At 72.7% G+C, this 40,451-nt stretch carries 36 protein-coding genes; 23 read left to right on the forward strand and 13 right to left on the reverse strand.

Annotation, left to right across the window (positions count from 1 at the left end):
- Window positions 1–49 precede the first annotated feature (49 nt).
- Complete coding sequence (locus tag ACWCSD_RS11290; RefSeq protein ID WP_449914155.1) at window positions 50–853, reverse strand: glutamate ABC transporter substrate-binding protein; 804 nt, start codon at window positions 851–853, stop codon at window positions 50–52.
- A 61-nt stretch (window positions 854–914) separates the two neighbouring features.
- Window positions 915–1,670: an amino acid ABC transporter ATP-binding protein gene (locus ACWCSD_RS11295; RefSeq protein ID WP_358291921.1), complete on the reverse strand. Its 756-nt coding sequence runs from the start codon at window positions 1,668–1,670 to the stop codon at window positions 915–917.
- Window positions 1,671–1,807: 137 nt separating this feature from the next.
- Between ACWCSD_RS11295 and miaB the strand changes: the two genes are divergently transcribed.
- Entirely contained in the window at window positions 1,808–3,301 is a 1,494-nt protein-coding gene (gene miaB, locus ACWCSD_RS11300; RefSeq protein WP_358291923.1) for a tRNA (N6-isopentenyl adenosine(37)-C2)-methylthiotransferase MiaB, read from the forward strand.
- Window positions 3,302–3,358: 57 nt separating this feature from the next.
- On the opposite strand, the gene ACWCSD_RS11305 is transcribed toward miaB, so the two are convergent.
- A complete protein-coding gene (locus ACWCSD_RS11305) occupies window positions 3,359–3,805 on the reverse strand; it encodes a hypothetical protein (RefSeq protein WP_449914158.1) in 447 nt (148 codons plus the stop codon).
- A gap of 325 nt (window positions 3,806–4,130) precedes the next feature.
- Between ACWCSD_RS11305 and ACWCSD_RS11310 the strand changes: the two genes are divergently transcribed.
- The 3 genes from ACWCSD_RS11310 to ACWCSD_RS11320 all read left to right on the forward strand — a co-directional run bounded on the left by ACWCSD_RS11310 (window position 4,131) and on the right by ACWCSD_RS11320 (window position 6,199).
- On the forward strand, window positions 4,131–4,661 hold the full coding sequence (locus tag ACWCSD_RS11310; RefSeq protein WP_397160744.1) for a hypothetical protein: 531 nt from the start codon (window positions 4,131–4,133) through the stop codon (window positions 4,659–4,661).
- Window positions 4,662–4,742: 81 nt separating this feature from the next.
- On the forward strand, window positions 4,743–5,489 hold the full coding sequence (locus ACWCSD_RS11315; RefSeq protein WP_449914159.1) for an isocitrate lyase/PEP mutase family protein: 747 nt from the start codon (window positions 4,743–4,745) through the stop codon (window positions 5,487–5,489).
- 38 nt (window positions 5,490–5,527) lie between these two features.
- Entirely contained in the window at window positions 5,528–6,199 is a 672-nt protein-coding gene (locus tag ACWCSD_RS11320) for a hypothetical protein (RefSeq protein WP_397160740.1), read from the forward strand.
- A gap of 22 nt (window positions 6,200–6,221) precedes the next feature.
- Here ACWCSD_RS11320 and ACWCSD_RS11325 read toward each other — a convergent pair whose 3' ends face one another.
- On the reverse strand, window positions 6,222–7,124 hold the full coding sequence (locus tag ACWCSD_RS11325; protein ID WP_358291932.1) for a ribonuclease Z: 903 nt from the start codon (window positions 7,122–7,124) through the stop codon (window positions 6,222–6,224).
- Here ACWCSD_RS11325 and ACWCSD_RS11330 point away from each other — a divergent pair.
- The 12 genes from ACWCSD_RS11330 (at window position 7,123) to ACWCSD_RS11385 (ending at window position 21,688) form a co-directional block, all read left to right on the forward strand.
- The gene (locus ACWCSD_RS11330) at window positions 7,123–7,653 is read left to right on the forward strand and encodes a methylated-DNA--[protein]-cysteine S-methyltransferase (protein ID WP_358291934.1); all 531 of its coding nucleotides are present in this window, start codon (window positions 7,123–7,125) and stop codon (window positions 7,651–7,653) included. The genes ACWCSD_RS11325 and ACWCSD_RS11330 overlap by 2 nt on opposite strands.
- 40 nt (window positions 7,654–7,693) lie before the next feature.
- Window positions 7,694–8,599 carry a tRNA (adenosine(37)-N6)-dimethylallyltransferase MiaA gene (gene miaA, locus ACWCSD_RS11335; protein WP_358291935.1) on the forward strand — a complete coding sequence of 302 codons (906 nt, stop codon included), beginning with the start codon at window positions 7,694–7,696 and terminating at the stop codon, window positions 8,597–8,599.
- Between the two features lie 9 nt (window positions 8,600–8,608).
- Window positions 8,609–9,421 (forward strand): diaminopimelate epimerase, encoded by an 813-nt coding sequence (dapF, locus tag ACWCSD_RS11340; protein ID WP_449914163.1) that lies wholly within the window; start codon window positions 8,609–8,611, stop codon window positions 9,419–9,421.
- Between the two features lie 52 nt (window positions 9,422–9,473).
- Window positions 9,474–10,229: an SCO6745 family protein gene (locus ACWCSD_RS11345; RefSeq protein WP_387672352.1), complete on the forward strand. Its 756-nt coding sequence runs from the start codon at window positions 9,474–9,476 to the stop codon at window positions 10,227–10,229.
- Between the two features lie 19 nt (window positions 10,230–10,248).
- Entirely contained in the window at window positions 10,249–12,528 is a 2,280-nt protein-coding gene (locus ACWCSD_RS11350) for a tetratricopeptide repeat protein (RefSeq protein WP_387672355.1), read from the forward strand.
- 1 nt (window position 12,529) lies between these two features.
- On the forward strand, window positions 12,530–13,288 hold the full coding sequence (locus tag ACWCSD_RS11355) for an SDR family NAD(P)-dependent oxidoreductase (RefSeq protein WP_358291943.1): 759 nt from the start codon (window positions 12,530–12,532) through the stop codon (window positions 13,286–13,288).
- Window positions 13,289–13,314: 26 nt separating this feature from the next.
- Window positions 13,315–13,938, forward strand: coding sequence for a GNAT family N-acetyltransferase (locus tag ACWCSD_RS11360; RefSeq protein ID WP_449914167.1), 624 nt, complete (start codon window positions 13,315–13,317; stop codon window positions 13,936–13,938).
- Window positions 13,939–14,020: 82 nt separating this feature from the next.
- A complete protein-coding gene (locus ACWCSD_RS11365; RefSeq protein WP_449914169.1) occupies window positions 14,021–16,414 on the forward strand; it encodes a GcvT family protein in 2,394 nt (797 codons plus the stop codon).
- The gene (locus ACWCSD_RS11370) at window positions 16,411–17,613 is read left to right on the forward strand and encodes a sarcosine oxidase subunit beta family protein (protein WP_449914170.1); all 1,203 of its coding nucleotides are present in this window, start codon (window positions 16,411–16,413) and stop codon (window positions 17,611–17,613) included. The genes ACWCSD_RS11365 and ACWCSD_RS11370 overlap by 4 nt, the downstream gene beginning before the upstream one ends.
- Window positions 17,613–17,861: a sarcosine oxidase subunit delta gene (locus tag ACWCSD_RS11375; protein WP_358291951.1), complete on the forward strand. Its 249-nt coding sequence runs from the start codon at window positions 17,613–17,615 to the stop codon at window positions 17,859–17,861. Before ACWCSD_RS11370 ends, ACWCSD_RS11375 begins: the two co-directional genes overlap by 1 nt.
- Window positions 17,858–20,959, forward strand: coding sequence for a 2Fe-2S iron-sulfur cluster-binding protein (locus ACWCSD_RS11380; RefSeq protein WP_449914173.1), 3,102 nt, complete (start codon window positions 17,858–17,860; stop codon window positions 20,957–20,959). The genes ACWCSD_RS11375 and ACWCSD_RS11380 overlap by 4 nt, the downstream gene beginning before the upstream one ends.
- A 60-nt stretch (window positions 20,960–21,019) precedes the next feature.
- Complete coding sequence (locus tag ACWCSD_RS11385) at window positions 21,020–21,688, forward strand: HNH endonuclease family protein (protein WP_397160725.1); 669 nt, start codon at window positions 21,020–21,022, stop codon at window positions 21,686–21,688.
- Here ACWCSD_RS11385 and ACWCSD_RS11390 read toward each other — a convergent pair.
- A complete protein-coding gene (locus ACWCSD_RS11390; protein WP_449914176.1) occupies window positions 21,675–22,934 on the reverse strand; it encodes a sensor histidine kinase in 1,260 nt (419 codons plus the stop codon). The two genes, ACWCSD_RS11385 and ACWCSD_RS11390, sit on opposite strands and share 14 nt — an antisense overlap.
- Complete coding sequence (locus tag ACWCSD_RS11395) at window positions 22,931–23,608, reverse strand: response regulator transcription factor (RefSeq protein ID WP_352322768.1); 678 nt, start codon at window positions 23,606–23,608, stop codon at window positions 22,931–22,933. Before ACWCSD_RS11395 ends, ACWCSD_RS11390 begins: the two co-directional genes overlap by 4 nt.
- 93 nt (window positions 23,609–23,701) lie before the next feature.
- On the opposite strand from ACWCSD_RS11395, the gene ACWCSD_RS11400 reads away from it, so the two are divergent.
- Complete coding sequence (locus ACWCSD_RS11400) at window positions 23,702–24,112, forward strand: hypothetical protein (protein ID WP_449914178.1); 411 nt, start codon at window positions 23,702–23,704, stop codon at window positions 24,110–24,112.
- A 24-nt stretch (window positions 24,113–24,136) separates the two neighbouring features.
- On the opposite strand, the gene ACWCSD_RS11405 is transcribed toward ACWCSD_RS11400, so the two are convergent.
- The 7 genes from ACWCSD_RS11405 to aceB are packed head-to-tail and all read right to left on the reverse strand — an operon-like array spanning window position 24,137 to window position 31,313.
- Window positions 24,137–24,349, reverse strand: a complete 213-nt coding sequence (locus ACWCSD_RS11405) for a DUF2277 domain-containing protein (protein ID WP_352322770.1) — start codon at window positions 24,347–24,349, stop codon at window positions 24,137–24,139.
- 4 nt (window positions 24,350–24,353) lie between these two features.
- Complete coding sequence (locus tag ACWCSD_RS11410) at window positions 24,354–25,094, reverse strand: IclR family transcriptional regulator (protein WP_397160721.1); 741 nt, start codon at window positions 25,092–25,094, stop codon at window positions 24,354–24,356.
- 38 nt (window positions 25,095–25,132) lie between these two features.
- Window positions 25,133–25,876: an IclR family transcriptional regulator gene (locus ACWCSD_RS11415; protein ID WP_397161071.1), complete on the reverse strand. Its 744-nt coding sequence runs from the start codon at window positions 25,874–25,876 to the stop codon at window positions 25,133–25,135.
- A 2-nt stretch (window positions 25,877–25,878) separates the two neighbouring features.
- Window positions 25,879–27,081 carry a (Fe-S)-binding protein gene (locus tag ACWCSD_RS11420; protein ID WP_449914189.1) on the reverse strand — a complete coding sequence of 401 codons (1,203 nt, stop codon included), beginning with the start codon at window positions 27,079–27,081 and terminating at the stop codon, window positions 25,879–25,881.
- Between the two features lie 2 nt (window positions 27,082–27,083).
- A complete protein-coding gene (locus ACWCSD_RS11425) occupies window positions 27,084–28,277 on the reverse strand; it encodes an FAD-binding oxidoreductase (protein WP_449914181.1) in 1,194 nt (397 codons plus the stop codon).
- Complete coding sequence (locus tag ACWCSD_RS11430) at window positions 28,277–29,716, reverse strand: FAD-linked oxidase C-terminal domain-containing protein (protein ID WP_397160717.1); 1,440 nt, start codon at window positions 29,714–29,716, stop codon at window positions 28,277–28,279. Before ACWCSD_RS11430 ends, ACWCSD_RS11425 begins: the two co-directional genes overlap by 1 nt.
- Window positions 29,717–29,735: 19 nt before the next feature.
- Complete coding sequence (aceB, locus tag ACWCSD_RS11435; protein ID WP_352352432.1) at window positions 29,736–31,313, reverse strand: malate synthase A; 1,578 nt, start codon at window positions 31,311–31,313, stop codon at window positions 29,736–29,738.
- 157 nt (window positions 31,314–31,470) lie between these two features.
- On the opposite strand from aceB, the gene ACWCSD_RS11440 reads away from it, so the two are divergent.
- From ACWCSD_RS11440 to ACWCSD_RS11465, 6 genes are all read left to right on the forward strand, one after another.
- Window positions 31,471–32,163, forward strand: coding sequence for a DUF4097 family beta strand repeat-containing protein (locus ACWCSD_RS11440; protein ID WP_397160713.1), 693 nt, complete (start codon window positions 31,471–31,473; stop codon window positions 32,161–32,163).
- An 84-nt stretch (window positions 32,164–32,247) separates the two neighbouring features.
- Complete coding sequence (hflX, locus tag ACWCSD_RS11445) at window positions 32,248–33,660, forward strand: GTPase HflX (protein WP_449914191.1); 1,413 nt, start codon at window positions 32,248–32,250, stop codon at window positions 33,658–33,660.
- 427 nt (window positions 33,661–34,087) lie between these two features.
- Window positions 34,088–35,296 carry an imidazolonepropionase gene (gene hutI / locus ACWCSD_RS11450; RefSeq protein ID WP_125633626.1) on the forward strand — a complete coding sequence of 403 codons (1,209 nt, stop codon included), beginning with the start codon at window positions 34,088–34,090 and terminating at the stop codon, window positions 35,294–35,296.
- Between the two features lie 35 nt (window positions 35,297–35,331).
- Window positions 35,332–36,147, forward strand: a complete 816-nt coding sequence (locus ACWCSD_RS11455; RefSeq protein WP_449914184.1) for a DegV family protein — start codon at window positions 35,332–35,334, stop codon at window positions 36,145–36,147.
- Between the two features lie 759 nt (window positions 36,148–36,906).
- A complete protein-coding gene (locus ACWCSD_RS11460; RefSeq protein WP_449914185.1) occupies window positions 36,907–37,548 on the forward strand; it encodes a helix-hairpin-helix domain-containing protein in 642 nt (213 codons plus the stop codon).
- Window position 37,549: 1 nt separating this feature from the next.
- Window positions 37,550–40,451 (forward strand): ComEC/Rec2 family competence protein (locus tag ACWCSD_RS11465; protein ID WP_449914187.1); only part of this gene is annotated, 2,902 nt, incomplete at its 3' end.

A 40,451-nucleotide genomic window follows, 5' to 3' on the forward strand; every position in this document is an offset into this window, starting at 1 on the left:
TCCCACTCACGTGTTGCCCGGTGTACGACTGTCGCGATTCGGCGCGGCGCTACGGGACCTGGACGCCTCCACCGAGGAGTGGCCCGAAGAGCTGCCCGAACCACTTCTCCAGCAGCTGCTTCATGGTGCCGTTGTCCCAGATCTTCTTCACCGCGGTGTTGACGGCCTCACACGTCTTGGTGTCGCCCTTCTTCAGGCCGATGCCGTACTTCTCGTCGGTGAAGCCCTGGCCGAGCACCTTGAAGTTGCCGCCGGCCTGCTTGGCGAAGCCCGCCAGGATCAGGTCGTCGGTGGTGACGGCGTCGAGGTTGCTGCCCGACAGCTTCTGCACGCACTCGGAGTAGTTGGCCGCGTCGACGGTCGTGGCGTCGATGTCGAGCTTGCCGTCCGGGGGCGGGTCGGTGACGCGCTTGTAGGAGTTGGAGCCGGCCGCCTTGCAGATCTTCTTGCCCTTGAGGTCCTGCGGGGCGTTGATCGCGGCGTCGTCCTTGCGGACCATGATGTCCTGGTGCGCGATCACGTACGGGCCGCCGAAGGACACCTTGGCCTTGCGCTCCTCGGTGATGGAGTAGGTGGCGAAGACGATGTCGACGGTGCCGTTCTGGAGGAAGGGCTCGCGGTTGGAGGAGGCCGACTCCTTCCACTCGATCTGCGCGTCCTTGCCGCCGTTCATCTCCTTCAGCACGGCCTTGGCGACGTCGACGTCGAAGCCCTCCGGCTCCGACCCCTTCTTCAAGCCCAGGCTCGGCTGGTCCCACTTGGTGCCGACCACGACCTTGCCGCCGTCCTGAACCTTCTCCAGGACGCTGGCGTAGGTCTTGTCACCGCCGCAGGCGGCCAGAGCGGCGAGCATGCCCACTCCCGTGACCACCGCTCCCAAACGACGCATGTGCATGTATACCTGCCTCAAAATCTCAGTGCGTGAGGATCTTCGAAAGGAAATCACGCGCGCGGTCGGTCTGCGCGTTGGTGAAGAACTCGTCGGGGGTGTTCTCCTCCACGATCTGCCCGTCCGCCATGAAGACCACCCGGTTGGCGGCCCGGCGGGCGAATCCCATCTCGTGCGTGACGACCATCATCGTCATGCCGTCACGTGCCAGCCCGATCATCACGTCGAGCACCTCCTGGACCATCTCCGGGTCCAGGGCCGAGGTGGGCTCGTCGAAGAGGATCATCTTCGGGTCCATGGCCAGCGCACGCGCGATCGCGACCCGCTGCTGCTGGCCGCCGGAGAGCTGGGCCGGGTACTTGTCCGCCTGCGCGGCGATGCCCACCCGTTCCAGCAGCTCCATGGCCCGCGCGTCGGCCGCCTGGCGGTCCTTGCGGCGCACCTTGATCGGGCCGAGCGTGACGTTCTCGCGGATGGTCTTGTGCGCGAACAGGTTGAAGGACTGGAACACCATGCCGACCTCGGACCGCAGCCTGGCCAGCCCCCTGCCCTCCTCGGGCAGCACCTGGCCGTCGAACACGATCCTGCCGTCGTCGATCGTCTCCAGGCGGTTGATCGTCCGGCACAGCGTGGACTTTCCACCGCCCGAAGGCCCGATGACCACCAGAACCTCGCCACGAGAGACGGTCAAGTTGATGTCCTTCAGGACGTGCAACGCCCCGAAGCGCTTGTTGACGCCCTCCAACTGAACGAGTGGAGTGGCGTCGCCGTTCTCCGTCATGGACCAAAACGGTAGAGGTCATTAAGGCGCTGGTCACTAACCAGGTGGTACCGATCCGGTCACATCGAGCCGTCAAGCTGGTGTTTTAGACGGGGGCGGCTGCCGCGAGCCGGACAACGACTACCCTTGAACCTGCCATGACTGTGACCCAGGAGAGCGCCCGCACGTACGAAGTGCGCACATACGGGTGCCAGATGAACGTGCACGACTCCGAGCGCCTTTCCGGCCTGCTGGAAGACGCCGGCTACGTGCCGGCCCCCGACGGCCGGACGGCCGACGTCGTCGTGTTCAACACGTGCGCCGTGCGGGAGAACGCCGACAACCGCCTTTACGGAAACCTCGGCCACCTGCGGCCGGCCAAGATGGACAACCCGCGCATGCAGATCGCGGTGGGCGGCTGCCTGGCCCAGAAGGACCAGGGCGAGATCGTCCGCAAGGCGCCCTGGGTCGACGTCGTCTTCGGCACCCACAACATCGGATCCCTGCCGGTGCTGCTGGAGCGGGCCCGGGTGGCCGGCGAGGCGCAGGTCGAGCTGAAGGAGTCGCTGGAGGTCTTCCCCTCCACGCTGCCCACCAAGCGCGAGTCGGCCTACGCGGCGTGGGTCGCGATCTCGGTCGGCTGCAACAACACCTGCACGTTCTGCATCGTGCCGTCGCTGCGCGGCAAGGAGAAGGACCGCCGTCCCGGCGACGTCCTGTCCGAGGTGCGCACGCTCGTCGGCCAGGGCGTCCTGGAGGTGACGCTGCTCGGCCAGAACGTCAACACCTACGGCGTCGAGTTCGGCGACCGGCTGGCCTTCGGCAAGCTGCTGCGCGCCTGCGGCGACGTCGAGGGCCTGGAGCGGGTGCGCTTCACCTCGCCCCACCCGGCCGCCTTCACCGACGACGTCATCGCCGCCATGGCCGAGACGCCCAACGTCATGCACCAGCTGCACATGCCGTTGCAGTCGGGCTCCGACCGCGTGCTGAAGGCCATGCGCCGCTCCTACCGGGCCGAGCGCTACCTCGGCATCATCGAGCGGGTGCGGGCCGCCATGCCCGACGCGGCCATCTCGACCGACATCATCGTCGGCTTCCCCGGCGAGACCGAGGACGACTTCCAGGCCACCCTCGACGTCGTCCGGCAGAGCCGCTTCGCCAACGCCTTCACCTTCCAGTACTCCATCCGTCCGGGCACCCCGGCGGCCACCATGGAGGACCAGATCCCGAAGGAGGTCGTCCAGGAGCGTTACGAGCGCCTGGTGGCCCTGCAGGAGGAGATCTCCTGGGAGGAGAACAAGAAGCAGGTCGGCCGCACGCTGGAGGTGCTGGTCGCCGAGGGCGAGGGCCGCAAGGACGACGCCACGCGCCGCCTGTCCGGCCGCGCCGCCGACAACCGGCTCGTGCACTTCGCGGTGGGCGAGGAGACCCCGAGGCCCGGTGACATGGTCACCGTCGAGGTCACCTACGCCGCCCCCCACCACCTGGTCGCCGACGGCGCGGTCCGGGCGGTGCGGCGCACGCGGGCCGGCGACGCCTGGGAGGCGCGCCAGGGCGCCCCGGCGAAGGGGCCCGGCGTGCTGCTCGGCATGCCGTCCGTCGGCCGCCCGGCGGCTCCCGCCCCGGCCGCCGGAGCCTGCTCGGCCCACTGAGCCACCGCGTTCCGACACCCCGCCGCTCCTTCGGGACGGCGGGGTGTCGCGCGTGGGTCAGCGCCTGAGACGGTCGAGGAAGCTGTAGCACGGCTGCCGGCGGAAGTCGTCGAACGTGGCGCACGGGTCGGGCCCGCCCGGCCGTACGGAGGGAGGCGGCGGCGGGGGAGGCGCCTGACGGTCCGGCTCGGGGACGACCCGTTCCCTGGGCGGCGCCTGCGGGGACGCGTGCGGAGCCGGACGGCGTACGGCGGCCCGCCGGGACGGACGCGGCGGCGCGACCAGCGGCGGACGCGTGGGAAGCGCCCTGGGCGAGAACGGCGATGACGGCTCGCCCTTCACCGGCCTGCCCTTGCCCGGAGAATGCGAGGGCTCGCCCGGCTCCGGCTCCGCCGTCGTGGGCCGGTCGGGCGCCGGCACGGCCTCCATCCAGCCCGGCGACCAGGGGCCGGGCGACCAGGGGCCCGCCGACGGGGTGGGCGGCGCCGGGGACGGCTCGGCCACCGGCGAGCCCGCGATCCGCGAAGGAAAATACGATCTTGGGATAAGCGGTGTTTCCTGATCGAATTCACGGCGGATTTGCGGGCGCGATTCCGGAGAACTGGTGAATGCGAGGAAAATCCCGAGCCCGGCCGTGACGAGTACCCCGGCCGCCCCGGCCGCGGCGCCCAGCCGGGGACGGCCACCTGGGCAAACAGATCTTTGGGGGGACAAGTCGTGATTCCTTTGTGATTGGTGTGCGAGCATTCCGCTGCTGCGGCTAGTGTGGTCCATCACCCGCGGAAGCCGGCGAGCTTTCCCCGATACGACCGCAGGGAGCTGCACCACCATGCATGATCCGACCGAGACGGATCGTCAGGAGATCCTCTCCGGGCCGGGCCCGTCCCCGAGACCCCCGGGCAAGAGCAGGAAGACCGCCGTCATCGCCGCGTTCGCCCTCGTGGGCGTGCTCGCCGCGGGCGGCGCCGGCTACCTGCTGGCGGCCAAGCCCGGCCAGAGCACCCAGCAGGAGCAGGGCTCCGGCCGCCCGTCCCCGGCTACGAGCGCCGGCGACGAGGTGTTCGAGGCCGACGAGGACGCCACCATGGGCGACGCCACCACCGACGCCCCCGACGACGGCCTGCCCACCGACGGCTCCGACGACTCCGCCATGGGCGACGCCGTCACGGACACGGGCGGCGGCTCCGACCCCGCCGACAAGGGATCGACCGGTTCCGACGGCACCGGCGGCACGACGCGGACGGGCACCGGCAAGAAGCCCGGCACGCCGTCCGCCAAGGCCCCGCAGCCGGACGGCGACAATCCCGCCGACGGCCCCGCGGGCGTGCTCAGCGGCCAGTGCGCCAAGAGCGGCTGCTGAGACACCGCCCCCAAGTGGCTCGCCCTTTCCGGCCGGTAATGGATCTGCTGGAGAGCCGGCCGTCCTCGTAGGGTGCCGGGCATGACGACTGACAGAGCGGCCACGTTGCGACGGCTGCACGTGCCCGGCAGCCCGCTGATCCTGCCCAACGTCTGGGACGCCGCCTCGGCGCGCGCGGTCCAGGAGGCCGGGTTCCCGGTGGTGGCCACCGGCAGCGCGGCCGTCTCCCGCGTGCTGGGGTACGCCGACGGCGAGAGCACGCCGGTCGGCGAGATGATGGCTGCCATCGCCCGCATCGCCAGGGCCGTGGACGTGCCCGTGACCGCCGACGTCGAACGCGGTTACGGGCTCGCGCCGGCCGAGCTGGCCGAGCGGCTGGCCGAGGCCGGGGCGGTGGGCTGCAACGTGGAGGACTCCGACCCGCGTACCGGCGAGCTGGTCGACGCCGGGGCGCAGGCGGACTTCCTGGCCGGCGTGCGGGCGGCCGCGGGCGACGCCCTGGTGATCAACGCCCGGGTCGACACCTACGTGCGGGGCCTGCGCGACCGGGCGGCGGCGGTGTCGCGCGGGCGGCGCTACCTGGAGGCCGGGGCCGACTGCGTGTACCCGATCACGCTGGCGGACGAGGGCGAGATCGCGGCCCTCGTCGCCGAGGTGGGCGGGCCGGTGAACATCCTGTTCCGGCCGAAGGCGCCGTCGTACGCGCGGCTGGCGGAGCTGGGGGTGGCCAGGATCAGCTTCGGCGGCGGCCTCCACCAGGCGGCCCACGCCTACACCCAGGGCCTGCTCACCGCCATCGCACAAGGCCACGACCCCTACACGACCTGACCGCCGGGTTGGGGCGGGTGGCGCGTACGCTTGCGCTCGTGCTTGTCGCCGCGGCCGTCTGCCCGCAAACCCCGCTGATCGTGACCGGGCTGCCCGAGCTGCGCGCGGCCTGCCGTACCGCGGTCGCCGCGCTCCGGGCCGCCCGTCCCGACGTGCTGGTCGTGGTGGGCGGCGCGGAGACGACCCGCTCCTACGACGGCGCCGCGGCGGGCTCCCTGCGGCCCTGGGGCTTCGACATCACGGTGGGCGAGGGCGCGCCCGTGCTGCCGCTGTCCCTGACCGTCGGCCGCCGCCTCCTGAACGACCCCGAACAGCCCCCCGCCACCGACGCCGACGGGGTTCCCGGGCAGGCGGTCGCCTTCGACGCCGCTCCGGGCGAGTGCCGGGCGATCGGCGCCGGGCTGGCCGCCCTCGGACGGGTCGCGCTGCTGGTCATGGCCGACGGCTCGGCCTGCCTGACCCCGCGGGCCCCGGGCCGGTACGACGAGGCGGCCGGGCCGTACGACGACCTGATCGCCGAGGCGGTCGGCAGGGCCGACGCGGCGGCGCTGGCCGCGCTCGACCCCGTCGAGGCCGACCGGCTGTGGGTGACCGGCCGCGCGGCCCTCCAGGTGCTGGCCGGCGCCGCCGAGGGGACGCCGCTGACCGGCACGCTGCTCATGCGGTCCTCGCCCTACGGCGTCGGCTACTTCACCGGCGTGTGGCGCTGACGAGGCGGCGCCGGAAGGCGCGTCAGGCCTGGGGGCGGCGGGGGACGGGGATGCGCATCAGGTCGCGGGCGGTGATCACTTCGCCGTCGTAGCTGCGGCGTACCTCCGCCACGAACGCCGGCTCCTCGGCGAACCCGTACCGCTCGGAGAAGTGCGTGAGCACCAGCCTGCGCACCCCCGCGTCGGCCGCCACCACGCCCGCCTCGAACGCCGTCAGGTGCCCGTACTCCTTGGCCAGCGCGCTCTCGGCGGACAGGAACGTCGACTCGATCACCAGCAGGTCGGCCCCGAAGGCCAGCTCGAACACGGCGTCGCACAGGCGGGTGTCCATGACGAACGCGGCGCTCTGCCCCGGCCTGGGCTCGCTGCACTCGGCGAGCGTGACGCCCCGGACCGAGCCGGTGCGCTGGAGCTCGCCGACCTCCGGGCCGCGGATGCCGTGGCGGGCCAGCCGGTCGGGAAGCATGCGGCGGCCGGGCGGCTCCTGGACGCGGTAGCCGTACGACTCGACGGGGTGGGACAGGCGGCGGGCGATCAGCGGCCCCACCCCGGCCAGCGCGCCGGAGACCGGATGCTCCTCGATCACCTTCGTGTCGGCGAACGCGGCCGCGTGCCGCAGCCTGCGCCAGTACGTCTCGCCGGCGGCGGGGAAGACCGCGCGCACCGGATGGCGCACCCGGTCGCGGGCGATGCGCTGCACGACCCCGGGCACGCCCAGGCAGTGGTCGCCGTGGAAGTGGGTCACGCACAGCCAGTGGACGTCGTTCGCGCTCAGCCCGGCGTGCAGCATCTGCCGCTGCGTGCCCTCGCCCGGGTCGAAAAGGTAGCCTTGCCCGTCCCAGCGCAGAAGGTACCCGTTGTGGTTACGGTGTCGGGTGGGCACCGCGCTGGAGGTGCCCAGCACCACGAGTTCACGTGAGGACATGATGACCACGCAGTCCACGCTGTCCACGGTCGCGTTCGCCGAGGTGCCGACGCCGGTCGGCCCGTTCGTCCTGGCCGTCACCGAGCGGGGGCTGGTCGCCTCGGGATGGGGGTCGCCCGCCGGACTGGCCGGTCGGCTCGGCCTGGCTGAGGTTCATGATGCGGATCGTACGGCCTGCGCGGTCGCCGAGCTGAACGCTTATTTCGCCGGCGAGCTGCGCACGTTCAGCACCCCCGTGGACTGGCGGCTGATGACCGGCTCCCGGCTGCAGGTGCTCCAGGCCCTGCACCGCGTCCCGTACGGCACCGCCGTCACCTACGGCGAGCTGGCCCGGCGCGCCGGGTCGAGCGTGCCCGCCCGCGGCATCGGCTCGATCATGGGCTCCAACCCGATCCCCATCATCGTGCCCTGCCACCGGGTGGTCGCGGGCAACGGGCTGGGCGGGTTCAGCGGCGGCGTGGGGGTGGAGACCAAGCGCTGGCTGCTGACCCACGAGGGATACCTCCAGCCGACGCTCCTCGACCTGTAGGTGGTCCGTCCACACCCGGACAGTTGACACACTGGTCGGTGTGCGCCAGCAGCCAGTCATCGCCGTCGTGGGCCCCACGGCGGCCGGGAAGTCCGATCTCGCCGTCGACCTCGCGCTCCGGCTCGGGGGCGAGTGCGTCAACGCCGACTCCATGCAGCTCTACCGCGGCATGGACATCGGCACGGCCAAGCTCACCCCCGCCGAGCAGCGCGGCGTCCCCCACCATCTGCTGGACATCTGGGACGTCACGGTCACGGCCAGCGTCGCCGAGTACCAGCGGCTGGCCAGGGAGCTGTTCGCGAAGATCGACGTCCCGGTGCTGGTGGGCGGCAGCGGCCTCTACGTCCGCGCGGCCCTCGATGACCTGGAGTTCCCCGGCACCGACCCGGTGATCAGGGCCCGGCTGGAGGCGGAGCTGGCCGAGCGCGGCCCGGCCCCCCTGTACGAGCGGCTGCGCGAGCTCGACCCGCCCGCCGCCGAGGCGATCCTGCCGAGCAACGGCCGCCGCATCGTGCGCGCGCTGGAGGTGATCGAGCACTCCGGCCGGCCGTTCTCGGCCACCATGCCGTCCTACGACGCCGTCTATCCCAGCGTGCAGCTCGGCCTGGAGGTGCCGCGGCCCGTGCTGGACGAGCGCATCGAGCTGCGGGTCGAGCGCATGTGGGCGGCCGGCCTGGTCGAGGAGGTCCGCGCGCTGCTCGGGCAGGGCCTGGCCGAGGGGCGCACGGCGGGCCGCGCGCTCGGTTACGCCCAGGTCATCCGGTTCCTGGAGGGGGAGTGGACCGAGGAGCAGGCGTTCGCCGAGACGGTCAGGGCCACCAGGCGCTTCGCCCGCCGCCAGGAGTCGTGGTTCCGCCGCGACCCGCGGGTGCGCTGGCTCCCGTACGACGCCCCCGACCTGCTTGAACGATCCCTGGCGCACATCGCCGACCCGGGTGCGGCATAAACTCAGGCAATGCGGTTTCTCAAGGGGCACGGCACCGAGAACGATTTCGTCATCCTGCCCGATCCCGACGACGGCGTGGAAGTGACGGCCGCGCTCGTGGCCAAGATCTGTGACCGGCGGGCCGGGATCGGCGCCGACGGCGTGCTCCGGGTCGCCAGGACCAAGGAGCACACCGAGGTGGCCGAGCAGGCCGCGGTGGCCGACTGGTTCATGGACTATCGCAACGCCGACGGCAGCGTCGCGGAGATGTGCGGCAACGGCGTACGCGTCTTCGCCCGCTACCTGGTGGACGCGGGGCTGGTGGAGGGGACGGAGTTCTGCCTGGCCACCAGGGGCGGCCCGCGGCGGGTCCGGGTCGAGCCCAACGGCGACATCACGGTCGACATGGGCAAGCCGGCCGTGCTGGGCGAGAGCGTGGCGGGCGTCGGCGGACACGAGTACTCCGGTCTCCACGTCGACATGGGCAACCCCCACCTGGCCTGCGCGATCGGCGACCCGGTCGTCCAGCTCGACCTCAGCCACCAGCCCGGCTTCGACACCGGGGTGTTCCCGGCGGGCGTCAACATCGAGCTGTTCAACCCGGTCGGCGTCAGCCGCGTGGTGATGCGGGTCTACGAGCGCGGCTCGGGCGAGACGCGCTCCTGCGGCACCGGCGCCGTGGCGACCGCCGTGGCCGCCGCGCACATGTCCGGCGACACCACCGGCACCTGGACCGTCGAGGTCACCGGCGGCTCGCTGACCGTCATCCTCGACGAGGACACGAGCTACCTGTCCGGCCCGGCGGTGATCCTGGCGAGCGGCGAGCTGATGCTTGCAGAATGATGTTCTCCTGAGGGATGCTGGGTCCACTTTCCGAACCGAGGAGGGGTTGAGGATGGCGGACCCGCGTACCACGGCGGTCCAGGTCAAGGCGCCGATCGGCCAGTACGGCGGCGGCTTCATGGTCTCCCGCGAGGCCAAGGCCGTCTGCGAGCAGCACGGGCTCGGCCCGCGCGAGCTGTACTTCCGCGGGCGCTGCGGGGTGCTCGGCGAGTGCCACGCCGACGTGGTCACCTCGGTGGCGGTCTTCTTCCCCGCCGCCCACGTCGAGGAGAGCTGGAACGGCGGCAGGAAGATGCCCGTCGAGCAGGCCGTCGAGCTCTACACCGAGGCGTGCAGGCAGTGGGGCCGGCGCAAGCTCGGCGGTCACGACGGCTGCGCCCGGATCGCCGAGCTGCTCGAACCGGTCGTCGCGCAGGCCTCGCCGGTGGGCGCGCCGCTGTTCGCCGGCTGGCGGGCGGTGCCGCTGCCGGACGACCCGCCCGCGCGCGCCGTCCAGCTCATGCACGTCCTGCGCGAGCTGCGCGGGGGCCTGCACGCCAACGCCGTGCTCGCGGCCGGCCTGCACCCCCTGGAGGCCACGCTCGCCGCCGTCCACGACACCACCCCCTTCGGCTACGCCGACGGCGTGACGATCGCCAGGTTCTTCACCTGGCCCGAGCCCTACGCCACCCCCGGCCCCGACGTCGTGGCGCGGCGGGCCCAGGTCGAGGAGACCACCGACGACCTGATGGCCCCGGTCTTCTCGGTCCTGCGCGACAGCGAATCGGACGAGCTGATCGAGCTTCTGCGTTTTGGGCACGCTCGTTGACCTGGCAGACTGACTGCCCATGGACGTGGACATCTGGGCCTGGGTCGGCGAAACCCAGCAGCAGCTTTCCGAGGCGGGCAACGTTGGCCTCGCCATGGCGCTGGGAGACCTTCCCGCACAGGCCTACGAGGGCCGGTATCCGCAGCTCGACGTGATGGCCCCGGCCATCGCCCAGCAGGCCGAGACGCTGGAGCTGCCCTGGCTGGAGTTCTACGCCCGCTACTGGCACCTCATGGGCCGCATCGGCGACCGGGCCCAGGGCGCGGTGGCCATCGACGACGCGCGGCAGCTGCTCACGTTCGCCCAGCGCGAAGACGTGCGCGACTGCCCGGCCACCCCGGCCGCCGTCGAGGCGATGGCCGTCGTGTGGGCCAACACCGACGGCCCCGGCTACGCCGGTGACCGCCTGGAGACGGTGGGCGCCTTCCTGGAGGGCATGAGCCCGGAGCGGCCCGCCTTCAGCGGCCTGGTCACCCAGTACGTCGCGGCGCTCGTCGACGCGGGCAAGGCCGGCGAGGCCGTCGCCTACGCCGAGTCCGCGGTCGAGCGGCTGCGCACGGCCGGTCGCGAGGCGAGCTGGGAGCTCGGCGCCGAGGGCGCCCGCGCCCTGCTGGCCGCCGGCCGGGCCGACGACGCGCTGGCCGCCCTGCAGGCCGCCGCCGACTTCGCCCCCGACGACCCGCCCGCCAAGGCCCACCGCGAGGGCGTGCGCCGCGCGCTCATCCTGGCCGAGCTCGGCCGCACGGCCGAGGCCGTCGACGCGCTGCCCGACCTCGACGTGGTCGGCGAGCACCCGCGGGTCTTCGTCGAGTGGTCGCGCGCGGTCGCCAAGCTGGCCGGATCCTCCCAGATCACCAACACCTGGCAGCTCGGCCGGGTGCTGCGCCAGTGGATCGACTACTTCGGCATGATGGGCGGCTACCGCGCCCGCGTCGAGCTCGCGCTGGTCGCGGGCGAGCTGGCCCTGGCCAGGAACGGCGTGTGGCAGGCCCGCCTGCTGGCCGACCTGGCCGAGTCCGGCGCGGCGGAGCTGCGCGGCGAGACCGGCGACCTGACCGAGCGCGTCGCCGCGCTGCGGGCCGCCGCCGACGCCACCTCCGAGCCCGCGGCCCCCGGGCCCCTGACCGAGCGGGTCGGCCTGTTCGACGCCGCCGACGGCTTCAACGCCGACCCCGAGAAGTGGGTGGGCTGGCTCGCGCCGCTGTCCGGGCAGGACCTGGAGGCCACCCGCCGCCACACCACCACGCTCGGCTTCCTCGGCTTCCCCGCGGCGGGCGCCGACATCTACTGGAAGCTGCTGGTCGACTCCGGCGACATCGCCTCGGCCGACCCCGACGACATCGCCTACCTGACCACCCTGCTCATCGAGGCCCGCCAGGACGAGCGCCTGGAGCAGATGGCCGCGCTGCTGCCGCACGCCGCCCAGTACCTCGCGCTGGCCAGGCTCCACAGCGCCCGCGAGCGCTGGCCGGAGACGCTCGACGCCGCCGAGCACGCGGTCGCGGCCGGGGCCGGCATCGAGGCCAGGCGCCTGCTGTCCGGCGCCGCCCAGCAGCTCGACCACAACGACAGGGCCGCCGGCGTCCTGGCCGAGGTGCTCGACGAGCTGACCGACGAGGACGTCTGGCGCATGGTCGTCATGGCCACCTCGGCGGAAGACTGGGACACCGTGCGCAAGGGCGCGGCCAAGATCGGCATGCCGATCAAGTCCAAGCAGGGCCCGATCGAGGAGGAGATGGGCCTGATCCGGCTCATCCTCCCGGCGCCCGACGGCGGCCAGCGCCAGGTGTTGTCCATCCGCACCGGCCCGGCCACCGCCCGGCTGGCGCTGCCGCAGCCGCGCGGCATGGACTACAACGCCGGCGACCTGGTCGTGTTCGACCCGCAGCTGCTGGAGCCCGTCCCGGAAGACCCGCAGGAGCAGCAGAACTTCGTGCCGCCGTTCGCGGCCGTGCGCATCCTGCGTCCCGGCGGTTACACCAGCTACTTCTTCGACGGCGCCGCGCCGAGCGAGGAGGACTGGGCGGAGTTCACCGAGGTCATGGCCGAGCGCGGCTGGCCGATGTGGGTCTACAGCGACGAGAACTACACCGTCACCCACCCGACCAGCGGCGAGTCGCTGCCGGGCGTGTTCGGCTGGGTCGCGGTGCCGCCGGACGTGTCGGCCGCCGAGGTCGACGCCCTGCTCGACGACGCCACCGAGCGCTGGGTGCACCCGCTGGCCTGGCTCGACCTGGCCCGCGAGATCGACGTCGAGGTCGAGCGGCACGAGCGCATCGTCAAGGAATACGGGCTCTGACGTGCTGGAGCGCTTCAGCCTCGACGGCAAGGTCGCCATCGTCACGGGCGCGTCGTCGGGGCTGGGCGTGGCCTTCGCCCGTGGGCTGGCCGAGGCCGGCGCCGACGTCGTGATCGGCGCCCGGCGCGCGGATCGGCTGGCGGAGACCGGGCGCCTGGTCGAGGAGACCGGGCGCCGCTGCCTCCCGGTCCCGACCGACGTGGCGGCGCCGGAGGAGTGCGACGCGCTGGTCGCCGCGGCCGTGGCCGAGTTCGGGGCGGTCGACGTGCTGATCAACAACGCGGGGGTCGGCACCGCCGTGCCCGCGCTGCGCGAGCGGCCCGAGGAGTTCCGCCGGGTGGTGGAGATCAACCTGCACGGCACGTACTGGATGGCGCAGGCGTGCGCGCGGGTGATGCGGCCGGGCTCGTCGATCGTGAACATCGGCAGCATCCTCGGCGCGACCACCGCCGGGCTGCCGCAGGCCGCCTACAGCGCGTCGAAGGCGGCCGTGGCAGGGCTCACCCGCGACCTGGCCCAGCAGTGGACGGCCCGGCGCGGCATCCGGGTCAACTGCCTGGAGCCGGGGTTCTTCGCCTCGGAGATGACCGAGCAGTACCCGCCCGGCTACCTGGAACGCATGCTGGAGCTGCGGGTGCCGATGAAACGGCCCGGCGACCCGGCCGAGCTGGTGGCGGCGGCGGTCTTCCTGGCCTCCGACGCCTCGTCGTACGTCACCGGTGTCACGCTGCCGGTGGACGGCGGCATCCTGATCACCTAGACGGTCCTTCTAGTACGTTGTCGGGAATGACCGCCCCCTTCGTACGTTCCTACCGTCCGGCCGATCTGGCCGCCGTCTACGACATCTGCGTGCGCACGGCCGACGCCGGTGGCGACGCCCGCGGCCAGTACGCCTCCGACCTGCTCATGGGCGACATCTTCGCCGCCCCCTACGTCACCCTGGAGCCCGAGCACGCCCACGTCGTGGACGACGGCACGGGCCAGGCCGTCGGCTACGTCGTGGGCACCGCGGACACGGCGGCGTTCGTCCGCCGCTACCGCGAGGAGTGGATCCCGGCGGCCGCGGCCCGCTGCCCCCTTCCCGCCGACCCGCCGGTCACGGCGGACGACGTGATGCTCGCCCTGCACCACCGGCCCGAGCGCATGCTGGTGCCCGAGCTGGCCGGCCACCCCGCCCACCTGCACATCGACCTGCTGCCCGACTGGCAGGGCAAGGGCTGGGGACGCCGGCTCATGAGCGCCTTCGTCGACGGCCTGCGCGCCGCCGGGGTGCCGCGGCTGCATCTGGGGATGGTCAGCACGAACGCGCCCGCGCGGGCCTTCTACGACCGGCTCGGCTTCGCGGAGCTGGCGGTGGCCGACGCCGGGCCGGTGACGTACCTGGGACGGGACACCTCGCCGCTCGGCTAGCTCTTGTCCGCGGGGAGCCAGGGCCTTATGTTCGTTGCGTAGTCCGGTGCGTGTTGCGTATTAAGGAACAGCCGGAGGCGTGATGGGTCGGCCGCGCGTGGTGATCATCGGAGCCGGGATCGTGGGGTGCGCGGTGGCCGACGAGCTAACCGAACGCGGCTGGAGCGACGTCACCGTGGTGGAGCAGGGCCCGCTCTTCGCCGCGGGCGGCTCCAGCTCGCACGCCCCCGGCCTGGTCTTCCAGACGAACCCGTCCAAGACCATGACCGAGTTCGCCGCCTACACCGTGCGCAAGTACACCGCGCTCGGCGCGCACTGCTTCCGCCAGGTCGGCGGCCTGGAGGTGGCCACCACCCCCGAGCGTTGGACCGACCTGCACCGCAAGCTCGGCTGGGCGCAGTCATGGGGCGTCGAAGGGCGCCTGCTGGACGCCGCGCAGTGCGCCGAGCTGTGGCCGATGCTGGACCGCGACCGGGTGCTGGGCGGCTTCCACGTGCCGAGCGACGGCCTGGCCGCCGCCGTGGCCTGCGGCGAGACGCAGGCGGCGCGGGCCACCGAACGCGGGGCGCGCTTCCTCGGCGGGCACACCGTGACCGGCGTCGAGCAGCAGGGCGGCCGGGTCACCGGCGTCTCCTGCCTGGCCGCGGGGGAGTACCGGACGATCCCGGCCGACGTGGTCGTGTGCGCGGCCGGATTCTGGGGCCCGTCGATCGGGGAGATGGCCGGGCTGAGCGTGCCGCTGCTGCCGCTGGCCCACCAGTACGCGAAGTCCGGCCCCCTGCCCCCGCAGCCCGAGGGCCCCATCCTGCGCCACCAGGACCGCGACCTGTACGCCCGGCAGCACGGCGACCGCATCGGCATCGGCTCCTACGCCCACCGCCCCATGCCGGTCGCCCAGCACGAGATCGGCCCCAAGGGCACCACCATGCCCTCGGTCCAGTCGTTCACCGAGGAGGACTTCGAACCCGCCTGGCGCGACGCCGCCGAGCTGCTGCCCGCCCTGGCCGGCTCCAAGTACGAGGACGGCATCAACGGCGTCTTCTCCTTCACCGCCGACGGCTTCCCGCTGATCGGCGAGGCGCCGCACCTGGACGGGTTCTGGCTGGCCGAGGCCGTCTGGGTGACGCACTCGGCCGGGGTGGCCAGGGCGGTCGCCGAGCTGCTGGTGACCGGCCGGTCGCAGGTGGACCTGCACGAGTGCGAACTGGCCAGGTTCGAGCAGGCGCAGCTGTCGCCCGCCTACGTCGAGGAGCGCGGCAGGCAGAACTTCGTCGAGGTCTACGACGTCATCCACCCGTTGCAGCCCATGGAGTCGCCGCGGCCGATGCGGACCAGCCCGTTCCATCCGCGTCAGGTGGAGCTGGGCGCGTACTTCCTGGAGTCGGCCGGATGGGAGCGGCCGCACTGGTTCGAGGCGAACGAGCCGCTGCTCGCCGGCCTCGAAGAGCCGCGGATCGGCGCCGACCGGCGGGACGCTTGGGCCGCCCGTCACTGGTCGCCCATCGCGGCCGCCGAGGCGTGGGCCACCCGCGAGCGGGTCGCGCTCTACGACATGACCTCGCTCAAGCGCATCGAGGTCAGCGGTCCGGGCGCGGCGGCCTTCCTCCAGCACATGACCACCAACAACGTGGACAAGAAGCCCGGCACGGTCACCTACACCCTGCTGCTGGACGCCGGTGGCGGCATCCGCTCCGACCTCACGGCGGCGCGGCTGGCCGAGGACAGGTTCCAGCTCGGCGCGAACAGCAACCTCGACCTCGACTGGCTGACCCGGCACGCCCCCCGCGGGGTGCACATCAGGGACATCACGCCCGGCACCTGCTGCGTCGGCGTGTGGGGGCCGCAGGCCAGGGAGCTGGTGCAGGGGCTCACGGACATGGACCTGTCCAACGAGGGCTTCCGCTACTTCACCTGCCGGTCCGGGTACGTCGGGCAGGTGCCGGTGCTCGCGATGCGCGTCTCGTACGTGGGCGAGCTGGGCTGGGAGCTCTACACCGGCGCCGACATGGGGCTCAAACTGTGGGACACGCTGCGGTCCGCCGGGACGCCGGTCGCGGGCGGGCGGGCCGCGTTCAACAGCCTCCGGCTGGAGAAGGGGTACCGGCTCTGGGGCGTGGACATGACCACCGAGCACGACCCGTACGAGGCCGGGCTGGGCTTCGCGGTCAAGGAGGACAAGGACTTCCACGGCCGCGACGCGCTGCGCGCCGAACCGTCGCGCAGGCTCGTGCCGCTGCTCAGCGCCGAGGTGGTCATGGGCAAGGAACCGGTCTGGCACGCCGGTCGCGTCGCCGGGTACGTCACCAGCGCCGCGTACGGGCACACCATCGGCCGTCCGATCGCCTACGCCTGGCTGCCGGCCGAGCTGGCCGGAGCGGGGACGCGGGTGGACATCTCGTACTTCGGCCGCCGCGTGCCCGCGGAGGTCGCCGCCGAGCCGCTGTTCGACCCCCGGATGGAGAAGATCAGACGTTGACCCACCCCGGCTTCCTCTGGCGCAACCCCGAGCCGCGGCCCTCCTACGACGTGGTCATCGTGGGCGGCGGCGGGCACGGCCTGGCCACCGCCTACTACCTGGCCAGGAACCACGGCCTGACGAACGTCGCCGTCCTGGAGAAGGGCTGGCTGGCCGGCGGCAACATGGCCCGCAACACCACCATCATCCGCTCCAACTACCTGTGGGACGAGAGCGCCGCCCTCTACGAGCACTCGCTGAAGCTGTGGGAGGGCCTGAGCGCGGAACTGGACTACGACCTGCAGTTCAGCCAGCGCGGCGTGCTCAACCTGGCGCACAACCTGCACGACGTGCGCGAGGGCAGGCGGCGGGTCAACGCCAACCGGCTCAACGGCGTGGACGCCGAATGGCTGGACGCCGACGAGGTCAGGAAGTTCTGCCCGATCGTCAACGTCTCCGGCCGGGCCCGCTACCCCGTCCTGGGGGCCACCTTGCAGCGGCGCGGCGGCATCGCCAAGCACGACCACGTCGCCTGGGCGCTGGCCCGCCAGGCCGACGCGTACGGCGTGGACCTGATCCAGGGCTGCGAGGTGACCGGGTTCGAGATCACCGGCAACCGGGTGACCGGCGTGCGCACCTCGCGCGGGCCCATCGCGGCGGGCACGGTGGCGCTCGCCTCGGCCGGGCACACCTCGGTCCTGGCCGAACGGGCCGGGATCCGGCTGCCGCTGCAGTCGCACCCGCTCCAGGCGCTGGTGTCGGAGCTGCTGGAGCCGGTGCTCGACTGCGTCGTCATGTCCAACGCCGTCCACGTGTACGTCAGCCAGGCGCACAAGGGCGAGCTGGTCATGGGGGCGGGCATCGACGCGTACAACTCCTACGGGCAGCGCGGCGGGTGCCACGTGATCGAGGCGCAGATGGCGGCGGCCCTGGAGCTGTTCCCGCTGTTCAGCCGGGTCCGCGTGCTGCGGACGTGGGCCGGGATCGTGGACGTCTCGCCGGACGCCTCCCCGATCATCGGCGCCACCCCCGTGGACGGCCTCTACGTCAACGCCGGGTGGGGCACCGGCGGCTTCAAGGCGACCCCCGGCTCCGGCTGGGTGTACGCCGACACGATCGCCAACGGCCGGCCGCACCCGCTGGCCGAGCCGTTCGCGCTGGAGCGGTTCACCACGGGCGCGCTCGTGGACGAGCACGGCGCGGCGGCGGTGGCCCACTGATGCTGCTGCTTGACTGCCCCCACTGCGGCCCCCGCGACGAGACCGAGTTCCACTACGGCGGCCAGGCCGGGATCCCCTACCCGCAGGCCCCCGGCGAGCTGTCCGACCAGGAGTGGGCCGCCTACGTCTTCCTGCGCGACAACCCCAAGGGCTGGTTCCGCGAACGCTGGTTCCACACGCACGGCTGCCGGACCTGGTTCACCGTCGAACGGCACACGGTCACGCACGAGATCAGGAAGGCGCCATGAGGTTCACCTTCGACGGCCGTCCCCTCCAGGGGGAGCCGGGCGACACGCTGGCCGCGGCACTGCTGCGCAACGGGGTGCGGGTGGTGGGCCGGGGGGTGGAGTCCGGCCGCCCGCGCGGCGTCTTCTCGGCCGGCCCCGAGGAGCCGAACGCCCTGGTCCGCGTGGGCGCCGACCCGATGCTGGCGGCCACGACGGTGGAGCTGTACGACGGGCTGGAGGCGTGGAGCCTGCGCGGCAAGGGCCGGGTGGACCTCGACGCGGCCGACGACCGGCGCTGCGACAAGGGTTACCTGCACTGCGACGTGCTGGTGGTCGGCGGCGGCCCGGCCGGGCTGGCGGCGGCCGCCGCGGCGCGCGCGGCCCGGGTGATCCTGCTCGACGACCAGCCCCGCCTCGGCGGCGACCTGCTGAACAGCCGGGTGCTGCTCGACGGGGCGCCCGCGCTCGACTGGGTGGACTCGCTCGACCTGTCCGGCGTGCGGGTGCTCACCAGGACCACGGCCGTCGGCTACCACGACCACAACTACGTGGTGGCCGTCGAGCGGCGGGCGCGCGGCGAGCGGCTGTGGCACATCAGGGCCCGCCGGGTCATCCTGGCGACCGGCGCCCACGAGCGTTCGCTCGCCTTCCCCGGCAACGACCGGCCCGGCGTCATGCTGGCCTCGGCCGCCCGCGCCTACGCCAACCGGTACGGCGTGCTGCCCGGCCGCCGCGCGGTCGTCCTGGCCTGCGCCGACTCCGGCTACGAGGCCGCCGCGGACCTGCGCGCGGCCGGCGTGGAGATCGCCGCGATCGTCGACCCGCGCCCCGAAGGACTCACCCCCGACGCCCTGGCCGGGCAGGTGATCACCGGCACCACGGCCGGCGCGGACGGCGTGCTGACCGGCGTGCGGGTGGGGGAGCGGCACATCGAGGCCGACCTGCTGGCCGTGGCGGGCGGCTGGAACCCCGCCGTGCACCTGTTCAGCCAGTCGCAGGGACGGGTGCGCTTCGACGAGGGAGTGCAGGCGTTCGTCCCGGACGTCTCGGCGCAGGCCGAACGCTCCGCGGGCGCCTGCCGCGGCCGGTACGGCACCCGCGAGGCCATCGCCGACGGCCACGCCGCCGGCCGGGAGGCCGCCGGATCCGCCGCCCGCGAACTCCGCGTGCCCGACTGCGACGAGCGCCCCCCGCGGCCACCCGCGGCGTTGTGGCTGGTCGAGGGGGACGGCGACGAGCCCGCCTTCGCCGACCTGCACCGCGACGTGACCGTGGCCGACCTGGCCAGGGCGACCGGCGCCGGGATGCGCTCGGTCGAGCACGTCAAGCGCTACACCACCGCGGGCACCGGCGCCGACCAGGGCAAGACGTCGGGGACGGTCGTCGTGGGCGTGATGTCGGCGCTGCTCGGGACCGCGCCGGGGCAGGTGGGCACGACCACGTTCCGGCCGCCGTACACGCCGGTGTCGTTCGCGACGCTGGCCGGGCGCGACCGCGGCGCGCTCTCCGACCCGGTCAGGACCACCGCCATGCACGCCGCGCACGTCGCGGCGGGCGCGGTGTTCGAGGACGTCGGCCAGTGGAAACGCCCCCGCTACTTCCCGCTGGACGGCGAGACCATGGAGGCCGCCGTGGCGCGCGAGTGCGTGGCCGCCCGCACCTCCGTCGCCGCCATGGACGCCTCCACCCTGGGCAAGATCGACATCCGGGGCGCGGACGCGGGCGCGTTCCTGGACCGGATCTACACCAACATGTACTCCACGCTCGCCGTCGGGGCCTGCCGCTACGGGCTCATGTGCCGGGCCGACGGCATGGTGTTCGACGACGGCACCACGACCAGGCTCGCCGCCGACCACTACCTGATGACCACGACCACCGGCAACGCCGCCGCGGTGCTCGACTGGCTGGAGGAGTGGCGGCAGACCGAGTGGCCGCAGCTCGACGTCTCCTTCACCTCGGTCACCGACCACTGGGCGACGGTCGCCGTGGCCGGCCCCAAGGCGCGGCGGGTGATCGCCGCCGTCGCGCCCGGTGCGCTCGGCCTGCCCTTCATGCGGTACGCCGGGACGGACGTGCTCGGCGTGCCCGGCCGGGTGTTCCGGATCAGCTTCTCCGGCGAGCTGGCCTACGAGGTCAACGTGCCCTGGCCGTACGGCAGGGCGTTGTGGGAGGCGGTGCTGGAGCTGGGCGCGGTGCCGTACGGGACCGAGGCGATGCACGTGCTGCGGGCCGAGAAGGGGTTCGCCATCGTCGGCCAGGAGACCGACGGCACGGTCACGCCGCACGACCTCGGCATGTCGTGGATCGTCTCCGCGCGCAAGCCCGACTTCGTGGGCAAACGCTCGCACGCGCGCCCCGACACCGCCCGCGAGGGCCGCAAACGCCTGGTCGGCCTGCTCGCCGACGACCCCGCGACGCCGATCGAGGAGGGCGCCCAGCTCGTCAGGGGCGGGCCGGGCGCGCCCATGCTGGGGCACGTCACCTCCGGCTACGCCAGTGCCGCGCTCGGCCGGACGTTCGGGCTGGCCATGGTCAGGGACGTCGTGCCCGGGGACCGGCTCACGGCGGTGTCGGGGGCGGCGGCCACCGGCGTGACGGTCGTCGAGCCGGTCCTGTACGACCCGGACAACACCCGCCGCGACGGCGACCCCCTGGAGGAGGACGCGCCCGCGGCACTCGGGGGCGTTCCGGCGCGGGAGAGCCCGGCGGCGGCGTTCGCCGACCGGTTCGCGGCGGCGAGCGGGCCGTCGGTGCGGCTGCGCGAGCTGCCGTTCGAGCCGATGTGGGAGGTCAGGGGCGCCGATCCCGGCGTGGGCCTGCGGCTCGGCCCGTCGTGGTGGCTGGTGACCGGGGACGCCGCGCCGGGGCCCGGCTGGGTGGACGTCTCGGGGCAGCGGACGATCCTGGAGCTGTCCGGGCCGATGGCGGACGACGTCCTGATCACCGGCTGTCCCGTGGACCTGCATCCCGACGTGTTCCCCGGGCACGCGCAGACGCTGCTGGGCCGGGCCTCGGTGATCCTGGAACGGCGGGCGGCCGGCGAGTACCGGATCCACGTCAGGTCGTCGTTCACCGCGTACCTGGCAGGGTGGCTCTTGGACGCCCTTTTAGCATTATGAGACCATTTAGGGGTACTTGCTATACCTAGACTTTACGAAAACCGAAGTCTGGGGGATCACGTGCGCACACGGGCGTTCACGGCCGGTCTGGCCATGGTGACGATGCTGGCCGGCTGCGGCGGCCTGGAGGCGCAGTCGGGCGGCCCGGACCCGGCCAAACCGGACTCCGCATCGGTCTCGGACGCCCGCAAGAAGCTGGACAAGCTCAAGGTCAAGGGACGAGCCCCGCGCACCGGCTTCGACCGCGACGAGTTCGGCCCCGCCTGGGCCGACGTCGACCACAACGGCTGCGACACCCGCAACGACATCCTCAAGCGCGACCTGAAGGACGAGACGTTCAAGTCGGGCACCCACGACTGCATCGTCCTCACCGGCACCCTGGACGACCCCTACAGCGGCAAGACCATCAAGTTCAAGCGCGGCCAGGACACCAGCACGGCCGTCCAGATCGACCACCTGGTGCCGCTGTCGGACGCCTGGCAGAAGGGCGCGCAGCAGTGGTCGCCCACCAAGCGCAAGGAGTTCGCCAACGACCCGCTGAACCTGCTGGCGGTGGACGGCCCGCTGAACAACCAGAAGAGCGACTCCGACGCGGCCACCTGGCTGCCGCCGCGCAAGGCGTACCGGTGCGCCTACATCGCCCGCCAGATCGACGTGAAGAGCAAGTACGACGTCTGGATCACCGACGGCGAGAAGAGCGCGATGGAAGGCATACTCAAGGACTGCTGAGAGCCCCGCCGGGGGCGGTCAGCGTCAGCTCCACGCGGGCCCCGCCGCCCTCGGGCGCCGAGACGGCGAGCGTGCCGCCGCACGACTCGGCGGTGCGCCGCGCGATGTCCAGCCCCAGGCCGGTCGAGCCGCCCCCGCTGATCCCCCGCTCCAGCGCCCCCGGGTCGAACCCCGGCCCCGAGTCCTCGACGACCAGCAGGGCCCCGGCCGGCCGGGACGACAGCCGCACGGCCATGGCGGTCCCCTCCGGGGTGTGCGCGAACACGTTGCCGAGCAGCGCGTCCACGCACGCGGCCAGCTCCTCGCCGCCGACGGCGACCGGCGCGGGCGCGTCGGGCAGCGACACCGACACCGGCCGCCCCTGGTCCTCGGCCAGCACCGACCAGAACCGCACCCGCTCGCGCACCACCTCGGCCGCGTCGCACGAGCCGCGCCCGGCCGAGCGCCGCCGCGCCTCGGTGATGACCGCGCTGACCGCCCGCTCCAGCGCGTCCACCCTGTTCTGGACCCGGGCGGCCTCCTCCGGGTCGCGCAGCGACTCGGCCTCCAGCCGCAGCCCGGTCAGCGGCGTGCGCAGCCGGTGGGACAGGTCGGCGACCGACTCGCGCTCGGCGGCCAGCAGGTCGCCGATGCGCCCGGCCAGATGGTTGAGCGCCAGCGCCACCGACCGCACCTCCGGCGGCCCGCCCGGCTCGGCCCGCGCGCTCAGGTCGCCGCCGGCCAGCCGGTGCGACACGCGGGCCAGCCCGACCACGGGCCGGGTCACGGCCAGCGCCAGCCGGTCGGCCAGCACGATGCCGAGCACCATGAGCCCCAGCCCGAGCACGAGCAGCGCCAGCCAGGCCGCCCGCACGCCGTGCGTCAGCTCGTCGTCCGGCACGAACACCCTGATCACGGCCGTGCCGTCGGGGGACTGCGCCGAGACCAGCACCTCCCGGCCGCCGGGGGCGACGGCGGTCACGCTGCGGCCCGTCGCGGCCAGCCGCACGGCGTCAGAGCGGGCGGCGGGCGCGCCCATCGTGTCCCCGCCGGGCAGGAACACCGTCACCCGCCGCGGCACCTGCTCCACGGCCAGCGGCAAATCAGGCGTGCCGACCGCGACCGCGACGGACTCCGCGGCGGCGGTGGCCCGGCTCATCGCGCCGTTCTCGGCCACGGTGCCGATCAGCAGCGCCATCGGCACCAGCAGGGCGATCAGCACGAGCGACGTCGTCGCCGCCACCAGCAGCGCCAGCCAGCGCCTCACGACGGCCCGACCAGCTTGACCCCGACGCCTCTGACGGTGTGCAGGTAGCGGGGCTCGGCCGCGGTCTCGCCGAGCTTCCTGCGCAGCCACGACAGGTGCACGTCCACGGTCTTGTCGGCGCCGCCGTACGGCAGCCGCCACACCTCCGTCAGCAGCTCGCGCTTGGTGACCACCTCGCCGGGCCGGGCCGCGAGGAAGTGCAGCACGTCGAACTCGCGCGGCGTGAGGTCGAGGGACACCCCGTCGAGCGTGGCCGTGCGCGCCCGGGGATCGACCCGCAGCCCGCCCACGGCCAGCGGCTCCGGCGCGGCCTCGCCCGCGCGCCGCAGCACCGCCCGCACCCGGGCGTCGAGCTGCCGGGCGCTGTACGGCTTGACCACGTAGTCGTCGGCCCCCGCGTCCAGGACGGGCACCATCTCGGCGTCGCCGTCGCGGGCGGTCGCCACGATCACCGGCACCCTGCTCACCGCCCGCAACATGCGCAGCAGCTCGACGCCGTCGAGGTCGGGCAGGCCCAGGTCGAGCACGATCAGGTCGGGACGGTCCTGCACGGCCAGCCGCAACCCCTCCAGCGCGGTCGGGGAGGAGGAGACCGCGTGGCCGAGATCGCGCAGGCCCCGGCTCAACGACGTCCGGATGGTCACGTCGTCCTCGATGAGCAGGATGTCAGCCATATACCCAAACCGTAGACGGTCCGTGGTGATGCACCGAGCACCGTTAGCGTCGCCTTAACCTGCGCTTAGCCGTACGTGGGGGAGGGTGGGAGCGTGAAGCGTCTCGTGCTGGCCTGGGCCGTCACCGCGGCCGCCGCGACCGGGGCGGCCGTGGCCGTGCTCGGCCTGCTCGGAACCGGGGTGACCGGCACGTCCAGCCGCGTCCTCAGCGGGCCGGAGGTGCGCGCCGCGCTCTCCACCGCCACCGCGCGCGCCGCCACGCCCATGCCGCGGACGTCCGCCCGCGCCCAGGACCGGCTCATGCGCACCGAGGCCGGCACGGTGATCGCCTCCTGCTCCGGCGGCCTGGTCACCCTGCGCTCCTGGAGCCCGGCCCAGGGCTACTCGGTGGACGGCGTCCAGCCCGGCCCGGCCCGCGAGGCGAAGGTCGAGTTCGAGCCGGAGGACGGCGAGGAGGTCGAACTCAAGATCTTCTGCGCCCCCGACGGCCCCGCCACCCGCTGACCGGCCCGCCGGGGCGCGGACGGGTCACCGACCTCCGCGGACTTCCAGCGCCCCCAGCAGCTCCTCGGACGCCCTGGTGATCGCCTCCACGGCCCGGTCGAACGCCTCGGCGTTGTGGGCGGCAGGGGCGCGGAATCCGGAGATCTTCCTGACGTACTGGAGCGCGGCGGCCCGCACGTCGTCCTCGGTCACGCTCTCGGCGTACGGCGGCCGCAGGGTCTTGATGCTTCTGCACATGGTCTCAACGGTAATAGCCGATGCGCTGGCTTATCTCCCTCGCGCCCGCGGCCAGCAGCTCACCGACCTCGGGCAGCCGCTCGGGCGTGAGCCGGTAGGACGGCCCGGACGCGCTGACCGCGGCCACCACCGAGCCGTCGGCCCCCCTGATCGGCGCCGCCACCGCGTTCAGCCCGACCTCCAGCTCCTCCACCGTGGCCGCCCAGCCGCGCCGCCTGATCTCCTCCAGGCCCAGGCCGTCCGGGGAGGTGACGGTGCGCGGGGTGTAGCGCTCCAGCTCGCCGGCCAGGCGCAGGGCGCCGAAGGCGAGCAGCACCTTGCCGCTGGAGGTGGCGTGCGACGGGGTGCGCTGGCCGACCCAGTTGTGGCCGCTGATCGCCGCCGGGCCGCGCACCTGGCTGATGTTGACCGTGTCGCCGTCCTGGGGGACCGCGATGTTGACGGTCTCGCCGACCGCCTCGGCCAGCCGCAGGCACACCTCGCGGCTCTCCCTGGACAGGTCGAGCTGGGCCGTGGCCGCGCCGGCCAGCCGTACGACGCCGAACCCCAGCCGGTAGCGCCCCCGGTCGCCGCTCTGCTCCACCAGCCCGCCCTGCTCCAGGGCGGCCAGCAGCCGGAACGCGGTGGACTTGTGCACGTCGAGCTCGACCGCGAGGTCCGTCACCCGGGTGGCGCCCTCGCGGGCCAGGATCTCCAGGATCGCGATGGCCCGGTCGACGGACTGAACCGTCGTGCTGTTGCTCACAGCGCAACAGAATAGCCGCCGGAGTCGTTCGGCAGGCGCTACTTCGACGAGGCCGGGGCGAGCTCGCGGCCGAAGTCGGCGGCGATCCTCCGCATGCCCTCGGCCAGCTCGTCGCGGTCGAGGGCGTCGATGCGCTCGGCCGGCCCCGACACCGACATCGCGGCCACCACCCGCTCGCCGTCCCGGACGGGCACCGCCAGGCAGTGGACGCCCAGCTCCTCCTCACCCAGGTCCGTCGCGTAGCCGCGCTCCTTGACCCGGCCGAGCTCGGCCAGCATGCCGGCCGCGTCGGTGATCGTGTTCGGGGTGCGCCGCGGCATGCCCGTACGCTCGAACACCGCCATCGCCTCCGCGGCCGCCCGCCCGGCCAGCAGCGCCTTGCCCACGGCCGTGCTGTGCGGCAGCACCCGCCTGCCGACCTCGGCGAACATGCGCAGCCTGCGCGGCGAGGGCACCTGCGCCACGTAGACGACGAAGTCGCCTTCGAGCACCGCCAGGTTCGCCGTCTCGCCGGACAGCTCCACCATCCGCGTCAGGTACGGCTGCGCCCACCCGCCCACCATGCTCTCCGCGATGCCGCCCAGGCGGACCAGCCCGCCGCCCAGCGCGTACCGGCGGTCGGACTCCTGGCGCACGTAGCCGCGGGCGAGCAGCGTCTGCAGCAGCCGGTGGATGGTCCCGTACGGCAGGCCCGTCCGCGCCGCTATCTCCGACAGCCCCGCCTCGCCGCCGTGCTCGGCCAGCGCCTCCAGCACGTCGAGCGCCCGCTCGACCGACTGCACGCTCACAGCGACACCCCGCGCAGGGAGGCGTCCAGCACTTCGGCGGTGTGGGCCACCCTGATCTCCTTCCCGGCCCGGCGCATCGCCGTGGCGATCTGCATCGTGCATCCCGGATTGGCCGAGACCAGCAGCTCGGCCCCGGTCGAGGCGACCGCCCCGGCCTTCCGGTCGCCGAGGTCGCGGGCCGCCTCCGGTTGCAGGATGTTGTACGTCCCCGCCGATCCGCAGCAGATCGCCGACTCGGGGACCTCCCGCAGCTCCAGCCCGGGGATGCCGCGCAGCAGCTCGCGCGGCTGCGCCCGGACGCCCTGGGCGTGGGCCAGGTGACAGGCGTCGTGGTAGGCGACGGTGAGCGGCAGCGGATGCCGCCTGGCCGCCGGGCCCAGCTCGGCCAGGAACTCCGACAGGTCCCGCACCCGGAACCCGGGATCGGCGCCGAACAGCTCGCCGTACTCCTTCATGACGGAGCCGCAGCCGGCCGCGTTCACCACGACCGTCTCGACCCCCGCCCGCCGGAACGCCCTGACCGTCCGGCGGGCCAGCCGCCGGGCCTGATCGGCGCGCCCGGCGTGCACGCTGAGCGCCCCGCAGCAGCCCTGCCCGGCCGGAACGAGCACGTCGCAGCCCTCCAGCGCGAGCACCCGCGCGGTGGCCGCGTTCACCTGCGGGAAGAACTCGCCCTGCACGCACCCGGTGAGCATCCCGACCACGGCCCTGCGCCTGCCCCTGGCCCTGACCAGGCGCGGCAGGCGCTGCCGGTGCTCCACGCGCGGCGCGAGCGCGGCCATGGCCCCCAGACTCGGATGGACCCGCGTCAGGAACGGCGCCATCCGCCCGGCCAGCCACATCGTCGGCCGCAGCAGCCGCAGCCTGCGCGGGTGGGGGAACAGGCTGAACACGATCTCCCGCACCGCCCGATCCCGCGGCTCGCGGACGTGCGTGCGCTCGACCTCGGCGCGCGTCTGCTCGATCAGCCGGTCGTAGCGCACGCCCGACGGGCACGCCGTGACGCACGCCATGCAGCCCAGGCAGGCGTCGAAGTGCCCGGCCATCTCCGGGGTGACCGGAACGCCCTCGACGTGCTGCTTCATCAGGTGGATGCGCCCGCGCGGCGAGTCCATCTCCTCGCCCCACAACGCGTACGTCGGGCACGTCGGCAGGCAGAACCCGCAGTGCACGCAGTCGCCGATCAGCTCCGGGTCCATGGTCACAGGCCTCCCGCCAGCCGTCCGGGCGACATCATGCGCCCGGGGTCGAACCGTTCCTTGACCCGCCGCATCAACGGCAGCGCGCTCACCCGCCCCCACCTGTCGACCCCGGCGTACGGCGCGGCCAGCACGTTCACCCGGCCGCCCGCGGCCTCGACCCGCTCCCGCAGCCCGCTCACCAGGCCGGGCAGCGCGTCCCCGGCGACGGGCGCGCCCGGCTCCAGCAGCACCCGGCCGGCGACCACCGACCCGCGCAACGACAGGCCGCACCCTTCCGCCGCCCGCAGCACGGCGCCGGCCGCCGCGGGCGGAAAACGCACCTCGACCAGCACCTCACCCCGTGGGACGACCCCCCACCAGGACGGCGGCTCGCCGGTCACCGCCCCGCCGCCGGTCAGGTCGCGCAGCGTCTCGGCGCGTGCCCGCGCGGCCGTGCCCTCCACCAGCACCGCCAGCGTCACCGGCCCGCCCGGCTCCGGACGGTCCACCTCGACCGCGCTCGGCTCGGCCTGCGCGGCCGCCAGCGCCGCCGCGACGCCCGGCACGTCGTCCGCGGGCATTCCGGCGACCACCCAGCACCGCTCGCCGGGCAGCGGATGCAGCCGGAACGTGGCCTCCGCGATCACCCCGAGGGTGCCGTACGAGCCGGTGAACAGCTTGCCGAGGTCGTAGCCGGCGACGTTCTTGACCACCTTGCCGCCCGACCGGGCGACCGTGCCGTCGGCCAGCACCACCGTGACGCCGATGAGCAGGTCGCGGGCGGTGCCGTAGCGGAAGGCGCGAGGGCCCGGCAGGGCGGCGGCGAGGGTGCCGCCGACGGTGGCCTGCTCGGCGAACGGCACGTCGAGCGCCAGCTCCTGCCCGCGCGCCGCGAGCGCCGCGGCCAGTGCCGCCGTCCGCACGCCGGCCTGCGCGCGCACCACCAGGTCGCCCGCCGCGTGCTCCAGGACCGCGTTCAGGCGGGACAGGCCGAGCAGCACGTCGCACCGCTCCGGCGGCGGACCCCAGTGCAGCTTCGTGCCGCCTCCCGCGGGCACCGCCGCCAGGCCGGCCGCGGCGCACGCGCGCAGCACGGCGGCGACCTCCTCGACGGTCCCCGGCAGCGCCACCCACCGGGCCCCCCACTCCTGCGCCGGGTCTTCGGGCCCGGCCGCCCTGACCGGCACGCCGGCGCCCGAGAACGGATCCGCCATCAGAACTGCTCCGCCCTGCCCGACTCGACCAGCGGGTGCGCGCCCTTGCGCACGCCCGGCACCTCGCCGCACAACCGCGGCGTGGGGAACACCTTGCCCGGGTTGGACAGCCCGCCCGGGTCGAACGCGCACCGGACGAGCTGCATGGTGTCCAGATCGGCGCCGGTGAACATCTTCGGCATGTAGCGGGCCTTGTCCACCCCGACGCCGTGCTCGCCGGTGATCGAGCCGCCGTGCTCGACGCACAGGTCGAGGATCGCGCCCGAGACCGCCTCGGCCCGCTCGCCCGCCCCCGGCTCGGCGTCGTCGAACAGCACCAGCGGGTGCAGGTTGCCGTCGCCGGCGTGGAAGACGTTGGCCACCCTGATGCCGTGCTCGCGCGAGAGCCGGTCGATGGCCGCCAGCACGCCCGGCAGCGACGTGCGCGGCACGACGCCGTCCTGGACGATGTAGGCCGGGCTGATCCGGCCGACCGCGGCGAAGGCCGACTTGCGCCCCTTCCAGATGGCCGCGCGCTCCTCGGGACCGGCCGCCACACGCAGCTCGAAGGCGTCCGAGCAGATCTCCGTCAGCCGCGCGAACTCCCGCTCGACCGACTCCCGCGGCCCGTCCAGCTCGACGATCAGCACCGCGCCCGCCCCCCGCGGGTAGGAGCAGGCGACCGCCGCCTCGGCGGCCTCGATGGCCAGCGCGTCCATCATCTCGATCGCGGCCGGCACGATGCCCGCCCCGATGATCGCCGACACCGCCCGGCCGCCCCGCTCGATGTCCTCGAACGCGGCCAGCACCGTGGTCACCGCCTCCGGCGCCCGGCTCAGCCGCACGGTGATCCTGGTGGCGATGCCCAGCGTGCCCTCCGAGCCGACGAACGCGCCGAGCAGGTCGTAGCCCGGGTCCATGCGGTCGAGGACGACCAGGTCGCCGTCGGGGGTGACGATCTCGCACGCCTCGACGTGGTTGACGGTGAAGCCGTACTTGAGGCAGTGGGCGCCGCCGGAGTTCTCCGCCACGTTGCCGCCGATCGAGCAGACCTGCTGGCTGGAGGGGTCGGGGGCGTAGTAGTAGCCCGCGTCGCGCACGGCCTCGGTGATCGCCAGGTTCGTCACGCCCGGCTCGACCACGGCCCTGCGGTTGGGCAGGTCGATCTCCAGGATCCGGCGCATCTTCGAGGTGACGATGAGCACGCCGTCCTCGCGGGGGAGCGCGCCGCCGGACAGGCCCGTGCCCGACCCTCTGGCCACGAACGGCACCCCGAAGTCGTTGCACATCCGGACGACCCCGGCGACCTGCTCGGCGGTCGCGGGCAGCACGACCACGCCCGGCGTCGCCCGGTGGCTGGTCAGCCCGTCGCACTCGTAGGTGCGCAGGCGTACCGGATCGGTGATCACCGAGTCGGGAGGCAGCAGCGAGCGCAGCGCCGCCGTCAGCGTGTCGAGCACCAGTCACTCTCCAGCACATCTACGGCATCTGGGCGTACGCCGGCAGCGTCAGGAACTCGGCGAAGTCGTCGTCCAGCGCGACCTCCTTGAACAGCGCCGTCGCCTGCCCGAACAGCCGCTCGTCGTAGCCCGGCTCGGCCGAGATCCGGGCCAGCTCCTCGGCGATGATCCGCTCGACCAGCTCCTTGGTCACCTGCTCGCCGGTGTCGGCCAGCGTGATGTCGTTGTGGATCCACTGCCAGATCTGCGAACGGGAGATCTCGGCCGTCGCGGCGTCCTCCATGAGGTTGTGGATCGCGACCGCGCCCAGCCCGCCCATCCAGGCGGCCAGGTAGCGCAGGGCCACGTCGACGTTGTTGCGCAGGCCCGTCTCGGTGATCTCGCCGGGCGTCTCGGAGACCGACAGCAGGTCGGCGGCCGAGACGCGGACGTCCTCGCGCAGCCGGTCGAGCTGGTTGGGCCGCGCCCCCAGGACGCCGTCGAACACCTCGCGGCACACCGGCACGAGGTCGGGGTGCGCCACCCAGGAGCCGTCGAACCCGTCGCCCGACTCGCGCGTCTTGTCCGCCCGCACCTTCTCCAGCGCCACCGCGTTGACCTCGGGGTCGCGCCGGGAGGGGATGAACGCCGCCATCCCGCCGATGGCGTGCGCGCCGCGCTTGTGACACGTGCGCACCAGCAGCTCGGTGTAGGCCCGCATGAACGGCGCGGTCATCGTCACCGCGTTCCGCTCGGGCAGCAGGAACTCCCGCCCCCGCGTGCGGAACTTCTTGATCACGCTGAACAGGTAGTCCCAGCGGCCCGCGTTGAGCCCGGCCGAGTGGTCGCGCAGCTCGTAGAGGATCTCCTCCATCTCGAACGCCGCCGGATAGGTCTCGATGAGCACGGTCGCCCTGATGGTGCCGTACGGGATGCCCAGGAGCTCCTGGGCCCGGGTGAACACGTCGTTCCAGAGTCGCGCCTCCAGGTGCGACTCCATCTTCGGCAGGTAGAAGTACGGCCCCTTGCCCTTGTCGAGCTGACGCTGCGCGCAGTGGAAGAAGTAGAGCCCGAAGTCGAACAGCGACGCCGACACCGGCCGCCCGTCCACCTGGGCGTGCTTCTCGTCCAGGTGCCAGCCGCGCGGGCGCACCACGATCGTGGCCAGCTCGTCGTCGGGCCGCAACGCGTACGTCTTGCCGCCCGTCTCGAAGTCGATCGCCCGGTCGAGCGCCTCGCGCAGGTTGAGCTGCCCGGACACGCAGTTCTCCCACAGGGGCGAGTTGGCGTCCTCGAAGTCGGCCAGCCACACCTTGGCGCCGGAGTTGAGCGCGTTGATCGTCATCTTCCTGTCGACCGGCCCGGTGATCTCGACACGGCGGTCCTCCAGGCCCGGGGCCGGCGGCGCGACCTGCCAGTCGCCCTCCCTGACCTCCTTGGTCTCCGGCAGGAAGTCGAGCGTCCCGCCGGCCGACAGCTCCGCCTGACGGGTCTGGCGGGCTTCGAGCAGCTCCAGCCGCCTGGCGCCGAACTCCCGCTGGAGAGCCGCCACGAAGCCGAGCGCCTCCGGCGTGAGGATCTCGTCGAACCGTTCGAGCATCGGGCCGGTGATCTCCATGTCCCCCTCTTTTCCGTAGAGTGGAAAACTGATTCTGGATTGCGGAAGTGAAGCTACTCCGCTCAGGGTTCCCGGGTCAAAGGCTGGGGTACCCCTGGGGCGTCTTCGGGGGCATCCCCGATGCGGAGGGGGTCATGCCCGCGAAAGGATCGGGGGCATGAAGACGATTGCTGTGGCGGGCGGGCTGCTGGCCGCCGCGCTGGTGCTGACGGGTTGCCGGATCGAGAGCTTCGGCGGTTCCACGAACCAGGACACCGTGTCCTACCAGGTGACGGACAAGGTTTCCAAGCTGCAGTTGAAGAGCGACGCCGGCGACACGGTGATCACCGAGACCGACGGCACCGCCGTCCGGGTCGTCGAGACGTTGCGCTGGCGAGGCGACGACAAGCCCAAGCCGCAGCACAAGGTCGAGGGCCAGGCGCTTTTCGTGACGTACGACTGCCCGTCCAACTGGGGGAACTGCAGCGTCGACTACAAGATCGAGATCCCCAGGGGACTGGCCGTCGACCTCGACAGCGACTCGGGTGACATCACCTTGCGGGCGCTGAGCGGTCAGCTCGACGCGAAGCTCGACTCCGGCGACCTCGAAGGCTCCGGCATGACCGGCAAGAAGGTGTACGTCCAGGCCGACTCGGGCAACGTCGAGCTCAAGTACGCCACCGCGCCGGACAGCGCGGAGCTGCGGGCCGACTCGGGCGACGTCGTCCTGAGGGTGCCCACGGGGTCCTACGACGTGAAGACCGACGTGGACTCCGGCGACGCCACCGTCTCGGTCAAGTCCGACCCGAGCTCCCCCCACAAGATCTCGCTGACCGCCAGTTCCGGCAACGTGACACTCTCGGCGGGATAACCAGGTGATGACGCCGGGGATGTCGTGCCACCATCGTGGGAAGACACCGAGGTGTCCAGACGTTCCCTCATAGAGATGACACGAATGCACGAATACACCGCGCTCGACGAGTTCGAGACCGGCGACATGGACCTCGAGGAGCGCCAGGCGCTGCGCCGCGTGGCGGGCCTCTCCACCGAACTCCAGGATGTCTCCGAGGTCGAGTACCGGCAGCTGCGGCTCGAGCGGGTCGTCCTCGTCGGTGTCTGGACCTCCGGAACCGCCGAAGACGCCGAGAACTCCCTGCTGGAGCTCAAGCTCCTGGCCGAGACCGCCGGGTCCGAGGTGCTCGAAGGGCTCATCCAGCGGCGCCAGAAGCCCGACCCGGCCACCTACATCGGCTCGGGCAAGGCCCTGGAGCTGCGCGACGTGGTCGAGTCGACCGGCGCCGACACCGTGATCTGCGACGGCGAGCTGACCCCCGGCCAGCTCCGCCAGCTGGAGGAGACGGTCAAGGTCAAGGTCATCGACCGTACGGCGCTGATCCTCGACATCTTCGCCCAGCACGCCAAGAGCCGTGAGGGCAAGGCCCAGGTCGAGCTGGCGCAGCTGCAGTACCTGCTGCCGCGTCTGCGAGGCTGGGGCGGCAACCTGTCCCGTCAGGTCGGCGGTCGCGCCGCGGGCGGCGTGGGCATCGGCGGCCGCGGCCCCGGTGAGACCAAGATCGAGCTCGACCGGCGCCGCATCCGCGACCGCATGTCCAAGCTGCGCCGCCAGATCAGCGGCATGTCCACCTCGCGCGAGACCATGCGCCACCGGCGCCAGCGGCGCGAGGTCCCGGCCGTGGCCATCGCGGGCTACACCAACGCGGGCAAGTCCTCGCTGCTCAACCGCATCACCGGTGCGGGCGTGCTGGTCGAGGACGCGCTGTTCGCCACGCTCGACCCGACCGTGCGCCGCGCCCGCACGCCGGAGGGCCGGCTGTTCACGATCGCCGACACCGTCGGCTTCGTGCGCCACCTGCCCCACCAGCTCGTCGAGGCGTTCCGGTCCACGCTGGAGGAGGTCGCCGACGCCGACCTGATCCTGCACGTCGTCGACGGCTCGCACCCCGACCCCGAGGGTCAGCTCGCGGCCGTCCGCGAGGTGTTCGCCGACATCGAGGGCGCCTCCGAGGTGCCCGAGGTCGTGGTGATCAACAAGGCCGACGCGGCCGACCAGGAGGTGCTCGACCGCATCGCCAGGCGCGAGCGCGACAGCATCGTGGTCTCCGCCCACACCGGCAAGGGCGTCCCCGAGCTCATGCGGCTCATCGAGGAGCGGCTGCCGCGCCTCGATCACGAGGTCCACCTGCTGGTGCCCTACGACCGGGGCGACCTGGTCTCGCGGGCCCACAAGGAGGGCGAGGTGCTCTCGGTGGAACACGTCCAGGACGGCACCGTCCTGCACGCCCGCGTGCTGCCGAGCCTGTTCCAGGAGCTGGAGCGGGTAGGCAAGCCGGTCGAACGCGTCTCTTAGCGGGACGGCTGGGCAGCTCTCGCTCAAAGTAGCGCAGAGCTGCCCAAATAGTGCAGTGGTCCCGGAACCCTGGGGTTGCTAGGATGGCCAGACCTAACGTTGGTCTGGTTTTTTGGTTTCGGTTCTGGGTTTCGGATGATGACGTTGAGTGTGGCAGTCGTCAGCGGGGGCCAGGGGGGCAAGGCGTGGCTGGGTGACGGATGGGATGAGTGGTCTTTCTTCCGAATAACCCTGTACACCAAGCCCGGCTGTGAAATAACGTAACTGAACTGAAATCGCCGGGTCACGTCTCCGGCGATACGGTCACCGCACAACATCACGCGGATGAGAGCAGGAGACCCCCCATGTCGTCCGGACCCGGAGCGGACTCAGTGGGCGCGGCACAGGCCGTGCGCTGGGTGCTGCGCCTGCAGGGGGCGGTGGTGCGATGACCGTTCGGCTCTTGACCAACATCGGCCGCCTGTGGACGGGTAACGAGGTCCTCAGCAACGCGGCCATCCTCGTGCACAACGACCGCATCGCCTGGGTCGGGCGGGCGCCCGACCTCCCGCAGAGCGTGCCCGGCGTCGTCGACGACATCGTCGACGTCGACCACGTGGAGAACCTCGGCGGCGCGCTCGTCACGCCCGGCCTCATCGACGCCCACACGCATCCGGTCTACGCCGGCAACCGCTACGCCGAGCTGGCCATCCGCACCGGCGGCTCCAGCGCGGCCTCGATCACCGCGGCCGGCGGCGGCGTCGGCTCCACCGTCACCGTGACGCGCGGCACCGACCCCTGGACGTTGTGCAACGGCGTGCGCGAGCGGCTGCGGAGCTGGCTGCTCAGCGGCACCACCACCGTCGAGGCCAAGACCGGCTACCACCTCACCCGCGACGGCGAGCTGGCCGACGTGCGGCTCCTGCGCGAGCTGGAGAAGGAGCCGATGATGCCGCGGGTGCACGTCACCTTCCTCGCGGCGCACGTCGTGCCTCCCGAGTACTTCGGCCGCCAGCGCGAGTACGTCGAGGCCGTGGGCGCCTGGTGCGCCGACGCGGCGGCGGCCGGCGCCGACAGCGTCGACGTCTACTGCGACGAGGGCCACTTCACCACCGAGGAGTCCCGCTGGGTCCTCGCCTCGGGCCGCAACGTGGGGCTGCTCCCGCGCATCCACGCCGGCCTGTTCAGCCGTCGCGGCGCCGTGCAGCTGGCCGCCGAGCTCGGCTGCGCCTCCGCCGACGGCCTGCACCACATGTCCGACGAGGACATCGCGATCATGTCCCGCTACGGCGTGCCCGCGGTGGTCTGCCCGGCCACGGCGCTGCAGCGCGGCCACGTGCCGCCGGTCCGTCAGATGATCAAGCACGGCGTGCAGATCGCCCTCGGCAGCGACCACAACCCCGGCTACTGCGGCATCACCTCGATGTCGCTGGTCATCGCCATGGCGGTGTCGGCGTTCGGCATGAGCGTCAACGACGCGCTGCGCGCGGCCACGCTGGGCGGCGCGACCGTCCTCGGGGCGCCCGACCGCGGGGTGCTGGCTCCCGGGCGGCTGGCCGACATCGTCCAGTGGGACGCCGACCACGAAGGCGCCTTCGCCTGGTCCTTCGGGCTCAAGCCGCGCCGGGTCTGGCGGGGCGGCACGCCGGTCCAGTAATCCCGGAGTCGGGAACGGGTGGCTAATCTCGGGATATGCCGCCCTCTGTCGCCGTTGTCACCGATTCCACCGCTTACCTGCCCGCTGTGCCCGGTGTGACGGTGGTGCCGGTACAAGTGGTCGCCCGCGGCATCCCGCGCGACGAAGACACCTTCACGGGCGACCTGGCCACCGTCACCACCTCACGGCCGTCGCCCGCGCGCTTCGCGGCCTGCTACGACGAGCTGGCCGCCGCCGGCGCCACGGGCGTGGTCTCGATCCACCTGTCCGGCGAACTGTCCGGCACCGTCGAGTCCGCCCTCGCGGCGGCCAAGGACGCGCCGGTGCCGGTGGAAGTGATCGACAGCCGGTCCATCGCGATGGGCCTGGGCTATCCCGTGCTGGCGGCGGCGCGCTCGGCCGCCGCAGGAGCCTCCTTGGGCGACGTGGCCGACGCCGCCCGCCGCACCGCCGCCGTCACCCGGACCTTCTTCTACGTGGACACCCTGGAGTACCTGAGACGGAGCGGCCGCATCGGCGCCGCCACGTCGTTGTTCGGGTCGGCGCTCATGATCAAACCGCTGCTGCACATCGTGGACGGGCGCATCTCCCTGCTGGAGAAGGTGCGGACGTCGGGACGGGCGATCGCACGGCTGGAGGACCTGGCGGTGGAGGCGGCCGTGGAGCTGGGCGGGGCCGGGGTGGCGGTGCAGCACATGGGGGCTCGGGGGCGGGCCGAGGCGTTGGGGGAGCGGTTGTCGAAGCGGGTGGCGGGGGTTCGTGAGGTGCGGGTGGTGGAGGTGGGGGCGGTGATCGGGGCTCATGTGGGGCCGGGGATGCTGGGGGTGACTGTTACGGCGTACGAGGGGTAAACCGGCTTCTTTTGAGGGCCTTCGGCTGGTCAGTGCTGTGTTTTCCACAGTCGTCTCGTGTCCTGGCTCCGTCGTCCCCAGAATTCGGTTCGGTAGCTCGGAGGTGGGGGTGACATCCCTAGGTTCGTCGGCGTGCGATCTCAGGACCCGACGGCAGAGCGGACCATAGCCGAATCCAGGCTCCGGTCGATCACGAGTCCTGCCCGGCGGCCGCGTCCGGGACGACGCAACCGACATCCATACGGCGACGAGGCCCAGAACCTTCCGACCTCCCGACTCAGCGCATCCCCACCACCCTCTGCGCCTACTTCTTCTGCGTCCGCCTCTTCCGTGAGCGCTTCTCCTGCGCTCGGTGCTCCTATGCTCGGTGCTCCTGCGTTCGCGTCTCCCGGGCGGTGGGATGGGCGCGGGGTTGAGCCCTCCTCCGAGCGGTGGGATGGGCGTGGGGTTGAGTCAGCTTCCGAGCTGTGGGGCGACCGTGGGGTTGCGCCTTCCTGCGAGCCGGGGAGTGGGGGCGGGGGTGAGCCTTCGTCCGAGCTGTGGGGTGAGCCTGGGCCTGAATCGTGGGGCGGGCGTTCGGCGGGGCCTCAGGCGATGTCGCAGCCTGAGCAGCAGCCAGAGCGGCAGGATGAGCCGGAGGGGAGCGTCCCCAGAGCCGAGCGTCGGGTTGGGCGTCGGAGCGGGCCGGGGATCGAGCCCCAGGCCGCCGCAGGGGCGCTGCCGCACATCCCTCGGCGGGTCACAGGCAGCCCAGCACCCATGCCCCCGACCTTCCAAGCGTTCCGCGACGCCATCACCTCGGCCCAGCCGTCCAGCACCATCGACCTCAGCAAGCCCGGGCTGCGCGTGCTCGTCGCGGTCGGCGCCCTGGCCGTCGCGGTCGCAGTCTTCTTCGTCTGGCGCTCCCAGCCCACTCCGGAACCCCTCCCGCCGCCACCCGCGATAACCCCTCCATCCCCGTCACCCACTGCCGCAAAGGTGACCGTCCAGGTGGCGGGCAAGGTCCGCAACCCCGGCGTCTACCTGCTCCCGCAGGGTTCTCGCGTGACGGACGCGGTGACGGCGGCGGGCGGGCTCAAACACGGCGCCTCCACGGGCCCCCTCAACCTGGCCCGGCGCCTGATCGACGGAGAGCAGATCATCGTGGGTGCCCCCTCTGCGGTCGTTGCCGCCGTACCTCCCGGATATCCCGGCGCGGACCCCGCCACAGCCATCCTCGACCTCAACGCCGCCACCCCCGCCCAACTGGAAGAACTCCCGGGAGTGGGAGAGGTGCTGGCCGCCAGGATCGCGGAGTTCCGTACCGCCCACGGCGGCTTCACCAGCGTGGATCAGCTCCGCGAGGTGAGTGGCATCGGCCCGAGAAAGTATGAAGAAATCAAGCCGAAGGTCCGCGTCTGACATGCCGCCCTTCGACGCCCCCTCGGCCCCCGGCCCTTCTGAAATCCCCATGCGCCCCGCCACCACCGTCCCTCTGAGTCTCGCCACCACCGATCCTCTGCGCCCTGCCGCCACCGTCCCTCTGAGTCTCGCCACCACCGATCCTCCGCGCCCTGCCGCCACCGACCCTCTGCGCCTCGCCACCGCAGACGGCGGCGAGCAGAAGCGCTCCTGGACGCTGGTCCTCCCGGCGCTGTCCGCTTGGGCCAGTGCCCTGATCATGCTCGGCCAATCGCCCATGGTGGGTATGACGACAGCTGCCATCACCGCCCTGGCCGCAGGCGTCCTGACCTGGCGCACCCGCTCGCCGTTCACCCGCTGGCCCCTCATCGGTTCGCTGATCAGCAGGTTCCTGCCTGCGTCGTCCGGATCCGTTCTGTCCGCCCTTCCACTGTTCCTGCCGTTCAGGCGCCGCCGTTCGCTACGTTCGTCGCCCCCTCCCTCAGGACGGATCCCTCCCGGTCGGCCTTCGCCCTTCTCGGGGGCTTGGCGGAACGTGGTGCTCGCGACACTCATCTGCGCGGCGGCGGCCTCCGCGTCTGTCGCCTTCCGCGTCCAGGCGCTGACCACCGGTCCAGTGGCTGAACTCGCCGCCAGGAACGCGAACGTGACCGCTCAGATCGTCCTGTCCGACGACCCGAAGCGCAGGCCACGCAGAAGCGGCCACTTCAATCGGGACAGCTACGTGATCCCGGCCACTCTCAAGATCATCGAGTCGGCTGCGGGGCGGAGAGGCAGATCCGCTGCCGGTCGACCTGAGGAGAACCGTCCCGACGTCCCTGGAGGCAGTGACGGAGGTGTGGCGGAGGCGTCCACGCCACCGGAGCGCCAGGCCGTCGACGTCCCCATCACGGTGTTCGCCGGCGGCAATGCCTGGAGCACCCTGCTGCCGAGCCAACGCCTGCAGGTCACCGGCCGCCTGGCGCGACCAACGCCCGGCGACCTGGTGGCAGCCATCCTCCTGGTACGAGGCGAGCCCCGCATCCTGACGCCGCCTTCGTCCATGCAGACCATGGCGGGCACCCTCAGAACCGGCCTCCGGACAGCCGCCGACCCTCTCCCGCCCGACCAGCGCGGCCTCCTGCCAGGCCTGGTCGTCGGAGACGTCTCCCGCATCGACCCTCAAGTGGCCGCCGACCTCAAAGAAGCGGGCCTGAGCCACCTGAACGCCGTAAGCGGCGCGAACCTCGCCATCGTCGCAGGCGCCGCCCTGGCGCTCTCCCGCCTGGTCGGCCTCTCCCTGCCGCTGAGAGCCGTCTTCGCGGCTGTCGCGATGCTCGCGTTCACCGTGGTGGCCAGGCCGTCCCCGAGCGTTCTGCGTGCCCTGCTGATGGGCCTGGCCGCCGCCCTCGCCCTGGGCACCGGGCGGGCGAAGGACGGCCTCGCCGCCCTCTCGGCAACCGTCCTCTTGCTGGTGCTGTTCGCGCCGGAACTGGCACGTTCGTACGGCTTCGCCCTCTCGGTCGCGGCCACCGCCGGCATCCTCCTCCTCGCACCACGCTGGCGCGACAAACTCTCCACTCCACCACCGACGAAGACCGGCGACCGCGACGCCACCGAAGCGCCCACGACGACAGACCGGAAACCGGAGAAGGGAAGGGAACGCGGCAACGTACAGGGGCGTGCGGCAAGTGCATCTAAAGAGGCCGGCGACTGCCGCGCGACCTCTCCCCTCGAAGACGCGTCCACCGGTCGAGGACGTGCCGTCGCAAGGATGCGCCGCTTGCCGAGATGGCTGGCGGAGGCGCTGGCCGTGTCGGCTGCCGCGCAAGCGGCCGTGACCCCCGTCCTGGTGCTCATGTCGGGTCAGTTGACGTTGGTGGCGGTGCCCGCCAACCTGCTCGTGGCTCCCGCCGTGGCTCCCGCGACCCTGCTCGGTTTCGCCGCCGCCCTGGTGGCCCCGATCTGGCCGGACGCCGCCGCCATGCTGGTCATCCCGGCCGGATACGCGGTGGGCTGGATCGTCACCGTGGCTCGCTGGGCCGTGAACGTCCCTCTCGCCACCCTGCCCTGGCCGGGCGGCCTCCCCGGTCTGGCGCTCCTCGCCCTCGCCGTGGCCGTCGCGATCCCGGTGCTCAGGCACCGCCGCTGGCGGACGATGGCGCTGCTGACGGCAGGCGCCGCTCTGGTCGCCGTGCTGGTGATCCGTCCGCTGGCGGGAGCTTGGCCGCCCAAGGGCTGGTTGATGGTGATGTGCGACGTCGGGCAGGGCGACGGGCTGGTGGTGGCGGCCGGACCTGGACGAGGCGTGGTCGTGGACACCGGCCCGGACCCGGTCGTCATGGATCGATGCCTGCGCAGACTCGGAGTCGAGGACGTTCCCCTGCTCGTCCTGACCCATCCGCACGCCGACCACGTGGACGGCCTGCCAGGCGTGCTCAGGAACCGACGCGTGGGAGCCGTGATCGTCAGCCCTCGGCCGACGGCGGTGCAGTCCAGCGCGCGGATCTCGGCCGTACTGGCTCGACACCGGATCCCCGAAGGGGACGCGGAACCTGGCACGCGATGGCGGTTCGGCCCGTCCGAGCTCACCGTCGTCGCCCCTGACCCGACGTCAGGCGGGAGCAACGGCCAAGGCGAAGGCAGTGTGATCAACAACTCCAGCGTCGTGATCCATGTACGCTGGCGTGCCGGTTCCGCCCTGCTCGCCGGAGACCTGGAGACCGAAGCACAAGACGATCTCGCACGCCACCTCGCCCTGCGTGCCGACATCCTCAAGACCCCGCACCACGGCTCGAATCGCCAGTCCCCGGCCTTCCTCGGCTCGCTGGGTGCACGGGCCGCCCTCATCAGCGTGGGCGCCGGCAACGACTACGGCCACCCGGCCACATCGACCCTCGCCCTCCTCCACCGCCTCGGCGCCG

Source organism: Nonomuraea sp. NPDC001684 (genome assembly GCF_053596515.1).

Excerpts from the sequence above, each read along its gene's own strand:
- ACWCSD_RS11290 (WP_449914155.1), bottom strand. The coding sequence starts at position 853 with ATGCTCGCCGCTCTGGCCGCCTGCGGCGGTGACAAGACCTACGCCAGC.
- ACWCSD_RS11295 (WP_358291921.1), bottom strand. The coding sequence starts at position 1,670 with ATGACGGAGAACGGCGACGCCACTCCACTCGTTCAGTTGGAGGGCGTC.
- miaB (WP_358291923.1), top strand. The coding sequence starts at position 1,808 with ATGACTGTGACCCAGGAGAGCGCCCGCACGTACGAAGTGCGCACATAC.
- ACWCSD_RS11310 (WP_397160744.1), top strand. The coding sequence starts at position 4,131 with ATGCATGATCCGACCGAGACGGATCGTCAGGAGATCCTCTCCGGGCCG.
- ACWCSD_RS11315 (WP_449914159.1), top strand. The coding sequence starts at position 4,743 with ATGACGACTGACAGAGCGGCCACGTTGCGACGGCTGCACGTGCCCGGC.
- ACWCSD_RS11330 (WP_358291934.1), top strand. The coding sequence starts at position 7,123 with ATGATGACCACGCAGTCCACGCTGTCCACGGTCGCGTTCGCCGAGGTG.
- ACWCSD_RS11325 (WP_358291932.1), bottom strand. The coding sequence starts at position 7,124 with ATGTCCTCACGTGAACTCGTGGTGCTGGGCACCTCCAGCGCGGTGCCC.
- dapF (WP_449914163.1), top strand. The coding sequence starts at position 8,609 with ATGCGGTTTCTCAAGGGGCACGGCACCGAGAACGATTTCGTCATCCTG.
- ACWCSD_RS11345 (WP_387672352.1), top strand. The coding sequence starts at position 9,474 with ATGGCGGACCCGCGTACCACGGCGGTCCAGGTCAAGGCGCCGATCGGC.
- ACWCSD_RS11350 (WP_387672355.1), top strand. The coding sequence starts at position 10,249 with ATGGACGTGGACATCTGGGCCTGGGTCGGCGAAACCCAGCAGCAGCTT.
- ACWCSD_RS11360 (WP_449914167.1), top strand. The coding sequence starts at position 13,315 with ATGACCGCCCCCTTCGTACGTTCCTACCGTCCGGCCGATCTGGCCGCC.
- ACWCSD_RS11365 (WP_449914169.1), top strand. The coding sequence starts at position 14,021 with ATGGGTCGGCCGCGCGTGGTGATCATCGGAGCCGGGATCGTGGGGTGC.
- ACWCSD_RS11375 (WP_358291951.1), top strand. The coding sequence starts at position 17,613 with ATGCTGCTGCTTGACTGCCCCCACTGCGGCCCCCGCGACGAGACCGAG.
- ACWCSD_RS11380 (WP_449914173.1), top strand. The coding sequence starts at position 17,858 with ATGAGGTTCACCTTCGACGGCCGTCCCCTCCAGGGGGAGCCGGGCGAC.
- ACWCSD_RS11395 (WP_352322768.1), bottom strand. The coding sequence starts at position 23,608 with ATGGCTGACATCCTGCTCATCGAGGACGACGTGACCATCCGGACGTCG.
- ACWCSD_RS11405 (WP_352322770.1), bottom strand. The coding sequence starts at position 24,349 with ATGTGCAGAAGCATCAAGACCCTGCGGCCGCCGTACGCCGAGAGCGTG.
- ACWCSD_RS11420 (WP_449914189.1), bottom strand. The coding sequence starts at position 27,081 with ATGGACCCGGAGCTGATCGGCGACTGCGTGCACTGCGGGTTCTGCCTG.
- ACWCSD_RS11425 (WP_449914181.1), bottom strand. The coding sequence starts at position 28,277 with ATGGCGGATCCGTTCTCGGGCGCCGGCGTGCCGGTCAGGGCGGCCGGG.
- aceB (WP_352352432.1), bottom strand. The coding sequence starts at position 31,313 with ATGGAGATCACCGGCCCGATGCTCGAACGGTTCGACGAGATCCTCACG.
- ACWCSD_RS11440 (WP_397160713.1), top strand. The coding sequence starts at position 31,471 with ATGAAGACGATTGCTGTGGCGGGCGGGCTGCTGGCCGCCGCGCTGGTG.
- hflX (WP_449914191.1), top strand. The coding sequence starts at position 32,248 with ATGCACGAATACACCGCGCTCGACGAGTTCGAGACCGGCGACATGGAC.
- hutI (WP_125633626.1), top strand. The coding sequence starts at position 34,088 with ATGACCGTTCGGCTCTTGACCAACATCGGCCGCCTGTGGACGGGTAAC.
- ACWCSD_RS11455 (WP_449914184.1), top strand. The coding sequence starts at position 35,332 with ATGCCGCCCTCTGTCGCCGTTGTCACCGATTCCACCGCTTACCTGCCC.
- ACWCSD_RS11460 (WP_449914185.1), top strand. The coding sequence starts at position 36,907 with ATGCCCCCGACCTTCCAAGCGTTCCGCGACGCCATCACCTCGGCCCAG.